Here is a 57,671-nt window from a genome sequence, read left to right on the forward strand (position 1 = left end):
GCGTCACACAGCAGTAGGCGATCAATTTGATCGCGTCCCCTCGCATGCCGGACAAAACGCGCAAAGGACATTGAAAAACTTCCGAAGTTCCGAATAGCATTGCACCGCAATGCTATTCAGTCATCGTCACCGAGTCTGTCGGCTCGTTCCTGGTGTTCGCGGCGGCCGTCTCGGGCGAAATCGTCGCAGTCATCGCGTCGGCGGCGGTGACGAAGCGCCACCGTGTTCATGTCGCGCGGGCGATTGTCCGGCCCTCTTGCGAATGTGGCCATTCCGGCCAGGACTGCTGTGATCTTGGAGAACATTGCGACGCCTCTGATGGGGTTGAGACCAGTACACGCCGATTTCCATTGTGTGTCAATAAATCTGGCAGCAGCGTATGATCGAGGTATCGAGCAGCTCGTTCACGGGCCGACATGCCCGATTGAAAAGGATATTCCGATGACTTCGGCAACGACCTTCCGTACGCCCTACAACGATCGCGTCGATCTGATCAGCCATACGATAGTCGCCAATTCCGCACTAGACTCCGCGGCAGCGACCGACCTTGCGGTCCACATTCTGCGAGCCTTGCAATCCATTCCTGAAAAGGCGCGCTGAGCATTTGGACCGGATCTGCATGTGCGGGCGTTTCGGAGATACGCGCCGGCGGCTACGCCATCGATGACGCGGGGTAAGAGATCGTCGTTCACTCCGCCTTGAAGGCAAGTCGGTCGCGCGCCGCCGGTCTGCTCGAAGCGACGAGCGGATGATCGTGCTGGATCACGAGTCACTCTGTAACACAGACTATCCAAGATTCGTCACAGTGACGAATTGTAGTGCCGGCAGTTGGCCCATGAAGCAGGAGTTGAGTAGCGGCCCGTCGATACCCAACCACCGCGCCACAACTTCGTTACCGGGACGTTTTCGGTGGGCAGGCCCGATGGAATCTCGCCACGCATTGCCCAGCAGGTTGAGCAGTACTGTCACGCCAGTTGCGGGCTGACCCACCTGAGTGTCTGATGGGCAGCGAGCCTGTACGTAGGTCTGCGCAGCTCTAGCCAACACAACGACGATGTAGCCACGCCTTCAGGCATTCGCACAGCGTTCACGTTTCGCCGATAATCTACATTATGTCAATTCAAGTTGCGCCGTTTTCATCTGATGAATCATCAAGGTTGCCTGTCCTGTCTCGTTATATCTGGCGGATTTCGCAATTGACCTGGCGGTTTTCGGTGTGTCACCCGTATCTCAGTGAATCTGGCGGTTAGTGTCGTACCCCGGTCGTAGTCTCAGCTGCGACGACCGAAGGAGGTCGGGATGGCAGCTCCACGCCTGCGTTCCCTGCCACGAAACGTCACGGACGTGACGCGAGTGTTGGCGTGCGTGGACGGCTCCGTTCAGAACCTGCAGGTGTCACCCGACGTCGGATCCGTTCAGCTCGAGCGCACGACTCCGATCCGCGAGTTCTTCTCCTGGCCGGGCAAGCGAAACTACGAAGGCCTGTATTGGTCGAGCACAAATCGCCGCCACGTCGACTTCGAGTCGCTCCTCGAACGTGAGTATCTCTTGGCAGCCGACAACGCCCCCGACATCGTCGCCATCGCGGCACAACCCCTCGCCCTGCTCTGGCCCCGGGACACGCGAGGCAACCGCGACCACGTACCAGATTTCTTCGTTCGACTTGCCAATGGCGACGGTCGCTTGGTCGACGTACGCTCGCCAAAAGGAGCCGAGAAGCACGCTGAGCAGTCCACCCTGACACGAAAAGTTTGCGACGAAATCGGCTGGGACTACGAGGTCTTCACCGGCCTACCTCCCGAAATCGCCCACAACCTGCGCTGGCTTGCCGGATATCGCCACGACCGCAGCGCCCCAACTACGGAGGTCGCCGAGTCTATCGAGCATTGTTTCGCGGCACCGGTGTCCCTGCGGCTCGGTTTTGACGCAGCCAGCTCGTGCACGGGTCAGAGCATCGAACTCACCACCGCACACGTGCTGCACCTGCTATGGCGCAGAAAGCTGTCCGCAGACATGACTCGACCGTTATCGTTGTCCAGCGAGGTGTGGACATGAAGACGGTTCGTCTTTTCGACATGCTGAGCTACGACGGCCAGACATGGCAGGTCGTATCCCAAGACGGATCAGAACTGGCACTGAAAGAACTCATTTCAGGACGAATCCGCAAGATCGGCGTGGCGGAGCTTCTCGGTGACGAAAGCTTCCTTCCCGATGCCCCCGACCGCCTACCTCGACTTGATTCGGCCGCCGTGTTGGAGACGTTGGATCCTGTTGCCCGCGGACGCGTATTGTTTCTCCGCCGGCACGTCGTCGAAGTACTGACCGGCAGACCTCCCGCGGACATCGACGGACCCGACGAGGACGCTTCCACCCCAGTTCGTCGCGAGTACGATTCGCAACTTCCGCTGAAGGATCGCATTGCCGCGAAAGTCGCTGAGCTGGCGGCCTCAACAACCCCTGTGGGTCACCGAAGCCTGGAACGTTACATCAAGGCATACCGTGAGGACGGGTTGGCCGGCTTGGTCGACGGCCGGGCGCAGCGGCAATCCTCGCCCACCGGACGGATCGACCCGGCGCTGGTTTCCCTGCTCGAAAACGCCTTAAGGGCGCAAACAAATGTCTCGACAGGAACGCGTTCCCGCGTCATCAAGGAGGTCAGTCTGGAAGCCTCCCAGTTGGGTTTGCCGCTCCCCTCGCGGTCCACCCTCTATCGCGCGGTGGAGAACCTTGAGAAGTCTCGACATCCATTCGGAAATGCGACAACCCGGCGCACTCAAGCGAACCGCCCAGACCGGACATGGGGTCGCCAAGCTCCGTCGCGGCCAGGTGAACTGACCGAAGTCGACAGCACACCGATGGACCTGATGGTCGTCTACCCAGACGGTTCCACTGGGCGCGTGGACCTGACATTGATGTTGGACGTGGCCACACGGACAGTTTGTTCAGCGATCTTGAGACCTGTGGCAACCAAAAGCGTTGATGCGGCAGTGCTTCTCGCACGAGCACTGACTCCCCTGACGATGCAACCCGGTTGGAATCGATCGGTGAGTTTCTCGCGTTCAATCCTTCCGGCCGGCATGATCGACGGTGACGGCGAGATCCGGACCAGCGTAGCCGCCAAGCCGGTCATCGTTCCCGAATCGATCACAGTCGACCGAGGAAAGGTGTACGTCGGGTCGACGTTCCTCAACGCTTGCGAACGCCTGCAGATCACCGTTACCAAGGCCGCTCCCCGCACGCCTACCAACAAACCCCACGTGGAGCGAGTCTTCGCCGCCATAAACAGCGGGTTCACCCAGTACCTCGCGGGCTACGTCGGACCGAACGTCGTCAAGCGCGGGAAGGCTCCCGATTCTGAGGCGATGTGGACACTCGCCGAGCTGCAGAATCTTCTCGACCTTTGGATCGTCGCGGTCTGGCAGAACAAGCCACACCCCGGCCTTCGGCATCCGGCGATGCCGAAGCAAGATCTCACGCCGAACGAGGCTTATGCAGCATTGGCGTCGGTCGCACCCACGGTAAACGTCGCCCTAGATCGTGATGACTACATCGGGCTGCTTCCGGTGACCTATCGATCGATCCAGGGCTACGGCATAAACTTCGAAAGCCTGCACTACGACCACCCCTCGCTGCATCCCTACCGCGGCGTCAAGAGCGGTTTATCTCTGCCGGCCAACGGTGGATGGGAAGTCCGATACGACCCTTATCGACTGCAGTCGATCTACGTCCGTGACCATTTCCGCGGCGAATGGATCGAGGCTGAGTGGAGCCTCGCAAAACAGTCCCTGGCGCCGTTCTCCCTCGATGTTCTCCGGGCTGCGCGCACGGCGGTGCAGAAGCGCGGCGAGAGCCCCAGCGGTGTTGATGTTCTTGCGGAAATCAGCCGAATCCAAACCGGTGGCGCCCGAACTGTCAAAGAGCAACGGGCCGCTAAGCGGGACAGTGTGAACAAACCCGTCGTACCACGGTTGCCCCCCACGGTCGAGCAAACTGCTGCGGACGCCACGGAAGAATCCCTGGCTAGTGTCTCCGCGATCAGCACAGCCCACGCCACCTCGCGGCGTCGAGCAGCCCGCCGCATCGATGACGAGGATGAGGAGTAACCGTGGCCGTACCTGATTCGCTGGCTGCATGGCGGGACTTCGTCAATCGTCGCAATGTCGAGCCCGAACACCTAACGATGGAGCAGCTCAGCGCCCTCTCCCCTGCCGAGAAAGAGGACTACGACCAGCAACGTTTCGCCTGGCTGGGCGCAGACGTCGTGCTGGAAACGCCCGATACCGAAGTCTTGACACACCAAACGCGTGTATTGATGGCCAGAAACTCCGCAAACTCAGCCACCGCGCGGCGTGGTCTGGCGATCTCCGGGTCCGCCGGACGCGGGAAGTCAACTGCCGCACTCCTAATCGGGCGTCGGCATGAACGAATGATGCGCACCAAGTTGAACCGCTACGACGACGGATTCGCGCCGGTGGTCTACACAGTCGTTCCGCCCGGTACCACCCCGAAGATGATGATGTTGGCATTCACCAATTTCCTCGGCCTGCTGGTCCCGAACAAGTCGACGGCGCAAGACTTGACCGAGCAGACCGTGGGGGTGATGCGGAGCCTATCGGTGTCGTTGGTCCTCGTCGACGAAGTACACAACCTCAAGACCAATCATCAGGCTGGCAGCGAGGCCGCGTCAGCGTTGAAGGTGTTCTCGGAGACACTCGACGCGACGTTCATCTACGCCGGCATCGACCTGCTTCAGGCCGATTTGTTCGCCGGGCACATCGGCCGCCAACTGAAAGGCCGGATGGCGGTCCACCAGATGCGGAAGTACGAGTTCGGCACTAAGGCACAGCGGGAAAAGTGGACCGAACTTGTCCTCGGTGTCGAGGCACTGTTACCGCTTGGACGGCATGCCGCCGGAACCCTCGAAACTGAGGCGACCTACCTTTATGACCGCACGGGAGGTTCCATCGGCTCACTTCGAGCCTTGCTGAACGACGCAGCAATCGCTGCGATTATCAGCGGCGACGAGTTGGTCAATAGGAAACTGCTTGATATTACGTCCACCGATTTCGCGGCCGACGAGGCTGCTGCACGGACTGTAGCCGAGGACAGGGCGGCGCCAATGCCATTGAAGATGGCCGAATGAGAATCACTCCCCTTCCAGTTCGCACGCGCTTATATCACGGCGAGACCCTGGACTCTTACATCCAGCGGCACGCCGCCCGGAACTTCTGCGTGCCTTCCGATGTCGACCGCGCATTGCGTGAGCGCGGCGTCGTCAAGTCCAAGAATCGGCGCGATCCCGCTCGCGTCCAGGCGTGGTTGGACCTTGCGGATGTGCCGGCCGAGCGCTTCACGGCACCTGACTATGTTCTCGATCAGGAGGTAACCGAGCGGGCACTGTGCCTCCGCTGCACCAGAGGCGATCCCGCCCGAGGGAAACAAACCCACATTGGCCTGGTGTGTGCACAGCACAGACGATGGCTCGGCTCTCCGCAGATCGACCTGCATGGCTACTTCCGCGCTATCGCCGCGGAACGCCACTTCCGGCGACACCTTGCCGCTCGCAATGTCCTTCACGATTCCCTGCCCATGCTGGTTGGCCGAGAATGCGCCAGTCCAGCGATCATCGGAGCAAACGAGATCGTCCGCCGCAGAGATGAATTCGGCATCGACGCTGTCGATGCACTGACGTATCCCGAGCAGGTTAAGGTCGCTCGGCTGCTGTGTTTACCCGGATTTCTCTGCGCAGCAACTGATCCGGGAACCGATTCAGCTCGACGCCGTTGGCTCGTCGCGAGAGAAGTCGAGATGATCATTCCCGCGCGCGACGATGCAGATCCGTGGCGAGCAACCAACCGGGTGTGGACGGCCATCACGTTTCTGACCGCCCGCCGGCGAGATGCCCGTATCCACGGAGTACCGATGCGCGACACGTACTACAACATCCTGCGGTTTATTCAGGAACCGCGGGACGATTCCGCAGCGGCGGGCTGGTCCCGTGAGGCACAGGGGCGAGGCGGATATGGAGCTTGAGCAGGCTACTCGACAGATGCGCATTGACCCCCGGCTTAAGGCCGCCGGTTGGGCGGTCACGCCGTTTGACCCCGCCATGCCGAAAGCGATTCCATCGCAAAAGGCTGTCGAAGAATGGCCGACAACAGCTGGCCCAGCGGACTACGCGCTGTGCGACGAGCATTCGGTAAGAGCCGTTGTAGAAGCCAAGAAGCAGTCCACCGGAGCTCAAGGAATCCTCCCCCAAGCTGAGCGGTACTCCCGTGCGATCAGAGTCGACATCGCCTGGCAGGGCGAATACGGTGTCCCGTTCTTATATGCCACAAATGGTGAAGAGACTTGGTTCCATGACGTTCGCCTCCCCCAGAACCGCTCACGCAAGGTTGCAACGTTCCACACCCCCAATGCGCTGCGGGAGTTACTCGAGCGTGACAGTGACGCAGAGTTCGCCAAACTACGCACAATTCCGCTAAACCCATACCTGCGGACGTATCAAGTGGAGGCAAACACAGCGATCGAGCAGACCGTTGCCGACGGCAAACGCAAGATGCTTGTGACAATGGCGACCGGCACCGGCAAAACGCTGATGACCGTCAACGAGATCTATCGGCTCATGAAGTCCGGCGTCGCTCGTCGCGTCCTGTTCCTCGTCGACCGCCGCGCACTGGCCGCGCAAACGGTGCGTGCCTTCGCCAGCTTCGAGGCCGAGCCAGGTCTCAAGTTCGACAAACTCTACCCGGTCTATTCGCAGCGTTTCCAGCAGTCCGATTTCGATAAGGAGGAGAAGTTTGACCCAAACGTGATGCCGAACTCGTTGCTGGCGAACCCAAAGTTGGGTGACGCGTTCGTCTACGTCAGCACCATACAGCGGATGAGTATCAACCTGTTTGGTCGTGACGCTGGGATTCGCTTCGGGGAGGGCGATGGCGGCGATATGGAGGCGAAGAAACTAGACATCCCGATCCACGCCTTCGACCTGATCGTGGCCGACGAATGCCACCGCGGCTACTCCGCCAAGGAGCTGTCGGTGTGGAGGGACACGCTCGATTGGTTTGACGCGATCAAAGTCGGGCTAACAGCAACACCAGCTGCCCACACAATGGCCTACTTTGAAAATCTTGTCTATCGCTACGATTATGAGCAAGCGGTACGCGAACGCCACCTCGTAGACTACGACGTTGTGCGGGTGCGCAGCGATGTTCGCATGAACGGCGTGTTCTTACACAAGGGTGAACAGGTCGATCAGGTGGATCCCGACTCCGGTGCCCGACAACTGGACCTGCTCGAAGACGAGCGCGCCTACGACGCCTCAAAGGTGGAGCGCGAGATTACCGCACCCGACAGCAATCGCAAGGTGCTCGCCGAGCTGAAGAAGTATGCTGACGCCCATGAGGCCGAAACCGGCCGCTTCCCCAAGACTCTCATCTTTGCCGCCAACGACCTCCCCCACGTATCGCACGCCGATCAATTGGTGGAGCTTGCAAAGGATGTATTTGGTCAGGGTGAGTCGTTCGCCGGCAAGATCACTGGCCGAGTAGATCGACCGCTGCAGAAGATCCGCGAGTTCCGCAACCGCCCCAACCCCAAAATCGTTGTTACCGTTGATCTTCTCACAACCGGTGTCGACATCCCAGACCTTGAGTTCCTGGTGTTCCTACGACCAGTCAAGTCCCGCATCCTGTTCGAGCAGATGCTCGGACGCGGCACCCGTCCCTCACCAGACTTGGTGCCGGCCAAGACACACTTCACAGTATTCGACTGCTTTGACGGCACGCTTCTGGAATACTTCCGCTCGACCACTGGCATGACCATCGAACCACCAGAGGGCGACAGCAAGACCATCGCGCAGATCGTCGAGGACATCTGGCAGAACCGCGACCGCGACTACAACACAAAACGACTCGTCAAGCGGCTTCAGCGCATCGACAAGAACATGAGCGGCGAGGCACGCGAGCTCTTCGCTCGCTTCATCGCCGATGGGGATATGGGGCACTTTGCCGAGGTTCTGCCCGCCAAGCTGCGCAGCGACTTTGTAGGCACTATGAAGATCCTCCGTGACCCTGACTTTCTCACTCTGTGTATCGAGTATCCGCGTGCGAGAACGCACTTCGTCGTTGCGTCGGACGTGATCGACACTGTCGAGTCCGAGATCTTGATCAAGGCCGGGATCGGCAAGGAATACAAACCCGAGGATTATCTACAGTTGTTCGTGCGCTTCGTCGAGGAGCATGAGCGCGAGATCGAGGCCCTACAGATTCTGCTTGGCCGACCAAATGACTGGAGCCCAGATGTGCTACGAGAGTTGCGAGATGTGTTGAGCCAGGCGCCGGAACGCTTTACCGACGACAACCTCCAGCGCGCATTCGAGGCAACCCATCACAAAGCGGTGGTCGACATCATCTCGATGGTCAAGCGTGCAGCCCTTGATGAGGCACCGCTGCTGACTGCTGAGGAGCGGGTCAACGCTGCAGTAGCCAAGGTCACCGCCGACCGTCAACTGACCGACGAGCAAGCCAAGTGGCTGGAGTACATCCGCCAGCACCTGGTACAGAATCTCAGCATCGAGCACGAGGACTTCGAGCTCATACCAATCCTGTCCGGCCGTGGTGGCTGGGGACGAGCTAACCGAGTGTTTGACGGGCGGCTCGATGAACTGATCAAAGAACTCAACAAGGAGCTCGTCGCCGCATGACAACAGGTGATGTTGTAAACAAACTCTGGGGCTTCTGCAATGTCCTCCGCCATGACGGCATCGACTATGGCGACTACATCGAGCAGTTGACGTATCTGTTGTTTCTGAAGATGGCCGACGAGCGCGGTGTCGCGGTTCCTGAGCACGGCGACTGGCCGTATCTCCGAAAGCAGTCCGGTAGCGACCTGCTCGACGCGTATGTCGAGGCGCTGCGCACGCTTGGCAAGGAGCGCGGGATCCTCGGGGACATTTACTCCGGCTCACAGAATCGGTTCACCAACCCGGTCAACCTACAGAAGCTCATCGGCCTTATCGACGAAACCGAGTGGACCGCCATCGACACCGACATCAAGGCCGCTGCATTCGAGGGATTGTTAGAAAAAGCGGCCAGCGAGGGTAAAAAGGGTGCCGGCCAGTATTTTACTCCTCGCATCCTCATCCAGTCGATGGTGCGCTGCGTCAAACCCGATCCCCGCGTGAGCAAGGGCTTCACCATCTGCGATCCGGCGGTCGGTACTGGCGGATTCCTCATCGCGGCCTATGAGTGGCTGAAGGCTGAGACCAAAGGCGGTGCGCTCGACCGTGAAACGGCCAAGCGCATCCGTGCCCACACCTACTACGGCAACGAACTTGTGCAGCGCCCGCGCCGGTTAGCGTTGATGAATCTCTACCTGCATCAGGTCGAGCCACACATCACGCTTGGCGATTCGATCTATGAGACGCCCGGCAGCCAGCGTTATGACGTGGTACTGATGAACCCGCCATTCGGCACCAAGGGTGCCGCGCAAGCACCCGACCGCGAGGACTTCACTGTCCAGACCAGCAACAAGCAGTTGAACTTCCTACAGCACATCTTGACCACGCTCAAGATCGGCGGCCGTGCGGCGGTGGTTGTTCCCGACAATGTGCTCTTCGCCAATCAAGCGGGAGAGGTGTTCGAGGTCCTCATGGAAGACTGTGACGTACACACCGTGTTGCGTTGCCCGCGTGGCACATTCAGCCCCTATACGGAAGGCACTAAGACCAACGTCCTCTTCTTTACCAAAGGCCGGACGACCGAACGTACCTGGATCTACGACGCCCGCTCTAACGTGCCCAAGATTACTAAGAAGAGCCGGCCACTCAGCCCGAAGCATTTCGCCGAGTTCGAGGAGTGCTACGGCGATGACCCGAATGGGTTGAGCAAGCGATCTGAGAAGCAATCCACGGATGGGCGGTGGCGTTGCTTCACTATCGACGAAGTAAAGGAACGCCACTACAAACTTGATGCGTTCAAGTGGATCCGCGATGAAGAACTCGACGACCCTGACGAGCTCTCAGACCCGGAGGAACTCATCACCACTGCGATGGAGGAACTCCAGCTCGCGCTAGACGACCTTGCCGACATCCAGAAGCTGCTGGAAGGTAACGTCAACGGCGGTGAGTCATGAGTGACCGTCCCGGATGGCACACCTCTCGACTTGACGAGCTGTGCGACATCAATCCCCCCAAGCCCAAGCTTCACAACGTCGATGACTCGACCGAAGTTCTGTTCGTGCCCATGGCAGCTGTAAACGAGGTCTCGGGCACAGTTGCGACCCCGCAGAAGTCCACCGTCGGGATCGTCGGCCGCAAGTCTTACCGGAGCTTTACGTCTGGCGATGTGTTGTTCGCCAAGATCACGCCCTGTATGCAGAATGGAAAGGCCGCAGTTGTGCCGACGATCCCAACCGGATTGGGGTTCGGTTCAACTGAGTTTCACGTCATACGTCCAAAGCAAGGCACCGATCCACGCCTGATATGGCACTTCGTCCGCCAGCAATCGTTTCGCGACGAAGCGGCCAACCACTTCACCGGCACGGTTGGCCAGCTCCGCGTGCCCGCAGATTTCCTCAAGTCATTCGAAGTGATGATTCCATCCGACAAGAAGTACCAGTCGCAGCTCGCTGCGCTTCTCGATGCGGCCACGGGTCACAGCGCGAGCGCGTCATCTCATTTAGCCACTGCTCGACGCGCGGTTGAGCGGTTCCGTCAATCCGTCCTCGCCGCCGCTTGCTCTGGCCGCCTCACCGCAGATTGGCGCGAGGAACACCCAGAGGCCGAATCGACTGCGCCAGAGAAGACGTCGGGCAAGAAGCGTCGGACTCGCGAAATGACACCGCTCGACCTTGAGCTCCCGGAAATGCCAGACACCTACATCGTCAGCACCGTCGGCGCAGCGTCGACGCTGATCGAGTATGGCACGTCGAAGAAGGCCGACAACGATGCCCTCGGAGTGCCTGTCCTGCGCATGGGCAACATCCAGCGCGGCCGGCTTGAGTTCGATGACCTCAAGTACTGCCCCAGTGACCGTGAGATCGAACGTCTTGTCCTCCGGGACGGCGACCTGTTGTTCAACCGCACCAACAGCCCCGAGCTCGTCGGTAAGGCGGCGGTGTTCCACGAGCCGGTCGCGATGACCTTTGCTTCCTACCTCATCCGAGTACGCTTCGCCGACGACGTGGCTGACCCAGACTTCGTAAACTACTGGCTCAATTCGGCTTGGGGCCGTATGTGGGCCCGCTACGTCAAGACCGACGGCGTGAGCCAGTCGAACATCAACGGCACCAAGCTTGGATGTATGCCGCTGCCACTGCCGCCGATTGAGGAACAACGGGAGATCGTTCGACGAGCGTCACACATGCTGGCGATGGCAGACGCGCTGCTGGCACGAATAGACGAAACTTCTCGCAGCGTCGACCGCAGCTCGCAAGCTCTGCTCGCGAAAACCTTCCGCGGCGAGCTAGTTGGATCTGGAGATAATTCGTGAGCTGTGTTGTCCCTGTCCGTCTCTGGTCTCACGCGGGCGCTTGGGGTTGTCGGCAGCAAGAATCCGAAGCAGGAGGGGGAAGTTTGTAGCCATGCCTAATGAATCCACTAGAGCCATCGAGTTAGCCGACAACGGGGGCCATTTTTATCGCGCAGATTTCCAGGTCCATACCCCGCGTGACACGCAATGGGACGGACCTCGCCCTGTCGATAGAGACTCATGGGCAGACAGCTTTGTGGCCGCAGCCCGGGAAAAGGGGCTCCACGCGGTCGCAATCTCCGACCACCACGACTTCGCCTACTTTCCATATATCCAGAGAGCGGCCGCTCGAGAGCAGTTCGCCGACGGTAAGGCCGTGCAGGAGGCCGAGCGGTTAGTCGTATTTCCGGCGCTTGAATTATCATTGAATGTGCCGTGCCAAGCCATTTTGATCCTCGACGCGGATTTCCCGCCCGATCGACTTGGCGACGTTCTGAAGGCTCTGCACTTTGATCCCATCGACCCTGATCTGGACTCGCTGCCACAGACTGAGAACCTCGATGACTCAGACGACCTGAACCAGCTGCACGCGAAGCTCGACAAGAACGCATGGCTGAAGGGCCGGTACATAATTCTGCCGAACGTAACTCCTGGTGGATACCGAACGCTAATGCGACAACAGTTCCAGGGAAAGTATAAGGAGATGATCCCTGTCGGCGGATACCTTGACGGGCCGATTTCCTTGCTCGATCGAGACCTCGGAACAAAGAAGATCCTTGACGGAGAAGTCAGCGCATGGGGCAACAAGCGTGTGGCGCTGTTTCAGACCTCGGATTCCCGTAGGGCCGACTTCTCGACGCTTGGTGTACACACGACGTGGGTGAAGTGGGCCACGCCCACTGCCGAAGCGATTCGCCAAGCGTGTCTGGCTCAAGAATCGCGGGTTTCTCACGCACAACCGGCAATGCCGAACGTATGGGTAGCGCGTGTCGTCGTGTCCAACAGCAAGTTCATGGGTCGAGTGGACGTAGCACTCAACCCCCAGTACACCGCCCTGATCGGCGGACGTGGGACGGGCAAATCGACTGTGCTCGATTATCTCCGCTGGGCATTGTGCGACCAACCTGCCCGGGCAACTGAGGATGACGAGGTTGCAGATCCGCGCGTGCGTCAGCGCAAGCTCGTGGAGGCAACTCTCAAGCCTTACGACGCCCACGTCGAGGTGCACTGCGTGATCAATGGGATCACACATGTCGTTCGTCGACACGCGAGTGATGGGACGATCCAGCTCAAGGTTGGAAAAGCCCAGTTCGAAATGGCCACAGAGGCGGCTATTCAGAGTCTTCTGCCGATTCAGGCGTACAGCCAGAAGCAGTTGAGCAGCGTCTCGATTCGCGTCGATGAACTTCTCAGATTCGTCACGTCGCCTATCCAACGCGAGCTCGACGAGATCGGTCGCAAGCGACAGGAGGTGGTTGGCCGACTCCGAGAAAACTACGGCACCCTCCAGCGCTTTCGAGATCTGTCTGCCGAGATCGAACGTGGCGACCTGCGTGTCCGGTCGCTGGCTGAACAGGCGCAGTCGCTCCGCGATGGCCTCGCAGGCATATCTGAAGTGGATCGCCAAATCCTTGACGCGAAAGCCGGACACGACGATCTCCGGTCAGCTCAAACCGCCTGGCTTCAACATGTCGAGGCCACCCAGGAACATCTCACCGGTCTCCTTACTTCGCTGGACTCGTCGCTCGATGACGTTGCGTTACCGGCATCAGCACCTGCAAACCTGTCTGTCGAAGCGAACGCACTCCTTACCGCTACGCGCGATGCCCTGACTCAGTTGCGGTCCACAATTAGTCGACTGGAGACCGACTTCAATGCACTGTCGGTGGAGGGCGGTGCGCTCGCAGTGCCCTCTGACGCGCTGACCGCAAAGCTGACCGAGTATGACGAGGCTTATCGGGCAGTAAAGGAAAGGTCGTCCGCACACGAGGCCAAGTTGGCAGAACTGGCCAACCTAGAGGAGCAACAGCGCACGTCTCGCGAGCTTGTCCAGCGCCAGCGCACCGATCGGGACTCGCTCGGCAAACCGGGCGAGAAGCATAACGAGTTACGTGCTGAACTGGCCGTCGCGAGGAATGAACGGACGAGCGCCCTGAAAGCGGAGTGTGACGCGCTCGCAACGTCTTCGGATGGTTTGATCCGTGCAACCTTATCTGCGAACCGCGGGTTTGATGCGGTACAGACCAAGTTCAAGGCGCTGATCGCGGGCTCGAACGTGCGTGCCAACAAGATCGACAACTTCTTCGAGGAGCTCGCGAACGAGTCAGACCCCGCGGTGACGTGGGAGACTATCCTCGAGGAACTTGAATCACTGACCTTGCTCGAACCTGATGCTGAGATCAGCTCGGAACAGACGCCCACGCTGAGCAGGCTTGGCTTCACGGTCGCCGACCAGAAACGGTTCATTCCGAAGCTCACTCCTGACGGCTGGCTCGATCTCTCGCTGGCTGAATTGGCTGATTTTCCAGACTTCGAATACCGCGCAAAGGAAGGCGAATACATACCGTTCGACTCCGCGTCGGCTGGCCAGCAGGCCTCGGCTCTACTGGGGACTCTGCTCTCGCAAAGCGGCACGCCGCTGATCATTGACCAACCCGAGGACGACCTCGACAGCGACACCGTGCAGCAGATTGTGTCCAAGATCTGGCTGTCCAAGAATCGGCGTCAGCTGGTTTTCTCCAGTCACAACGCGAACTTGGTTGTCAATGGCGATGCCGATTTGGTTCTGGTCTGCGCCTATCTGACCGCGGGTGATCAGTCGGCGGGTCATATCAAGGAACAGGGCGCCATCGACGTGGCTGCCGTGCGGGATGAAATAACGTCGGTCATGGAAGGCGGTGAGCGGGCCTTCCGCCTTCGCAAGGAGAAGTACGGCTTCTAACTCGTGATTTAGCCGAAACTTCCATGCCGGTCGTTGCATGGAGTCAAAACCGCCAACAAAATCGAGGGATTCTTTCGCCAGAATGCCTCATTTTAATTGGCGGTTGGCAGATAACTACCGCCAACAAAATTGAGACCGGACATTGCAGGCCACCACTCCTCCCGTCTTTTCGGCTGCGTTGCAACACTTTCCGCCCACCGTCCCTTCTCTGCGGACGAGCGCCGCCGACTCACACCCGCCTGTTGCAGGGTAGGGAGGCGAGACCAGACTGCGCGGTGATTCGTGATTTCAACAACTGCTGGCTGATGCCGCCAGCAAATCGGTGGGCGGCCACAGACGGATACGACTAGGGCCGCGCGAACCCACGAATGCCGAGCCAGTTGCGAGGGCCCGTTGGCCGGATGGCCGAGTACGTCGCTGCAGGCACAGGCCGACAACGCGACGAGGTCGAATACGGCGGGTTACCCGTAAACTACTGCATATTGCATCAGAGGAATCACGGCTGGCCGCTTGCCGGCCACCCCCCGGTCATTTCGGCAGCGTTCCGATACTTTCCGCCCACCGTCGCCGCGGGACCATCCCCTCAAAAATCCGGAGATTCAATGATCGGAGCGGCATCAACGGTGCCCGCCGGCAACAGCCCATGAGTCTCGTGCAGACGAGCCGTCGGTATATCCATCGGAAAGTCGTCGATCAATACTGCTGGCTTGCTTAAGTACGCTCCCACGTTCTCGACGGTCTGCCCCGTCATCCAGTTCATGTCGGCGTCCTCGAGCATGAAAAACTCACGCTTTCCGACGCCCTTGGCGTACACGTCCGACTGCATATGCCCAGCTTGCACGATTGGTCCGTCCGGATCGGACAAAGCGTACCGCCCGCGAATCGTCCGCCCAGCCTTTGTCGACAGACTCCCTTTCTTCCAGTCGCCGCTCTTGTCGAGCAAGTAATCAAGAAGAGACTTCTTACCTGCTGCGCGGCGGGCCAGCAACTGCCGCCGCATCGCGTCCATAAATGATCTCCTTGAAGCGTACTGCGGCAGCACAGAGGGGCTGAGCGAAGGCGGTCTATTCTTCGCTACCGACGCCGTTCCCGTTGCCTGCTTCGGTTCGCCCTCTGCGATGGCCGTGAGGTCCTTCTGCCCCGTACCTGAAAACACGTGCGGATCATCAACTGCGGCGGCACTCAATGATCGTTTTGCTTCCGGATTCTGCGCCCAGTACTCGCGCCACGCTGGGTCGTAAGGATCTTTGGGCCGCGCTACCCTTCTGGTCGAGCGCGATGCACCGGCACCGATCGGATCGGATCCTGGGGCGACCGGTCTTCGTGCCACGGTTGTATTGCGATCGGTCGTCTCAAACTCGACTGCCGGACTGACTATTTTCGGAACTGGACCGCTCGGCTCCCGCACCGCCAGGCAGCTTTCCGCCACCATCGGCGCGACAGCAGTTACGCCAAACTCCGCAGCGTTGAGCGTCGTCTGCATGGCGTCGTAGTTTTCTTTCCTCAGATACTCGCGCAGGTTCGTTGGACGCTGTTCAGGTTCTGGTGCGCGCAATGACGCGAGCGCTCTCTGAGCAGGGGTATCGCGGAGCGTCGCCCTAGCCTTCTCTATCGCGTCGGCAGTCTCAGAGCGAGAGCCGTAGACGAAGCGAAGAGTGGAACTCGCGATTCCAAGACCCATGTCTACGGCCGTGCCGGCGACAACAGCACCACCAACGCCGGCGAGCCCGAACCTACGCCCGAACTCAACCCCGAACTCGGCGCCGACGAGCGGGGACTCTGCCTTGCTCAGCAACCAGTTTCGTGCGCCATCTTTCGCATACTGCCACTGTTCCTCTTTGGTTACGATCGGAGGCGTAGTCGCAGAAGCGGTCTGCGACTCCCGGCGTCCGTTCTTCCGCGAGAGGTTCGGTACCTCTTGTTTGGCTTTGACCGACTCATAAACGTCTTGAGTTGTAACCGCTACTCTCGAATCTCTGCCTACACCAGGCGCCTTGAGTGCGCCCACGTGGAGCCAGTAAATGAGATCCCTATCGTTCAACGTTGTTATGAAGAACTCCAGATCGGCTTCGCTCAATCCGTTTACTATTCGAGCCGCGTCTTCCCAGCGCGTGAGAGCTGCTGCATCAAAGGCATCGAAGACGGCATCGCTGTGTGAGCTAAACCCAGACCTGGCCGACTCTTTCGAGGGCGGTGCCCGATGCATTATCGTCCGCAGACCAAGACTGGAGTGTTGCTTGATGTGAGTCAACTCGTGCGCGAGCAACCATGTGCCGCGAGACGTATTCGGCGCGTATTCATTGTGCGCAAAAACGATGTGGTTTGCGACAGAGAACGCTGCAGCGTTCGCCCTCGCCGCTGCAGCGTTTGCTGCAGCATCGTGGTGGACGCGCACCGCAGTGAGGTCAGTGCTCAGCTCATTCTCGAAACGTGAGAGTGCGGATTGTTCCAGCTGCCGTCCTGGTCCGAGTCTGTCTAGGCTCGCCACTGACGGCGGCTGGCTCTCGGCGATCGACGGCCATAGGTAACCCGCAATCCGATTTGCCATGCGATCGGCTTCCTGCTCCAACGGGTCGTCGCGCGATGCAATCGAGACGGTAGGCGGCACTTCCCCACGAACTGTGGACTCGTGATTCCGGCCGTATCCGAACGCGCTGGCCCCGGGGCGATTTACCGGCGCTAGCAGACCCTCCGTTGATTGATCTCGAATCGATCGGGACAGTATGTGCGTCTCATCAGTAGTCTGGCCAACCCGACCGTGCGGAATCCTGTAGAGGCCAGATGTACCCAAATACGACGTACGCTCCCGGTCGACTATGTTGCGGCTCGTCTGCGTCTGTCGCCGTGCTTCCGACACGGAGTCCGGCTTTCTTTGTTTTGCATAATGCCCAGGGCTAGTCATGCTTGCTGTGCCTCTGTTTCGAACCAGCCTGGCCAAACCGCGAAGAGGCCGGCGCTTCCGGCCTGCGCGTCAGCGAATGAAAGACAGCGCAGCAGGCGGTATAGGCCTCGTCCCCCGTCAAGGCAACCGCTCCAAACGCTCGAATGCCCGCGCCACGGCAGCACAGACCTGCTCGACCGACGTCGCATACTCATCTCGCCCGGAGTCGAGCCCATCTCCGTCGATGTGGTCGCTGCCAACGATGATGCGCGCCCGCAACGCCTCTCTCTCGTACCAAGCGTGGATCACTACGACGATGGTTTCCGGCGTCGAACTCTTGCTGGGCACGGATCCAGGATGAGCTTGCGATGTCAATCAATTGTCACTCGCGAGTCAGTAAACCGTATCCGCGAACGTTGGCACGGTAATCGCCATTGACGTTAAATTGACGGACGAGGTCCCACACTGAGAATTAAATACCACACGGGGGCGCTCGAGGGGGGGCGATGGTGGTGACGCAATCGACACAAACGGCAGTCGCGTCTGACCGTGGAATGCATATCAGCGTTCTCGGGGGTTTTGAGGTCCGACGCGAGCGCGAATTGGTCGCGCTCCCATTGAACGCGCAGCGTTTAGTCGGCTTCCTCGTCGTACGCGAACGACCACAATTGCGGCTGACGGTCGCCGCCTCGCTTTGGCAGGACACGACCCAGGCACGCGCGGCGGCCAACCTGCGCACCGCGCTGTGGAAGATACGGCAGGAGTGCGGGAACCTGGTCCGCGCCGACCGCAACTACCTCTCGTTAGACGAAACGACAACGGTCGACCTGGCACAACTCCTGGCACAAGCCCGCCGTCTGATCGATCCCGATGAAGTGCTCGCACCTGCTGATATCAGCACCCGCGGACTGATCGGCGATCTACTCCCCGATTTCGACGAGGAGTGGATCCGGTTCGAGCAGGAACGTCTGCGACAGTTGCGTATTCACGCACTTGAGTCACTGTGCCGGCGCCTCTCCGCGTGGGGGCGGCATGCCGAAGCCATCGACGCGGGACAGGCTGCCGTCGCGGCCGAGCCGCTTCGTGAGAGCGCCCAGCACGCCCTGATCGCCGCCCATCTCGCCGAGGGCAACGTCTGTGAAGCCAAGCGCCAGTTCGGTTTGTACCGCGATCTGCTGTGGGAGAGCCTTCGCCTCATCCCCACGGTCGCCCTCGAAGAACTCATTGCACGAGCACGTGACGCGCAAAACAACGATGCGTTGACGCACCGCTGACTGCTGGTCGGCAAGATTCCCGACAGGCACTTCTCCACCCCGGCTAGATCGCGGGCGTGGGAGGTGTTGTGTCGGTCTCGTTGCGGCACTCCGTCTCTCCCGAGGAGGGCATATGCCCATAGCTCCTACCTACCCCGGTGTCTACGTCCAGGAACTGCCGAGCCAGTTCCGCGCGATCACCGGCGTCGCCACCTCGGTCGCGGCGTTCGTCGACTGGTTTTCCAGAGGTCCGCTCAACCAGGCGATACAGGTCAACTCCTGGGCGGACTTCGAGCGGACGTTCGGAGGCCTGCACACTCGCAGCGAGGCGAGCTACGCGCTCGACCAGTTCTTCGCCAACGGTGGTTCGACCGCGTGGGTGGTGCGAGTCGGTAATTCCGCCACGCCCGCGGATTCCACGACTGCCGCCGATGTTGGCATACGCAAACTGAATACGGGAAACGCGGCCGCACTGCTTACTCTCACGGCACGAGAACCAGGCGCATGGGGCAACTCGATACGGGCGATCATCGAGCCGGGCTCAACCCCGAGCACCTTCAATCTTATAGTGCGTGAAGTGAACATTGCCGAAGGGCGCCAGACCGTATTGCGCGAGGAGCGTTACAACGATCTCGACACGACCCCGGCCGACGCAGCGAAAACTGCGCTTGACGAGAAGGGCGCGATCGTCACCGCATCGCCCTTAGGCACCGCAGGCAATCTCCCGTCTCCTTCTGGGACCATGACCGCGGTGCTGACTCCTGCCGCGATTGCCGGCCTGCCGAGCGCGCCGCCGGCCTCGAACCACATCATGAAAGTCGATCTCACGGTGCCCGGTGTTCCTGTAGACACCCGGGACGTTGACCTAGGCGTCGCGGAATTCGCCAGCATCGACGATCTCGCGGCGCGCCTGCAGGGTGCGCTGCGCGGCGCGGTCCCGTTGGCGGCGGGTGCCGATCCCGCTCGAGTCGAATACACCCGGGCAACCGTGCAGATCACCGCGTCGGGCGACCGCCTGCAGGTGCTCGCCGGTACCGGAGCCACCCACAACGTGCGTCTGTCATTCAAACCGAGTGCCCTCGCGACTGCGCTCGGCCTTGACGACGGAACTGCAAACAACGCCAACGAGAACATCGCCGCATATCAACTCGGCCAAGGCGGCCCCTTCCGCGCCCAGGCCGACGGCGACGCAGGTGAAGACGGAACGCTCCCCCGCGTCCAGGATCTGGTAGGTCAAGAGGCCGCCAACCCAGCCACTGGGATTTACGCGCTCAATCTGGCCGACACGATCAACCTCCTGTGCGTGCCGCGCATCTCACGGTTTGACCTACCGACCGCGTCGGAGAATTTCAATGACGTCACGTTCGGCGCGGCCGTCGCGGCGTTCACGCTGTACTGCCAGCGGCGCCGCGCAATGCTGCTTCTCGACGCACCCGATAACGCGCGCAGCCCGACCGCCATCAAGTCCTTCATGACGATGCACGCCGGTGTCCGGGACCCGAATGTCGCGCTCTTCTATCCTCGCCTGACCATCGGCGACCCGCTGCGCGACTATCTTGACCGCAGCATCGGCGCATCCGGCGCGATCGCCGGGATCTGCGCACGCACCGACGCCAACCGCGGCGTGTGGAAGGCCCCAGCCGGCACCGACGCGCTGGTGCGTGGCATCACCCGGCTGGAGACCAAGCTCACCGACGCCGAGAACGGGATCCTCAACCCCGTCGGCATCAACTGCCTGCGCACCTTCGACCTCTACGGTCACGTCAACTGGGGCGGGCGCACCCTGGTGGGCGTCGATGCGGCGCCCAACCAGTGGAAGTACATCCCCGTGCGGCGGCTCGCGCTCTTCCTCGAAGAGACGTTGTACCGATCGACGCTGTGGGTGATTCACGAGCCGAACGACGAGCCGCTGTGGGCCCAGATCCGGCTCTCGGTCGGCGCTTTCATGAACGACCTGTTCCAAAAGGGGGCGTTTCAAGGGCGCACGAAGCAGGAGGCCTACTTCGTGCACTGCGACAGCACCACCACGACGCCGCTCGACCAGGAACGCGGCATCGTCAACCTCACCGTCGGCTTCGCACCACTGAAGCCCGCCGAGTTCCTCATCATCTCGATCCAGCAGATCCCGCCGCAAGTGGAGGTGTGAGCCGTGGCCCAGTTCACCGTCAACCCGACCCGCTTCGACCCGTACAAGAACTTCAAGTTCAAGGTGAAGTGGGACGGCAAGTACGTCGCCGGCATCAGCAAGGTGACCGCCCTACGGCGAACGAGCGAACTCGTCGAACACCGCGAGGGCGGACAGCCGTCGACAAGCCGGAAATCACCCGGCCGCACCAAGTATGAGGCCATCACCCTCGAACGCGGCGTCACCCACGACCCCGAGTTCGAGGCATGGGCCAACCGGGTCTGGAACCTGAGCGGCGGCCTCGGCGCGGAAGTGTCGCTGAAGAACTTCCGCAAGGACCTGCGCATCGAGCTCTTCAACGAGGCCGGCCAGGTGGTGATCGCGTATAACGTGCGCCGCGCCTGGGTCAGCGAATACCAGTCGATGCCCGACCTAGACGCGAACGCGAACGCCGTGGCGCTCGAGCATCTCAAGCTCGAGCACGAAGGTTGGGAGCGCGATCTGGATGTGCCCGAGCCCGCCGAGTTCGGAACCTGAGTTGAACGACGTCAGTCTGTCCGGTCGAAGCCACATCGGGGGTAAGCCCGTCCGCGGCGCGGAGTTTCGCGATCCCGCCGGCAATGACGAGCTCGCGTCGTGTGACAACGCGGACCGCCTCACCGTCGACTTCGCGACGCGTCTGCTCGCCGAATGCATCCAGACGCTGCGCACCGACGGCGGCGACTTGCAGGCCGGCAGAGATCACGTACGCGCGCTTACGGCGGGCGACCGCGAGACGCTCCTGCTCGCGCTGCGCCGGGCCGCCTACGGCGATCGCCTCGACCTGCTCGTCACCTGTCCCGACGTGACGTGCGGCGCGATCATGGATGCCGCGCTGACCGTCTCGGATCTATTGCACGGCACAGTCATGTCCCCGGCCGATCGAGATATCGACCTCACTGGTGTCCGCCCGGTGACGGGTGATGACCTGCACGCGGTCGCCGCACTCGCGCTGGACGACCCGGAGGCGGCCGTGCGCAGACTCGCCGCACGGTGCTCGGGACGCGATGACGACGGTACGACCCTCACAACCGACGAACTCGCGGCGATCGAGAACACACTCGAAGCCCTCGACCCGCACGCCGAGCACGAACTTGTGCTGAGGTGCCCCGAGTGCGATCTCGCGTTTACGTCGGCGATCGACGCCGGTGAGTTGCTTCGTCAGGAGATGACCGCCTCGATCGCCGAACTGGACCTGAGCGTGCACCTGATGGCCTCCACCTATCACTGGCGTGAACGCGACATCATGGCGCTGCCCATCGTCCGCCGCCGGCGGTACCTGCGGGTGCTCAGCGACGCGCTCGCGACGCCGGTCGGGCACTGACATGGGCAGCATGCTTGCATCTTTGGCGCGGCGGGCGTCGGCCTCCCCTGCCGTCGGCGGTCCGGCCCGAATCGGTCGCGCGCGCACACCCGACAACCTGCCGTTCACCCCGCCGGCGCGCGCAGTCGACGTCCAGGTTCCGACGGGCGACGTCGGCGCCGACCCGTCGCTCGCACCAACCGCGCTCACGTCGAGCCCGGACCCCCTGACGCCGACCCCTCACACCTCCCCCGGACCGTCGTCACAACCGACCGCTACACCCGCACTACGTAACTGGGCGCCGGACACCGTTACCGGTGCGCCCCGACAGGTCGCCTCGCCGGAGCGGGTGCGCGGTCGAGCACCGTCACCGACAATCGCCCCCGAGGTCGCGGTCGCCGGTGATGACAGCCTCCCGACTGCCACGCCGGCCGCGGCCGCAGCGCCACTGGTGCTTTCTCCCCCGGCATCTCAGGCTGACCCAACCGCGGACCGTATGTCTGAGAACCGGGCCGAGGCCGCCGCGACGACCACGACCACACGGTCGGCCGCTGCCATCCCGCACCCGAAGTCTCAACCCCCACCGCCACTCACCGTCGTCTCCTCCCCGCGGCTGGCAGTTCTGCCATCGCCGCCGGCTGCGGCCCCGTCCACCCCACGGACCATCGACGTCCGGATCGGCCGCGTCGAGATCACATCCGAGCGCGCGGCGCCGAATCCGATTCCGCGCGCACCTCTTCGGAACTCCGAGACCGGGCGCGACCCGTTCCTGCGTGACGGTGCGGCCCGGTCCTGGAGCGACCGCTCGGGAAGCTGGGGATGAGCAACGCGCTCGCCATCGCCTCCGTGACCGCAATGCTGCGGCACCGGCTCGAGAGCGCGTTCACCGAGGCGGCGCTGGCCTTCCCGACGGGTGTCCAAGGCGCGAACGCGTTCGTGCAACGACCCGGCGGCGCGCACGCGGCGGCGACCGCCGGAGCCGACATCACGTTGTACCGGATCTCTCCGCATCCGCAGTGGCGCAACTGTGACGTGCCCACCCGCGCCGGCACCGGAATACCCACGGAGAAGCCTCTCCTCGGGCTCATGCTGCGGTACATCGTGACGACCTTCGGGGCCACACAGGAACTCGAAGCCGAGCAGCTACTCGGTATCGTCGTCACCCACCTGCACACGAATGCAACGCTCACGCGCGCCGAGATCCTGGCCGTCAAGGCCGCACTCCCCCAGGCTTTCCTCGCCGACACCGACCTCGACACTCAGCCCGAACTCGTCAAGTTCACCGTCCTGGCCATGGAAGACGAGGACATGAGCCGGGTGTGGTCGATGATGCCGGACGGAACCTTCGCGCCGGCCGTTCTGGTCGAGGCGTCAGTGGTGTTCGTCCAACCCGAGATTCGCGTCTCGGCTCCGCTTCCGGTCCTCGAACGCGGGCTCACCGTCGTACCGTCACGACAGCCGCTGATCGTGCGCATCGAAGCCGAGTCCGGCGGACCCGCCGCGCCGATCCTCGCCGGGCAGCCGGTCATCGTCCGCGGGCTTCGCCTCGACGCACCATCACTGCGGGTGGAGATCGACGGCGTCGACGTGCCGCCCGCGTCGGTCACCGGGTTGGACGACGAACGGATTCGCTTCGTCGTACCCACCACCACTCTCGCAGGTGCACGTGGCGTGCGGGTCCTCCATGACCTGCCGGGTACGCCTCCCGTTCTCGGCGCCGTGTCCGGCGTCGTTCCGATGATTGTGCGTCCGCTGGTCACGGCCACCGCGAAGGTCGCCGGGAGGATCAGGGTGAACGTCACGCCGACGATCGGCATCCACCAGGCCTTCGAGGTGCTGCTCTCCAACGCGGCGACAACAATCGCCTTGCCCGGCGTGCGGGCGACCCCGAACCGGGTCGATGCGCCGCTGGCCGGCGTAGCGGCGGGCACCTACGTGGTGCGCGTCCGCATCGACGGCGTCGAATCCGTCCCGACGGCATCCGTTCCCGGCGGTCTGATCGACACCCCGAGTCAGGTGGTGTGATGAACGCCGACAGTGTGTACGTCCGGGACCGGGTGGGCGAACTCGTCTCCCGGCTCCTCGGGCGGGAACCGGCCCCGGTGCCCGCCATGCCCGAGTCCGCCCTCGATCGGCTGACCAACACGTGCGCGCTCTCCGCGGCGGACTGCGACCTACTTCTGTTGCTGGCCGGGCTGGCCATCGATCCATCGATCGCGCCGGACCTCAGTCTCGACGGCTGCCGCCACGGTGCGGCGACACTCGCCCAACTCGCGGACCGGATACCCGACGCGCAGTGGAGTGCGCTGGCACCGACCGCGCCGCTGCGCCGGTGGCACCTCGTCGAGCTGACCTCCGAACGCATTCTGGACGGATGGGCCCGCATTGACGAGCGAACGCTGCTCGGCATCCTCGGCGTGTACACGCTCGATCCTCTGCTCGACGCGCTCGCTGACCCCGTGAACCTGGTCGACGCCACGGCGGAGTCACCGCGTCGGCTGGCCGCCGTCGAACGGGTGCTCGACGTGTGGCGCGGGTGGGACGGCGAGGGCTCGGTGCCCGTGGTGATGATCAGCGGTCCCGACGCCCCGACGATCGCGGTGGGGGCGGCGCGGCAGGCGGGATTTCAGGTGCTGGCGTTCCGGGCGGCGAACCTGCCGACCGGGCCTCGCGAGCAGGCCGAGGTTGCTGCGCTCCTCGAACGCGAGGCCGCGCTCGGCCCGATCGCGGCGATCCTGACGATGACCGATGGCGCAGCCGAACCCGCGGCCTGGAACATCGGGCGACGCTGTCAGGTGCCCTTGCTCGTCGCCGCACACAGTCTCCCTGCGTTCGTCGACCTGCCAGGCCGGGCGATCGCGCATGTCGAACTCCCCACCGAGACCGTCGCCGAGCGCATCGATGTGTGGCGGCGCGAACTCGGCACCTCGCTCGCCGGGCAGTGCAACGGGGCCACCGAGGTGGTCGCTCACCGATTCATCCTCGGCGAGGCGCAGATTCAAAACGCGGCCGCCGAGGTTCGCAGTACCTTGAAGGACAACGGCGCCGAGCCGACCCGGATCCTGTGGCGTGCGGCCCGTCGCCAGGCACGGCCCGATCTCGACGAGCTCGCGACCCGCGTCTCGACCACGGCCGAGTGGGACGGTCTCATCCTGCCCAAGGGGCAGAAGGTGATGCTGCGCGAGCTCATCGCGCACGTGCGTCACGCCCATGTCGTGCAGGACCAGTGGGGATTCGGGCGCAAAGGGACCAGTGGACCCGGGGTCACCGCGATGTTCCATGGTCCCAGCGGAGTCGGCAAGACACTGGCCGCGCGGGTCGTCGCAGGAGAACTCGACCTCGACCTGTATCGCGTCGACCTCGCTCAGACGGTGTCGAAGTACATCGGCGAGACCGAGAAGAATCTCGCCCGAATCTTCGATGCCGCGGATGCGGGCGCAGCGATTCTTGTCTTCGACGAGGCCGATGCCATCTTCGGGAAGCGCTCAGAGGTGAAGAACGCCAACGACCGGTTCGCCAACATCGAGGTCGCATATCTGCTGCAACGCCTGGAGAGTTACCGCGGCCTGGCCATCCTGACGACCAATCTGCCCGACAACCTCGATCCCGCATTCACGCGGCGGCTCCGCATGTCGATCGCCTTCCCGTTCCCGGACGTCGCTGCCCGGGAACAGATGTGGTCCCACGCGTTCCCCGCCACGGCGCCGACGGCCGACCTCGACATCGACGCACTCGCACGACTGTCGGTGAGCGGTGCCAGCATCGCCAACATCGCACTTGGTGCCGCGGTGTTGGCCGCCGACGCAGGTACACCGATCACGATGGACAACCTCCTCGCCGCGGCGCAGTCGGAGTACGCCAAGCTGCATCGCACCTTCGGCGCCGCCGAGCTGAATAGTTGGGTCGCACAACCGGTCTCGAATACCGAACCCCGGAGGGCAGGATGAACGCGCCGCACGATGTCCGTGTCGTCATCGACAATCTGAGGCTGCCGGATCACGAGGACGGCGACGCATTCGCGTCCGCGGTGGTGGCCGAACTCACGCGGCTGCTCTCCACCTTCGAGGGGAACCCTCAGCTCGAATCGAGTCGTGACACGCACCGCGTGCACGTCGATTCGGCCGGTGTCTCGCCGGAGGACATCGCCGCCGTCCTGGCGGGCATCGTGCTGGGGGTCGAGTCGTGACGCTAATGAAGGGCGCGTTCGTCGTCTTCCAGACTCGAATCCCGGTACCGACGGACATCATCGTGTTCCAGTTCAACACCGAGTCGCTGCAACGAAGGTTCGTGCCTCCCAGGGATAACCAGACCGCAGGTGAGAAGGGCGGCGGACGGCAGACCGCCCAGAGCGGGCCGCCGACCGAGAGTCTGACGGTTTCGATCGACCTCGATGCGGCCGACCTCCTGGAGAAGGCGGATGCGGTCACCACCGCGGTTGGCCTGCACCCGGCGATCGCGAAGCTGGAGTTGCTGATGTATCCGGCGTCGTCGGTACTTCTGCTCAACAAGGGTCTCGCGATGGCCGGCATCGCAATGCAGGTTTCCGTCATCACCCCGACCGTGTTGTTCGTTTGGGGAACCACTCGGCTGCTGCCTGTCCGGGTGACCTCGGTGACGGTGACCGAGCAGCAGTTCGACCATCGACTGAACCCGATCAACGCGAAGGTCGAGGTCGGGCTGACGGTCCTCAAGTCCGAGGAAATGGACGAACCTTTCGCCACCCTGGCCACCGTCACTCAGGTTGCCAAGGAAGGGTTTTCCCGCATCGGGACGGTGCAGAGCGCCGCCGACATCACCGCACTGTTGCCGTTCTGAGCGGCCCGACGACCCGATAAGGAGACGATCGCATGTTCGACCCGACATCGCGGTACGCCGGTCTGGCTGTTGCCGTCTTCGTCGACAGCCAGGGCCGGGAGCGCGCGTATGTGTCGGCGCGCGAGGTGCCACCGGCGGTGACGCCGCGCGCCGAGGACGTGGTGCACGTCGTCGGCGGCGACGAACGCCAGGACCGCATCACCTGGCAGTACCTCGGCGATCCGACCCTGTACTGGCAGCTCGCCGACGCCAATGGCGCCCTGCATCCCGACGAGCTCACCGCGACGGTGGGACGGCAGCTGCTCATCCCCGTCGACGGCAGGCAGGGGCGACGATGACCAGCGGCGTCTCGACGATGCTCTCCCTGGGTAAGGTGCCCGCTCCCGGGGTGATGATCGATGCGCTGCAGGAGGTCGTGGTCGAAACGGCGCTCGACGTCGCAGGAGCGTTCTCGTTGACGTTCGGGCTGGCGCCCACCGAGGGCGGCGACTGGAGCACGTTACTGATCGACCCGTTCAAGCCGATGATGCCGATCGGAATCCGCATCGGCACTGGGGGCATGCCACTTCCTTTGGCGGTGCTCAACGGCTTCGCCACCGCGCAGCGGGCACGATTCGCGGAGGGCGGAAAGAGCGTGCTGGAGATTCGCGGTATCGACATCACCGCCGTGATGAACCTCGAGGAGAAGGCGAAGGCGTGGACCGGGCTGCCTGACGGAGCGATCGCAGCGGCCTTGTTCGGCCAGTACGCGGTCGTGCCGAAGGTGACGATGACAGCACCGCGCATCGTGGAGCCAATGGGATCGACCGTGCAGCGGGGCAGCGACATTCGCTTCCTGCGTCGTCTGGCCCGGCGCAACGGCTTCGACTGCTATGTGCAACCCGAACCGATAACCGGCCTGGACACCGGCTACTTCGGTCCGCCGACGACCACCGGTGTCGCCTCGGCGGTGATCAACGTGAACATGGGATCACTGACCAACGTGCGCGATCTTGAGGTCCGCTACGACATGGCCCGGCCCACGCTGGCGATGGCACTCGGTCTGGACACCGCGACCAAGGCTCCGGGTGTCGGTGTCGCGCCGGTGTCGAAGCTCGTGCCGATGGGCATCGAACCCGCGACGCTGCGGGCCGTGGCGGGTGCAGGTGTGGCCGGAGCCATGCCCATGGTTCGCCTCGCCGACACCGGCGGCGCCACCGTCGCGGAGTTGCAGCCGTCGGCACAGGCAACCGTCGACCGCGCCGGTTTCGCGCTCACCGTGGAGGGCACCACCGACGAGTCGGTCGGTGTCCTGCGGCCCGGTGCGTTGATCGCGGTGCGCGGCGTCGGCCGCCTGTTCAACGGGCTCTACCAGACGACCAGATGCCGAATCTCATTGGTAGACGGTCGCTTCGAACAACGCTTCGCTGCCCGCCGAAACGCGGTGACCATGACCGGAACCGAGTTTGTCGCGGTGTAGTCGCGACATCGACCAGACGAGGAGCGTGATGACCGACCAACAAGTGCAACAACTGCTCGACCGCCAACTCGACAAGTTCTACGGCAAGTACCGCGGTCTGGTCACCGACAACCAGGACCCGACCAAGCGAGGACGGGTCCAGGCTGTGGTTCCGGAGGTGCTGGGCACCGAACACACCACATGGGCCGAGCCGTGCACACCGTACGGCGGTACCACCTCTGGCTTCTACGCGATCCCGCCGATGGGCGCCGGGGTGTGGATCGAGTTCGAAGCGGGTGACGTCTCGCGTCCGGTGTGGGTGGGCTGCTGGTGGGCGACCGGCGAGACGCCACCGGGACCCGGTGCCGCATTACCGGATCCGTTCACCAAGGTGCTGCGCACCGAAACCGGTCTGCACGCCGCACTCGACGACACCGGGCAGTCGATCGTGCTCTCCGACATCTCGGGCGTGAACATCATGTCGATCAAGGTGCTGGAGGGCACGATCGAGATCAAGGCGCTCGCCCAGGTTGTCCTGGACGCACCCCTGATCAAGCACGGCGGCGGCGCCACCCACCCCGCCGTGTTCGGCGACCAACTGCTCGCCTACTTGACGCAGCTGGTCACCATTTTCAACTCCCATGTGCATCCAGGAGAGTTGGCGGCCGGCGTGCTGCCGGTGACACCCGCATTGCCGGTACCACCTGCGGCACCGCCCACGCCGGCCCTGATCTCGATACAGAACCTGGTGCAGTGAAATGACTGTGCTGAAGCCGGGTGCGCTCGGCCCACCCACCGACCCGACGACGCCGGCCGAGTTCGCCGCCTCCATGGCTGCCGCAATCGAGGATGCCTACTGGAACTCGCTGGCAGCCGACGGCAAGCGTCTCTTCGACCGCACCACCAACACCGAGAGCGACCGCGATCGACGCCGTATCTTCGTCGCGATCGCCCAAGGGGTGACGGGACACCTGCGCGTCAACGCCGCTGCCCTGCGGGTGACGGCCGACGTTCCACTGCCCCCCAACACGCATATCGAGATCGACGTGACGCCATGACCGATCCTGGTGTCACGATCGTCACCGGTGCCCTCGCTGGAGGGGCGCGGGCCGACCTGGCGGTGCCGGCGGCGGCGCGCTACCTCGATGAGCCGATGCGGATCGACGGAAGCGGCCGGACCACCCTGGCCACCAGCGACGAACACGTCCGCGACCTCATCCGCGCAGTGCTCTTCACCGAGCCGTTCGAACGGCCGAATCGTCCCGACTTCGGTTGCGCCCTGAAGACCATGGTTTTTCTGCCCAACCACGAGGTGCTCGCCAGCGCCACCAAGGCACTGGTGCAGGGTGCGCTGCAGAAGTGGCTGGAGCTGGAGATCCTCGTCGTCGACGTCGCCGTCGAAGCGGTCGACGCCGAACTGCGCGTCACCATCGTCTACCAACGCCGCAGCGACGGCGGCCAGCGCCGGGAGACGTTCCGCGGCCGCTACGGGCAGGTGGGCTGAATGGGCAGCATCACCACCCTCATCGTCGGCGACCTCGACTATGCGGACCTACAGCAGCGCCGCAGCGACCTACTGGCGCACCCCAACCCCGCTCGGAACGGTATCCAGTACGTCGAAATCGATCCTGGCGACCACCGGATCGTCACCGTCACGTTCTTGCGTCCGGTGCCAATCGCGGCGTACGGCATTCCGGCAACGCCCAGTCTCGCGGTGTTCACCGGCGGCGTTCGCGTCACCGGCATCCATGTCCTGACCGCGACCCGGCTGGCCCCCGATCGCATTCGGCTCGTCACCGACAAGGCCGGCGACCACTCCCCCTACGCGCTCACCCTCACCCACCCCGATCTCGATCCCCCGCTGTCCCAGGTGCTGGTGTCATTCGTCGCGCCGTGCCCGACGGACGTCGACTGCCGCGCCGAGGATGACTGTCCCCCTGAACTTCTCGACGAACCGCTGATCGATTATCTGGCCAAGGACTTCACCAGTCTGCGTCGCATGCTGCTGGACGTGGCGGCCACCCGCCACCCCTCGTTCACCGACGGCAACGTCGCCGACCTGGCCTACACGCTGGTCGAGGCCCTCGCCTACGAGGGTGACCGACTCGCCTACTTCCAGGACGCCATCGCGGCCGAGGCCTATCTCGACACCGCGCGGCAACGCCGCTCCATCCGGCGCCATACCCGACTCGTCGACTACGAGTTGCACGAGGGCCGCAATGCCTGGGCGCCAATCGCATTCACCGTGAGCAGGGCCGGAACCGTACCGATGCGGACCTCGGTGCTCACCCGATTGGGTGCGCCGCTGACCCCTGGCGCGCCGCCGCCCGGCCCGCTGATCGACGCGCAGTGGACCGCTCCGACCGCCGCCGACAAATTCGAGCACACCCCGGCTCTCAGCGACGTGGTCGTCTTTGAGACCTGCCACCCGGTCAAGTGCTCGCCACGCAACAACGAGATCCAGATCCACACCTGGGGTAACGACGAGTGCGTGCTCGCCGGCGGCACCACCGAGGCCTATCTCTACAGCGTGGACAGCGCCGGCACGGGCGGCGTCGCCCGTAGGCCGGTCCTGGCCGACGGCGACTTCGTCGTATTCGAGCACGCCCGGGGCAGCGAAGGGGTCGGCCTGCCCGTCGACGCCGACGCGACCAAGCGGACCTTGGTGCGCATCGAGGGGCCGCCGGTGCCCACAACCGACGAGCTGTACTCCAACACCATCGCCAAGATGGTTGATCCGGTTTCCGGTGTCGCACAATGGGAGCTGAAGCGGTGGACCTCCGGACCGGTGCTGCCCCTGCTTCGTGTGCGGTGGCGACGCCAGGACGCGCTGCCCTTCCCCCTGTGCCTGAGCACGCGCACCGAGGACGGCCGCCGGCTACGGTCGATCACCGTGGGGCGCGGCAACATCGCACTCGCCGACCACGGCCGAACCGTGCGCGAGGAAGTCACGCCGATCGTGCCGGGTCGCATTCCGGTGACGATTCGATTGCCCCAGGGACCGCTGACCCAGGCGATGCCGGCGGCAGACACCGCGACCGACGCGACCGGCCTTGCCACCACCGAACGCACCGACCTGTCCGGCACCGCGCACGACGCGGTGCCCGCCGTGAACATCGTCGTCACGACCTCCGCCGGTACCGACGTCTACGTCGCCGTCCCGGATCTGCTCGACTCGACGCCGTTCGACCTCACCCTGGTCGCCGAGCCCAGCGGATCGGTGGCCGGGGACGCCGACGTCACCCGCAGCGGCGGGCGCAGCGACGCCGGCGCGATCGTGCGCTTCGGCGACGGCACCTACGGGGCGACCGCGACCAGCCCCGACCCCACCAATCCGGCGAGTTATGAAGCCGTGTACCGGATCGGCAATGGACATGGCGGACTCGTCGGCAGTGACACCCTCGTGCACTACAGCGTGCAGTCTTCCGGTGGAAACCTGCCGACGATCACCGCCGTACGCAACCCCCTGCCCGCGGCCGCCGGTGTCGATCCCGAGGCGGTGGAGCACGCCCGCCACGCTGCGCCGGTGGCCTTCGCCGTCGACCAGCGCAGGGCCGTCACCGAATCCGATTATGCGGATGCGCTGCTGCGCCTACCCTCTGTGCAGAGCGCCGTGGCGCGCTTTCGCTGGACCGGCAGTTGGTTGACCGTCTTCGCCAGTGTCGATCCGGCAAGTTCGGAAGATATCGTCGACCTCAGCGACGGACGCAGCGCCCTCAGCCCGGCGCTCCAACTCGAGGTCCGTACGCAGCTGAATCGCTTCCGGCTCACCGATTACGACGTCGAGCTGCGGGCACCCGAGTTCGTTCCCCTCGACATCGCAATCGACCTGTGTGTGCTGCCAGGCCAGTTCCGCGCGGACGTGGTCGCCGACGTCCGCAGGCGGATGGGAAGCGGCTGCACCCCCGACGGCCAACCGGGGTTCTTCCATCAGAGCCGGACCGTCTTCGGCTCCCCTGTGCGCCTCTCGGCGATCTACGCCGCGGTCGCCTCGGTACCGGGCGTCGACACCGTCACGGTCACCCGTTTTCGGCGCCTCGGCCAGCCCGACAATGGCGAACTGGACCGCGCGGTGATCGAGCTCGGGCCATCCGAGATCGCGCGCTGCGACAACGATCCCGACTTCACCGAGCACGGTGTCCTCGCGATCACCGCACACGGAGGCAAGGCATGAACGCTCCCCAGTGTTGCGGCGGCACCGGCGGTCGGTGCACGTGTGGTGCGTGCGAACGGAGCTCACACGTCAAACGGCCGGACAACCGGCCCCGACTGCCTGTAATCGACACCCGCATCGGCACATTCGCGTCCCTTCGCGAGCTCATGCTCGACGAGATCGGAGCCAGACCCGAGTTGCGACACCTGTCCACCCGCGCATCCAGCGATCACGCGGTCGCGGTCCTGGAACTCACTGCAGCACTGGCAGACGTGCTCACCTTCTACAGTGATCGCGCCGCCAACGACGCCTACCTCGGCACCGCCACCGACCGGCGCTCCGTCGAACGGCTGACCCGGCTCGTCGGCTACCGACCGCGACCTGGTGTGGCGGCGATGACCTGGCTCGAGTTCACGATGGAGGCAGCCACGTCGGCCACCGCGCCCGCGGGCCTCCCGGTACAGGCCACCGCCGACCCCAACTCACCGACAGTTGCCCCGCCGACCTACGAGACGCTCGAAGCCGCCCAGCTTGATGCGCGCTTCAACCGAATGCGCGTGACTCTGCAGGCCGCTCCACTGCCCGCGTTCGCCGCGGGCAGCACGCACGCCATCCTGGCTCGCGGCGCTGCAGCGCTGACGACCGCCCTGCACGCAAACGACACCGTCCTGCTGTTCGGCGCGGCCGCAGGGCAGCTGGAGCGAAAGTCGGTCGCAGCCGCGACCATTGACGTGGATCGCATCCGCATCTCCTGGACGACCCCGATCGCCGGCACTGCCGGTGCCAGCCCCCGGTCGTGGCGCACCACCCGCAGTCTCGCCGTGTTCGGCGCGCACGCCCCGCCCACCTACAACGTCATGGTGTCCGACTCCACCGCCCCCGGCGGGGTGCGCTGGACCACCGCGATCACCAGCTTTCTGCTGGGCGCGGGGGCCTCCACGATTCCCGTCGACGCCCCCATCGACGACATCGCCGTCGGTACCCACCTTCTGGTCGAAACCTCAGGACCGCCCGTACTCGTCACGGTAACCGCAATCGGCCGTTCCGCCACCACCGTGGGCCCGCTCACCGATGCGGCGCCGACGATCAGCGTGACGCCGGCCCTGCCGGCCTACGACCTGCGCACGGTCCGACTGCACGTCCTGGCCGGACCCGAACTCACCTGGTGGGGCGGTGAAGCCAAGACAACCTTCGCTGGTAGCGCCTACCTGCCGGTGTTCCGCGCCGAGCTGCCCAACGGCACCGCCGGGGTCGAGCTGGGTCGACGAATCGAGCGCGATGCGTGGGTGCCCGGGGAGGTACTGGACACCGCCGAGCTCGCCGCCGGACGGGCCGCGATCCTGTCCTGGTTCGACACCGATGCGCCCGGCGCCCCACCCCCGCAGGTGCTGAGGCTGCAACGTCGGCCCGACCTACCGGTGTTCGACGCCAACGGTTTCGCCATGCTGCGGCTCGATCTGGTGTCGACGGCGGGCACGCCCGGCACGGCCCCGGAATGGCCCGCCGCGGCCGAAGCCTGGCTTGCGCTGAACGTGCTGCGCGCGAGTCACGGAGCCTCTACCGTCGAGACGGTGGGCAACGGCGACGGAACGATCGCCTTCCAACGGATGGCCCTCGCCAAGCAGCCGGTCACCCATCTGCCCGCCGAAGTTCCCGGCGGCCTTGCCTCCACTTTGCGCGTGTACGTCGACGGCGTGGCCCGAACCGAAGTCGCGGGGATCTACGGGCACAACGCCCACGATCCGGTGGTGACCACGGCAACGCGGCCCGACGGCATCACCGAGATCTGCTTCGGTGACGGCGCCGACATGGCCGCCCGCGCATCGACGGGCGTCGGCAACGTCGCGGCGACCTACCGAGTCGGATCCGGCCTCGCCGGACGCGTCGGCGCAGGACGGCTCAACGCGCTCCTGGCCAAACCCGCCGGGGTCCGCTCGGTCACCAATCCGTTGCCGTCGGAGGGCGGCGCCGACCCCGAGCCGGCCGACCAGGCCCGCCGGAATGCGCCGGCCAGTGTGCGTGCACTCGGACGTGGAGTGTCGCTGCGCGACCTTGCCGATCTGCTGGTCGGCACTGGGCTGGTCACCGAGGCGCAGGCGATCTGGCTGTGGAACGGCCTCGACTGGATGATTCACATCACCGTGACCGCTCCCCTCGGTGCCGCGCTGGGCCCGGACGTGCTGACCACCCTGGCCCGCTCACTGGACTCCACACGCGACACCAGCCACCTGCTGCGCATCGCAGACTCCACCAAGGTTCCGGTCACGGTCAGCGCGTCGGTCGTGATCGATGCGCGGGTCGAGAAGCCCGCCGCGGTATTGGCTGCCGTGGACTCCGCTGTGCGGAATCGGCTGGATTCCAACCGATCCGGGCTCGGGCGCGCAGTCACGGCCAGTGACCTCATTGCCGGCTGCGCGGCCGTGCCCGGGGTGATCGGCGTCGATCTCGACGATCTGATGTTCGCGCCGTCCGCGGCATTCGATTCCGCCGAGTTGAGCCACCGGGGTGTACTGATGGCGCCCGACGGCACCCCCGTGCGCGCGCAGCCGAGGCTGCGGCTGCTTCGTGCGCATCCCGACGTGACCCGCGGCGTCGTGCTACCGGCCGAGCTGGCCGTCATCGCGCAACCCGGCGACGTGCGCATCATCGACGGAGGAAGGGCATGACGACCGACCCGCGCCTGGACCGACTGTGGAATCTCCTTCCCGCGCATCTCCGTTCGGGCGACCTCGAGGCCCAGCACGTGCTGCAACCGCTACTGCAGATCGCCTCGCGCGTACTCAACGACGTCGAGGACGATCTCTGGCAACGCTTCGACGACCTCTTCATCGAGACGGCGGCCGACTGGGCCGTGCCCTACATCGGCGAACTGGTCGGCAACGACGCACTATTCGACGGCGCCCGCGCCGACGCGGCCCGCACCGCCACCGGGTTGTTCACCGATCTCGCACCCCACGACCTGCGCGCCCCGATCGCCGCCCGGGTGCGCGCCGACGTCGCCCGAACGATCTACTACCGCCGACGCAAGGGCACCCCGGCGATGCTGGAGGAACTCGCACGAAACGTCACCGGCTGGCCGGTGCACATCGTGGAGTGCTTCGAGCTGCTCGACTGGCCGCAGTTCCTCGAACATCTGCGCCCGCAGGCCGCCCTGCTCGACGTGCGCAGTCCCGAGCGCTGCGAGCGCGCGATCGGTCCGTTCAGCGATGCGGTCCGGTGTGTGGACCTCCGAGAGCCCACGTTGGGCGGCAGCCGCGGTGCCGTGGTCGCCGAGGGCGCACTGGTGCCGGTGACCAGCACCGACTCCGAGGCAGTGGTCGACAGGCGGGCCGTCGACCCCGTCTCCCCGCCCTACGCGCCGAAGAACGTTGCGTTCTTCGCCTGGCGGATTCAGGCCAGTCCGTTGGTCTTCGTCCCGGCCAAACCGTCGGCGGTCTGCCCGTTCGGATGGAGCTTCAGCCCGCTCGGCAATCCGGCACCACTGTTCAGCCGCTGGCTGCGCGAGGGCGACGCCGACGGTCTGGTGACGGAGTTGCAGGTGCCGCAGCCGATCCGGCGTGGCCGATTCGCCCTCGACATGGACTCCTACGTGGCGCGCCCACCCGTGCGCGCGCTGGCGACCGATTTCTACGGGAACTTCCGCGACCTACCGGGCGTCGGCCTGCCGCCCGCTCCGCAGACCTCGATGACGGTCTACCTCGACGGTGTCGCCGTCCGCCCGTGTGCCAATCCGGCCGGTGTCGGCGCCGCGTGTGCCCCACGCATCCGCTGCGTTCGGGTCGACGACTTCGCCACCGCGCAACAGCCGCCAGGCAAGGTCGTCGCGCTCGACGTCGTGAATGGTCGCCTTCTGCTCGGCGCCGGTCTGCTACCCGATCCGGCCGCTCCCCCGACGGTTACCGTGTCGTCATTCGTCGGGCAGGCAGCAGGTTTCGGCGGTGGCGGGTATGACCGGCGCGCCTGGATCGTCCCGGATGCGCCCCCGCCGGGCACACCGATTCAGCGCATCCACGTCGGCACCCGGCCGCGGCCACCGGGTATCAAGCCACTCCCGCCGCAGGTTTCGGCGCTCTCGACCGCGGTCGCGCAGTGGGACGCCGGCGGCCGACGCCCCACCGTGATCGTGATCGACGACAGCAGCACCTACGCGCTACCCGGCACCATCATCTTGGACAACGACAGCTGGCTGGTCATCGAGGCGGCCGACGGTGAACGCCCGCTGCTGCGCACACCGCAGGCCGGGACTCGCATCGACGCCGCGGTGCCCGCGGGCACCCGGGACTACCTGTCGACGCTGACACTGAGCGGTGTTCTCGTGGAGGGGCACCTCGACGTGATCGGGCCGATCAACCGACTGCGGTTGTGGCACTCGACGCTGGTCCCGGGCCGGCGATTACGCGAGAACGGCGAGCCGGACACCACCCGGCCGTCGATCGTGGCCTCGGGAGGGGCGGATCTCACCCAGCTGCGCGTCGAGGCCGCCTTCTCGATCCTCGGACCGATCAGTCTGCCGCCGTCCATCGACCACGTCACGATCCTCGACTCGGTCGTCGACGGCCTCGACGTTGGTGGAGCGTTGGCGGGGCCGGCGATCGTCGGGACGGGCGGAGCCACAACCGATCTCGGGCCACCGCTACGGGCCGAACGCTCGACGGTGCTGGGCGCAGTGCACGTGGTCAGTCTTGACGCGTCGGAGTGCATCGTCACCGGTCACGTCGAGGTCCAGCAGACCCAGCATGGCTGCGTGCGGTTCAGCTATCTTCCACTCGATTCGATCAGCCCGCGACGGTTCCGCTGCCAGCCCGAACTCACCGCGCGCCAAGCGGCCGACGTGGCCGTCGCCAACGGACTCGCCGCCGACCCGCTGCTCACCCTCGCCCAGCAACAGGCGATCGCCGGAACCGCGCGCGCCGCCGTCGTAGCAGTTCTCGCCCCTTCGATGGCCGCCCGCCGGTATGGGCGGCCCGAGTACGGACAGCTCGCATCGTCGTGTCCGGCCGAGATCACGGAAGGCGCCGAGGACGGCAGCGAGATGGGTGCGCTCTGCCACGTCAAACAGGCCCAGCGGGAATCGAACCTACGCATCCGCCTTGCCGAGTACCTGCCATTCGGGCTGGATCCGGCCCTGACCTACGTGACCTGACAGGGGGCCCACCAATGGCCGGTGACCACAGCAGCTACAGCTTCCGGCCGACGAACGACTTCGTCGGCGTGTTCGAGCAGCAGGGCCGCGTCCGCCTCGACGCGAACCTCAACGAACTCGTCGACCTAATTGATCGTCGACTACGCGCCACCGCGCTCGACACCCTCGGCCCTGCCGTCGTCCCCGCCGAGACTCCCGACGCGTTCCGGCTCAAAATCACCCCGGGTGCACTGTCTTTCGGGGCCGGACGCGCCTACGTCGACGGCATCCAGGTCGACAATCACGGCATCGGCATACCGGCCCCGACACTGCACTTCGACCCGCACCTGGAGGAACTGCGGGGCACCGACCGCCTTCCGTACAGCTCCCAGCCCTATCTGCCCGTACCCCCGGCGCTCCCCACCTCCGGCACCCATCTGGTGTACCTCGACGTATGGCACCGCGAGCGCACGTGGGCCGAGGACCCGACGCTGCTCGATCCCGCTTTGTACGGCATCGACACCGCGGTTCGGCGACAGGTCGTCTGGCAGGTGAAAGTGCATGAAGCCGATACACCCGGCCTGCAATGCGACACCCCCGACGGGCAGATCCCGGGCTGGGCGGACATCATCCGACCGAGCGCATCGCGGCTCACCACCGCAGCGGTCGGGGTCCCGGCCGCGTTGGACCCGTGCGATGTACCGCCGCTAGGCGGCTATCGCGGTCGCAGCAACCGGCTGTACTGCGTGGAGATTCACGATCCAGGGCCGGTCGGCGTGGCGACCTTCAAATGGAGCCGCGACAACGCGTCGCTGGCATCACCGGTCACGGCGATCGCCGGCGCCGATATCAGCGTCGTGCGCCCGGGCCGTGATGCGCTCCTGCGGTTCACCATTGGCGATGTCATCGAAGTCACCGACGACGTCCACGAACTCGACGGTCTGAAGGGTGAGATGGCCGTGGTTGCCAATGTCGATGACGCGCGCGGGGTGGTCACCCTGGCGGCACCGCTGGGCGGGGTGTTCGACGTGACCCGCGGTGCCCGCATCCGGCGATGGGACCAGTCCGGCGGGCTGGTCACGGCCGCTCACGTCATGCAGCTCACCGCGGGGCCGATAGTGTTGGAGGACGGTGTTCAGATCGAGTTCACCCTCGACCCGGATATCGCCGGCGGCGTGTTCCGCTCGAACGAGCGCTGGGCGTTTCGAGCGCGTGTCGCCGACGCGTCGGTCGAAGTGCTCGATCACGTTCCCCCGCGCGCACCCCACCACCACGTCGCGCGTCTCGGGTTCGTCGACTTCACCAACAATGCCGTGCTGAGCGACTGCCGGGTGCCCTGGCCAGGTTCGGGCGACTACGACTGCCAGGACTGTGCCTGCGATGTGTGCGTCACCGCTATCAGCCACAACAGCGGGGCGCTGACCATCCAGGCCGCCGTCGACAAGGTGCGGGACCGGGGTGGCGTGGTCTGTCTGCAACCCGGTGTTTACGTGTTGCGCGAGACCGTCGACATGTCGCGGACGAACGCGGTGCGGCTACGCGGCAAAGGGTGGACGACCATCGTGCTCACACCGGGCCCCCTGCCGGCGTTCTTCGTCGATCGTGCCAGGGAGGTCACCATCGAGGAAATGACCGTGCTCGGCAACGACGGTCGATTCATGGACCGGCAGGAACCCGGCAACCAGGAGGAGCCCGGTAGGCCGGCCGCGCCCGTCGTCGCCACACCCGTCGCTACGGGCGGGCTCCTCGCTGGGCTGGGCGGCAACGTTGCGATCGCGGTGCGCAACACGATTGGCTTCGTTGTGCAGCGTTGCTCTCTGATCGTGCAGCCCACGCGCGCGCGGCTGCCCGCACTGACGTTGCTCGGCATCATCGCGGGGCTACGCGTGCGCGACTGTCAGATTCTGGGCGCCACGGCAATCGGCAACGCCCCCCTTGCCGCCAGTGCACCACGCGCCGAACGCGCATTCGTCGCCGATCAGCGCACGCCGGGACGTCTGCTACTCGCCCACTCCAGGATTGAGGACAACGTGCTCGTCGGTCTCCGCGCGGGCATCGCCTTCGTCGGTACGTCAATCCACCTCGGGGACAACGTAGTTGCCGACAACATTGTCGCGGCGGTGATCGCCGGGATCACCCACTTGGGCACCTCGCCTGCGGGTCCGACGGTGGTCAGGTCGAACATCGTCGCGGCCGGTTTCTACGGGATCATCGGCGGTCTGAATCCTGTCCGAATCGCCGACAACGAGATTATCGGCCTCAACACCCGCCTCAACCGGCTCGGCATTCCCGACCCCCGGGTACCCGACGAACCTGACGACCCTCTCCGCCCGAATCCGTGCGCACCGAAGAGCGTCGTGTACAAGGCAGGACCCATCGGGATCGTGACCGATGTCGGCGCGATGCGCGGCGGCCTCGGCCTGCCCGCGGCGGTCCTCGTTACCGACGGCCTGGGCTTCGGCGGACGCATCGAGTCGGTGCGTATTGGGGGCAACGAGGTGGAGGAGTTCCTCGGTTTCGGCATCATGGTCCAGGCCGCCGTGGCGACCACGATGATTCACGGCAACCGCATCAGCCGAGTCTCCCTTGACGGCATCGTCGTCACGGCCATCCGTGGCGGCGCGGTGTCGGTGCACAACAACGTCATTCGCGGTGTCGGCTACGAGGCCCGTGAGCAGCGCCACGCCCCAGCCACGGATCCGCGAGTACTCGCCGCCATCGCCATCGGGCCGGCGCGGGAAGCCGATGTCCGCGCCAACCAGGTGCTCGGTGTGCGATCGATAGTGGCGCAGACTGTGGCGGGCGTGTGGATCGAAGGTGCCAATAACTCCCAGGTCGCCCTCAACACGGTCAATGATGTCAGCGCTCCCGAAGGATTGTCGTTCGGTATCGCGGTTCGGGCGCCGTTCGACCGGACCGATATCAGCGAAAATCGGGTTCGCCAGGAGTCCCCGCGGAGCCGCTACACCGGCGTGTCGATCGGGGGGCTGGTGACATTGCGGCCCACAGGCCGCGAAGCGGACTATCACCTGGTGGGACTCAAGTTCGGGCGACTGATCATCGTCACCGACGTCGGTACCTGGTGGTACGGCGACGACAGAATCGTGCACCTGCAGGTGGGTCGCGAACTCGGGGCGGTGCACGGCAATACCGTCGACGGCACGGGTCTCCGTCCCATGGTGCAGATCATCGTGGGCGGGAACGCGCTGCTGAACGACAATCGAATCGTGTTCGTCCCCGACGAACGCGGCGCCGCGGTACGCATTGGCGCTGACTCCGCCGTCGTGTCTGCGAACTACGTCGAGACGCGACCGGACGCGTCTGCGGTGGCAATCGACGCGGACCCGGCCAAGGTCGCGATCTCGACCAATGTCACGAACGGCGACCTTCGGATCAACGGCGCACCGCTGGCGCCACCCTGGGACGCCATGAACATCGCGACCCCCTGATCGACATCACCGCACCGAGGAGAAAGCACCATGTCGGCGAAAACGCCCGAGAAGCCAGAGGATCCGCGGATCGGTTACCAGTCGCACGAGTTGTTGCGTCAGGCCCTGGAATCTGCCCGTGAGCACGTCGCGGCGGCAGCCGATGCCTCCAAAGCGGCAATGACAGCGAGCGAGCCGGAGGTCGCGCAAGCCCGCCGAGCCGCGCGAAGGGACGAGCCGGAAGGACTGCAGGCCATAGCGAACACGCACCACGGTCACGGCCAGATGATCACAACATCTGCCGCCGAGCACAGCAAGGCGATCGACGATCTGATCCTTGACCTGGCGGAGCTTTTCAACACCTGACTAGCTGCGTCGCCATCACGACGGCGATTGGCCGCGGTACACCTAACTTTGAGGGCCCTCCCTGATCTGCGGGTCTGCATTGACACAGGCATCGATTCGGGGGCGTAGCGATTCCTCATCGATTGCGACCCTCGCCATCGCAGACGGAGGAATATGCAGTAATCGAATATGCAGCGTTACCAGTAGCGTAGAACGGCGCTGGCGCACGGCGATCCCCTAGTCAGCGCGGTCGACCAACCGAGGTTCGGGCTGCGGCAACGGACTCGCCCCCTCCGGTCGCAGCCCGTCGAAGATGATCGCCAGATACCGACGCCACAATTCCGGCGGCGGATCGGGCATTCCCTCCGCCACGTGTACCGGCGCGCACATCAGCAAGAAGACATCGGTTGCGGTGACGTCGGGCCGAATCGCGCCCGCGGCACGGGCGTTGTCGACAAGCGTCCCGACGCCGGCGAGCACATCGTCACGGATGGCTATCACCCTGGCGTCGCTGGCACTGGCCGTCTGCAGGTAGGTCAGATCATGCTGGCGTCGTTGATCGGCAGCGACGGTGAGGAACTCCAACAGCGCTGCCCCAGGGTCATCTGCCTCCGCCAACCGCGCTGCGGCATCGGTGAGGATGACCATGTGCTCACAGACGAGCGCGACCATCAGGTCTTCTTTCGTGGCGAAGTGCCGAAACACCGTGCCTTTTGCCACTCCTGCGCGACGGGCGATATCCGCCACCGAGGCCTCGGCGCCGCGCTCGGCGAATACTTCCTCGGCCGCGGCCAGCAGCGACGCGCGGTTGCGCGCGGCGTCGGAACGCAGGGCGCGCGCAGGTGTCGTCATGCCCGCATGCTACCAAGTTGACCGACCGGTCATGTTAGACCTACAGTGGTCAGCGAAGGTGACCAACCGGTCACCTTGAGTGACTCACTGAAATACGTTGGAGGACAGATGGAACTGGCAGGCGCCACGGCGTTGGTCACCGGATCCAATCGTGGCATCGGCACCTCGTTCGCGACCGAACTCCTGCGTCGCGGTGCCAAGGTGTACGCGACGGCACGTCGGCCACAGCTCGTCGATATCCCCGGGGCCGAGGTGCTCGAGCTGGACATCACCGACCCGGATTCCGTGCGAGCAGCCGCCGACACCGCCGGGGATGTGGACCTTGTGATCAACAACGCCGCCGACACCGCAGGGGGCAGCCTGGTCACCGGCGACCTCGAAGCGATCCGCCGGGTGATGGAGTCGAACTATTTCGGCACGTTGAATGTCATCCGGGCATTCGCGCCGATTCTGGCGCGTAACGGCGGCGGTGCCATCGTCAATGTGCTGTCGGCGGCCGCGTGGCTCACGGTGGAGGGCAACACCGCCTATGCGGCGGCCAAGTCTGCCGAGTGGGGGCTCACCAACGGTGTGCGTCTCGAATTGGCTGATCAGGGAACACAAGTCGTCGGTCTCATGCCCGGCCTGATCGGCACCGAGACCCTGTTCGACTTCGCCCGCGCGGCCGGGATCGAATTTCCCGACGGCGCGGTCACCGAGCCGGCCGACCTGGTCGCGCTGGCCCTCGACGGACTGGAGGCGGGCGACATCGAGATCGCCGATGCCATCGGGTTGCAGGCCAAGGCCAGCCTCGCCGGGCCGCCACAGGCCTTCGCTCTCTAGTACACAGCTACGACATCATTCTTGGACTCACGCGGGGGTGAACGTGAACCTCGTCTCGCCCACCGGGCCGCTGGTGCCACAGGGATTGGGACCGTTGAGCGTATAGAGCCCGTTGGAACCGTCCAGGTTGAAGGTGGACCGGGCGATCACATCCACCGGACGCCCATCCGGGCAGAACGCGCCACCGGGGACGAATTGGTCGAGCACATAGTGGTTGCCCTGGATGTGCGCCTGACCCTGGTCGTTGTTCGACGTGAGGTTGAACAGCGAGATGCAACCGGGGCCACAACTCGTCACCCGGATCAGGCTTTCGGTGACGACACCGTTGGCCATGACACTGCGGTGGTGGTAGTCCCCCGGAGCGAGATCCGCGTTGGCGGGTGCAGCCAGACCGACGCTCACGGCGGCGCAGCCCGTCGCGATCGCGCCGATGATCATGTTCTTCATACCGTCGAGTGAACACCGCCACACCGGATACCGATCCCAACTTGGCAAAACCGATCGGCGCCGGTAGTTCGCCGTCTTGCCAGCTCCGGGGATGTCGGTTATGCATAGGGCCATGGCAGATCGATCGGCGGAGCTCTCCTCGTTCCTGCGGGCGAGGCGCGAAGCTGTGACGCCACAAGACGCCGGCCTCGTGCCCGGCGCCGGCCGGCGGGTTCAGGGCCTTCGCCGCGAAGAGCTGGCACTACTTGCCGGACTGAGCACCGACTATTACCGGCGGCTGGAACAAGGCCGGGAACGCCGACCCTCGCTACAGGTCCTGCGCGCGCTCGCGCGTGCGCTGCAACTCGATGCGCACGCGACGGCCTATCTCATCTCGCTGGTGCACCCTGTCCCCCAGGCCGTGCCCACGCGCGCATCCTCCGTCTCCGCGGGGATCCAACTCCTCCTGGACGCCGGTTTGCGCGTGCCGGCAATCGTCGTCGATGTGGGCCTCAACATCCTCGCGATCAACGCGGCCGGTCGCGCGATGTACAGCGGCTTCGGCGACACCGCCAACCTTGCCCGCATGGTGTTCCTCGACCCTGCTGCCACAGAGTTCTATCCCCAGTGGCACCAGGTGGCCACTCAGGTCGTCGGCAACCTTCGTTCCGGCCTGACCCGATTCCCGAATGACGATCGCGTCGCCGAGGTGGTCGATGAGATCTCGCCGCGCAGTTCCGTATTCGCCGAACTATGGGCGACCCACCACGTGCGCCCGCGCGCCAGCGAGGACAAGGTGTTCCGTCATCCACAAGTCGGCGAGCTCCATCTGCACTTCGAGGCGCTCGAGGTCGCCGGAGCGCCCGACCAGCGGCTGTTTGTCTACTGTCCGCCTGAGAACGGGCCGTCCCCCGACGCCGTCATGCTGCTGGAATCGCTGACCACGGCTTCCACGTTGGCCTGACCCGCGTGGGCCGCCATGCTCGGTCAGCCGACAGCCGCAGTGAGCTGCGCCAGCTGTTCCGGGGTCAGCTGCACGTCGGCGGCAGCCACATTCTCCTCCAGATGCGTGCGTTGCGACGTGCCGGGGATGGGAAGCATCACCGGTGAAACCTGCAACAGCCAGGCGATCGCCACCTGCCCCACACTGCACTCATGCGCGCGGGCGACCGCAGCGAGCGCTTCGTGGGCCTCCGGCAGCCCGCCCTGTGCCACCGGCGCCCACGGAATGAATGCAAGCCCATCGCGCTCACACACGTCCAGCATGTCGCTCGCACTCCGGTCGATGACGTTGAACCGGCTTTGGACACTGACGATATCGGCAATCTGCCGTGCTTCGTCCAGCTGCGCCACGGTGCACTGAGACATGCCGATGTCGCGGATCTTGCCCTCGTCCTGCAGCGCTTTGAGTTCCCCGATCTGTTCTGCGAGCGGCACTTTCGGATCCACCCGGTGAAGCTGCAGCAGATCGATCTGGTCGACGCCCAACCGGCGCATGCTCATCAGCACCTGCTGGCGCAGATATTCGGGCCGTCCGACCGGCGGCCACGCCGCGGGGCCCAGGCGTGTCGGCCCGGAGTCAGTGTCGATGACGTCGGGTCCGTTACGGGTCAGGCCGGCCTTTGTCGCGATGATCACGTCGTCGGGGTACGGATGCAGCGCCTCATACAAGATCTGTTCGGCGACATGCGGACCGTAGGAGTCGGCTGTGTCGATGAACTGCACGCCGAGTTCGACCGCCCGACGAGCCACGGCAATGCACTCCTGCCGATCCTGGGGCTCACCCCAGATCCCGCGGCCCGTGAATCTCATCGAACCGAAACCCAAGCGCGACACCGTCTTACCGGCGATCGTAATCGTCTTCGGATTGGTGCTCATCATGCAACTACCTCCAGTTTCTGCGTTTGCAATCTGGCTCTCGCGCCCTGATGCCGGCCCGAGGAACCTCACTGCACTGACCTTAGGCACAGGTCGGCGGACCTAGGGGGACGCGATACACCCCCCTGGTTCGGGGCATCTGGCGGAATCAATCTGGTGCACAAAGCGTTACACCGTGCCGCCTCGAGCGACCGCATCGAACTCGCAGAACATCTCGATGAAGTAGTCGGGCTGCTCCTCGGCTACCCAGTGGCCGCAGTCCGGGACGAGCCGATCCGTCACGCTATGAGCGACCTCTTCGCACATCGCGCGGAAATGCCGTGCGAGAGGATTGGACGCTCCTCCCGATGCCAGCACCGGGATGGTGAGCTTGCCGTGTTGGCGCAGCTCGCTGCGATTGACTTCGGCGTCGCGGTCGAGTTCCCGGTAGAGCTCACACATGGCGCGCATCGCTCCGGGAGCTTCGTACGCGCGGGCGTAGACGTCGAGGTCGTCGCCGGAAATCGCATCCGGTTGGTAGGTCAGGTCATCGAAGAAACGGTTGACGTACCACCGTTCACGTCCGTGCGTGAGATACACGGCGACATCCGGGTTGGCGTGAAAGGCGAACTGCCACGCCGACTTCTGAGCCACGCGCCAGTCGTAGTAGGCGGTGCCCGGCAACGGAGCTTCCATGAAGGTCGCACTCACGACCTCATCGCGGTACCGCAGCGCGAAACTCAGCGCCAGCATCGACCCGAGATCATGTCCGACGAGGGAGATGGGCTCCGCCACCTTGAGGGTGTCGCGGACCAGCCTGTGGACATCACCGGCCATGGTCCACTTGTCGTACCCGTCACGAGGTTTGTCGGACGCGCCGGCGCCGCGGTAGTCGGGCATGATCACCCGGTATCCGGCGGCGGCGAGCGGCATCATGACCTTGCGCCACTCGTAGCGTGTCTGCGGGGCGCCGTGCAGAAGCACGACGGTCTTGCTGCAATCAGACGGGGTGACCACCGTGTACCCGATACGAACGGTTTCATCCGGGTCCGCCCAGGCCCGGCCGTGGTGGACATGGACATCGTGCGCTGCCGTCATGTTCCGTCTCTCTGTATGCGCGTACCTGTTGACGGCCAGTGTCATCCCCGCGTCCACGCCGTCGGGGGGAACAAGCCGGCCCCCCGGCCGCAACAGATCACCGGTAGGGCCATCCACCGTTTTCAACGGCACGCACCGCGGTTTCAATCCGGCCGGGAGATGCGGACCCGCCGTTCACTGTGACGATTCGTCGAAGAATTCTGATGGCGGCCTGCTTTCACCAGGTGCAAGATCGGGGTATGAAAAAGTACTCGACCCGCACGGCGTTCGCCGTTCTCGCCGCCGCTCCCATCGCCGCCATGTCGCTGTTCGGCGCGGGGATGAGTTCGGCGGAGCCACTGAATTGCGTCAACGGCCAGTTCTGGGATCCGATCACCAACACGTGTCAGACACCGCGTCCTGCGGAAGCCTGTGCGCCCGGTCAGTACTGGAACGCCTTGTCCAACGTCTGCCGGCCACTGGGCCTGCTGTAGTCCCACCACCCCGGTTCAGAACCGGCCGCGCGGATCCCGCCCGGTCCAGGCGACCAGGCGGTCGATGGCGGGAGCATCGTCCGGCACCGAGACAGCGTCGGCGAACGGGACCGCAACCTCGTCGAAGCCCCTGGCAGCCGAGATCGCCTCGAAGAGCGCCCGACGGTTCTCGGCCGGCAGTATCAGGCGTGCTCCGTCGAAAGCCGCCGCGACGACGGTGTCATCCCAGTCGGGTTGCTGACCGGTCGCCGTTGCCAGATCCCAGGTGTGGACTGTCAGCTCGGAGGAATAGGACGTCAGCACCTCGGCGCCACTGCCTTCGATCCAGGGCAGTGCCATCGGTCGTTGGAGAACTGCGTCGTCGCTCCAGGCATCCACCGCCTGTCTCCCGAACTCTGCCCAGGCCTCGGGCCAGCAATTGTCGGACAACGGGGTTTCCCTGACCGCGAAGGGATCTGACCCATCGCCGAGCGCGGCGATTCTGCCGAGCACGCCGACGAGGTGTCCCACGAGTGCCCGCACGTCCATGCCCGCGCACGGTGTGGGGTCATCGAGCTGGTCCACCCGGACACCGGCGATGACGACGCCGCCGGTGGTGATGGCACGGTGCAGGGTCGGCCGGGGATCTGGGCTGATCGGTGTCAACATGGCGCCATTGTGGCGGCCTGAACCGGTCACCTCTTGACCGGTTTTATGTGAGAGTTTTGGTTCATGCGGGCCGACCGGCTGGTAGCCACCCTCCTTCTGCTGCAGCAGCGTGAGCAGGTCACCGCGGCGGAGGTCGCCCGGGAGTTGGAGGTGTCCGAGCGCACTGCCCGCCGGGATCTCGACGCGTTGAGCGGCGCCGGGCTGCCCGTTTATGCCATCCCCGGCCGAGGAGGCGGGTGGCGGCTGTTGGGCGGCGCTCGCACCGACCTGTCCGGGCTGACCGCCGACGAGGCACGCGCGCTGTTCCTGGTCGCCGGACCCGCGTCGGTGGCGACCCCGAGTGTGAAAGCCGCTCTGCGCAAGCTCATCCGCGCGCTGCCCGAACCCTTCCGTGACGAGGCCGTGGCGGCCGCGACATCGGTCGTCGTCGACCCACGCGACTGGGGATCCAGCCGGCCCGAACCGCAAACACCCCGGTTTCTCGACGGCTTGCAGAGGGCGGTGATCCGAGGCGTCCAGGTGCGTCTCGGCTATGTCGATCGAGCGGGCTCACAGACCGAGCGGACCGTGCATCCGTTGGGCATCGTGACCAAGGGGCCGACGTGCTACCTGATGTGCGAGACCGAGATGGGTCGGCGGACCTTCCGGATCGATCGCGTCTGCTCGATCGAGTTGACCGACGATCCTGTCGAACGCCCACCGTCATTCGACCTTGCCGACAGCTGGCGCGAGATCGCCGATGACGTTGATCGCAGGCGCACTCCCCTCGCGGTCCGGGCGGTGTGCGCCCCGGACGGATTCGCACTGCTGCGGAAGGTGGTGGGCCGGCGCCTCGAAGTGGGCGGCTCCACGCCGGACGGCCACATCGAGGTCGTCATCCGCGGCCGCGACGAGTACGCCCTCGCGGGTGAACTCGCCTGGCTCACAGCGTGGCTCGACGTCACCGAACCACAAGGCGTGCGTGACCACCTCGCCGCGATCGGCGTTGCGTTGGTCGCACGGTACGGGTGAAGCCCACGCTCGGCCCGGATTGAACCGGGAGAAAACGGGGCACCCGCAGATCGACGAGCCCGGGGCGCCGAGCCCCCGATGGAAGAAAAGAGCGCCAACATGACCATGCCCAGTGACGCCGCCGATGCAGTCGAGTCCCAGGGACCCAACGAGGGCCCGCGCGATCACGACCAGGCCGACACCGAGCATGCGCCCTACGTCGACGACGACAATGTCCCCCACCCCGGTGACGCCAACGAAGCCGACTGAGCGCGGCGTGAAATCCCCGATATGACGCGACGGGCCGTCTAACCTCCGTGGACGGGTGCCGCGCCGACGTCATGGAGGAAGATGAACCCCGTTGCCGATTTCGACTACGTCATCGTGGGCGCAGGCAGTGCGGGCTGCTTGCTTGCCAACCGGCTCAGCGCCAACCCTGCGCACCGCGTGCTGCTGATCGAAGCCGGCGGCAAGGACAACTGGTTCTGGATCAAGGTGCCGGTCGGCTATCTGTACACCATTGCCAACCCCCGCACCGACTGGTGCTTCACCACCGAACCCGACCCCGGCCTCGCCGATCGCAGCATCCTGTACGCACGTGGGCGCGTGATCGGTGGCTGCTCGTCGATCAACGCGATGATCCATATGCGCGGGCAGGCCTCCGATTACGAATTGTGGGCACAAGCCACCGGTGACGACCGATGGCTCTGGGGCGGCGCCGACGGTCCAGGCGAAACGCTGTCCATCTTCAAGGATCTGGAAGCCTACTTCGGCGGGGCCGACGAATGGCACGGGGCGGATGGGGAGATCCGCGTCGAGAAGCCGCGGGTGCGCTGGAAGATCCTGGATGCCTGGCAGTCCGCCGCCGAGCAGGTCGGCATCTCCCCCATCGAGGAGTTCAACCGGGGAAGCAACGCCGGCAGCGCGTACTTCCACGTCAACCAACGCCGCGGCCGCCGCTGGTCGATGGCCGACGCGTTCCTGCACCCCATCGCGCACCGATCCAATCTGACGGTCTACACCCAGACCCAGGCATTGCGGCTGCTGATGGACGACCAGGTGCGCGACGATCACCGGCAGGGTGCGTGGACGACGGCTGTGCATCGTGCCACCGGCGTCCGGTTGCTCAAGGACGGCCACACCATCGACGTGCGGGCCCGCCGGGAGGTGATCCTGAGCGCCGGAGCCATCGGATCGCCGCATCTCATGCAGGCCTCCGGGTTGGGCCCGGCCGGCCTGTTGAACCAGCATGGCGTCCCGGTGGCCGTCGATCTGCCCGGGGTCGGCGAAAACCTGCAAGACCACCTGCAATTGCGCACGGTCTATCGCATCCGCGGCGCCCGTACCGTCAACACCCTGTATCGCAACTGGATCACCCGGGCCGGGATGGGTCTGCAGTACGCGGCGATGCGGTCGGGCCCCCTGACGATGCCGCCCTCCACGCTCGGCGCCTTCGCCAAGAGTGACCCCACGCTGGCCAGTCCCGACCTGGAATGGCATGTGCAGCCGTTGTCCTTGGCCAAGTTCGGCGAGCCGCTGCACCGCTTCGGCGCGATCACGCCCTCGGTGTGCAATCTGCGTCCCACCTCACGCGGTCATGTGCGGTTGGCCGACGCGGACCCGCTGACCTATCCGAAGATCACCTGCAACTACCTTTCCACCGACGCCGATCGCGACGTCGCGGTCCGGGGACTGCGGATGACGCGCCGGATCATGGCGGCGCCCGCGCTGGCCCGTTACCAGCCCGACGAGTTGCTTCCCGGGCCGCAACTGGTCAGCGATGACGACCTTGCCCAGGCGGCCCGGGAACTCGGGACCACCATCTTCCATCCGGTGGGCACCTGCGCGATGGGCGCTTTCGACAGCCAGGGCAGGCCACGGTCCACATCAACGGTGCTGGACACCGATTGCCGGGTGCACCGCGTCGCGGGTCTGCGGGTGATCGATGCGTCGGCCATGCCCACCATCACCTCCGGGAACACCAATGCGCCGGTGATGCTGATCGCCGAGCGCGCGGCGCGCGCAATCCTGCGCCGACCCGGCACGGAATAAACCCGGACGCGAGGAACTTGGCTCAAAGGTCGTCACTTTCCCGACTCAGGAGCACCCATGACCCGTCCCGTCCGCGTCGCCGTGCAGATCCAACCCGGTGGAGCACCTGACTACCGCACCTGGCGCGATGCCGTTCTGGGCGCCGATGACCTCGGCGTCGATGTGATCTTCGGCTACGACCATTTTCATCGTCCGGCCATGAAGGCCATCGTGGACGGCAAGCCGGTCATGTTCGACGAACAACCCGATGTCACCAACTTCGAGGGGTGGACCGCTCTCGCCTCGTGGGGTGAGATCACCTCGCACGCCGAGATCGGACTCCTGGTCACCGGCGTCGGATACCGCAACCCGGACCTACTGGCCGATATGGCTCGGACGGTCGACCACATCAGCGGGGGCCGGCTGATTCTCGGTCTCGGTGCAGGATGGTACGAAAAGGATTACACCACTTACGGTTACGATTTCGGCACCTTCGGTTCACGCTTCGATCTGTTCGACGAGAGCCTGATCCGGATCGAGCACCGACTCGCCGCGTTGATCCCGCCGCCGGTGCGCAAGTTGCCTATCCTCATCGGCGGTACCGGCCCCAAGCGCTCGCTGCCCGCCGTCGCCAGACACGCCGACATCTGGCATGCGTTCCAGGAAATCGATGCCTTCCGCCGGTCCAGCGATCGTGTCGATGAACTGGCAGAAACGTTCGGGCGCAACGGCGCCGACATCGAACGCTCCACACTGTGGCAGAGCCCCGAGAGCGCGGATGCCTACCGTGCGGCCGGCGTCACGCTGTTCCAGACCGAACTCACCGCCGACGACGGATACGACCTGGGCCCGCTCAAGCAGGTACTGGCCTGGCGGGACAACGGGTGAGCGCGCGGGCTCAGCGCACCCCCTGATTTCCGTAGCGCCCACCGGCCACGTTGTCGCTGAGCGGTTGTAACTGCGCCAGCGCATCGGCATCCAGCGCGACGTCGAGGGAGGCAACGTTCTGGTCCAGCCGTTCGGCGCGACGCGTCCCGGGAATGGGCACCACGGACACGCCCAGCCGCGGTGCCTGGGCATACACCCAGGCCAATGCCACCTGGGCCGGTAGGACACCGAGCCCTTCGGCGACGGTGCGGACGGTCTCGGCGATTGCCTGGTTCTGCTGTCCGGCAGCACCGGTGAACCGCGGATTGCGGACGCGAAAGTCGTTGGCGTCCAAGGTGGCCGTCTGCACCGCTCCGGTGAGGAATCCCCGGCCCAGCGGGGCGTAGGGCACCAGTCCGATGCCCAACTCGGCCATGGTGGGGGTGACCTCTTCGACATCTCGTGTCCACAGCGAGTATTCGCTCTGCACGGCAGCGATGGGATGTACGGCGTGGGCTCGGCGTAGCAGGTCGGCGCTGACCTCGCTGAGGCCCAGATAGCGGACCTTGCCGGCGTCCACCAGTTCGGCCATCGCGCCGACGGTCTCCTCGATCTCGGCGTTTTGCGGCGGCCGGTGCAGATAGAGCAGGTCGATATGGTCGACGCCCAACCGCAACAACGAAGCATCGCAGGATCGCCGCACGTAGGGCGGATCACCTCGGTGGACGCGGCGGTCGTCGCCACTGCTGCGGTCGATCCCGAACTTGGTGGCGATCTGGACGGCGTCGCGCCTGCCCGCGATGCCGCGTCCCAGCAGCACCTCGTTGTGGCCGGCGCCGTACTGGTCTGCCGTATCGAACAGGGTGAGTCCGATGTCGATGGCGTGCCCGATGGTCGCGATGCTGGTGTCCCAGTCGGTGGCGCCGTAGTACTCACTCATCCCCATGCAGCCCAGGCCTTGAGCTGACACGTCGAGGCCGCCGAGAGTGCTTCTCCTCATATTCGGTCCTTTCGCGGTGGACTCCCCTGCCACTTCGATGGTCAAGTGATTGCGACCTGCGCACAATGGGTGCAATACACCCAGGAACGAGTCCGACTGTCGGCCTAGGTTTGCCGTATCGGCCCGTCGTTCATGCAATGGCCGGGCTCACCTTCCAACCAGAGGACACGACTTGTGATTGCTCTCAACACCGCTGAACTCGACCGATACCTGGCCGAAGACCCTGACGGGCCGGTGGTCATGCTGAATCTGCTGCGCTTCCGGCCCGCCGGCGGGCGCGAGAAGTACCTCGAGTACATCGACCAGTTCTCCTCGACCGGCGTGCAGGCGCGTTACGAGGTCGAGGTGCTGTACGTCGGGGCCGGTGGCATCGCGCTGGCTGCGGAGCCGGGGCAGGACTGGGACATGGTGGCACTTGTTCGTTACCCATCCCGTAAGGCCTTCGTGGACATGATCCAGGACCCGGATTACCAACGCTTCGAACACCTTCGCGCCGAGAGTCTTGTCGAAGCCGTGCTGCAGGCCACCACGCCGGCTTCGGCCTGACAGCCGCAACGCCGGCGAGTCAGCGCATAACCTGATGCCGACCACGGTGTCGGGTGTGAGGGAGAAGGACATGGGTCTGGCCGACGGCGGATTCAGGAATCCCGGCAGACGGCAACGCTACGACGTCGTGTACGACGAGGCGCGGGCGCTGAGCCCCCTGCCCGATGCCGAACTCGATGTTCCGACCGACTTCGGTGATGTCCGGGTCTACCGGCACGGACCGGCAGGAGGCACGTCCGTGGTGCTGATCCACGGATTCTTCCTGACCTCGGCGATGTGGTGGGAGCAGGTGGCCGGCCTGGCCGATGAGTTCACCGTCTACACACTGGACATGCTCGGCCAACCAGGGAGAAGCAGTCAATCCGCAGCTCTGCGAACGCCCGGCGATTGCACGTCCGTCATCGATGCCGTGCTGCAGCGCCTCAATCTCGATGATGCACATCTGGTCGGACATTCCTATGGCGGTTGGCTTGCCACCCATACTGCGGCCTTGGCTCCCGATCGCGTGCGAACCCTCACCCTCATCGATCCTGCACATACGGTGGTGCGTCTCGATCGGCGTTTCTGGCGGGGCCTCGCAGTGCTGCTCACCAGACCTCGATCCACCGGTGCTGCGCGTGCCGCGTCATGGATCACCGGGCAGCCGGAATCCGGCAGCGCCATCGCTACGCTGACTCGGCTCTTCCTGGCCGGCTTCGACGCATTCTCGCGCCCTCGGACGGCTCCGATTCGCCTTGCTTCCGACGATCTGCTTCGGTCGGTGCGGCGACCGGTTCAGGTTCTTCTGGCCGGCAACACCATTCACGACTCCACGATGGGCGTCAGCCGTGTCGGCTCGGTGGTACCGGAATGGCAACATCGATTGTGGCCGTCCGCGTCACATTTCCTGCCGGCGGAATTCCCGGACGATGTGAACCAGTGCATCCGGGATTTTGCCGACCAGCACTCCCGATAGAGGCTTACGGCATCGAGCCATCACGCTGCCGGCGGGGCCTTGGGTTCGAAGGGTGTGTACCACCACCAGTGGGCTTTCTCCCCCGACGGTCCGCGGCATGGTGCGACATGCGGTGGCGGTCCGGTCGGTGGGCGTGCCAGCGACGCCGAGGTCAGGGTGCGGCCCTGAGAGTCGGTGACGGTCAGCGCCTCGGCGGGCCCGGTCAGGGTGATCTCACCCTTGTGATGCAGGCGGTGATGAAACGGGCACAGCAACACCAGATTCCACAACTCGGTGGGCCCGCCATGCTCCCAATGCACCAGATGATGGGCATGCAATCCGCGGGTCGCCCCGCAGCCGGGCACCACACAGGTCGGGTCGCGGTGCTCCAACGCCCGCCGTAGCCGCCGGCTGATGGTGCGGGTGGCACGCCCGGACCCCATCGGCACACCGTGGCGTTGCAGCCACACCTCACACGTGGCATCGCACAGCAGGAACTGACGATCAGCATCGCTGAGCACCGGGCCCAGGTGCAGGGCCGCCGAGGCCTTCTCGATGTCGTAATGCACCACCACCGTGGTGTGCGCCCCGTGCGGCCGCGCAGCCGCCTCGGCGTCCCAGCCGGCCTCGATGACACTCATGAACGCATCCACATTGTCGGGGAACGGCGGCGCCGGATCGGTGGGCACACTGACCTGATCCTCGATACGCACCTGCGGCACGGTCGCGGCGTCACGGTCGGCTTGGGCGTCGCGATCGCGCCGCCACTGGGCGATCAACCCCTCCTTGCGCCCGTCGAGGGCGGCATCGAACTTGGCGGCCTCCAACTTCGGCAACCGGATCCGGTAGCTGGTGTACCCGTCCTGCTCGATCCGACTGAATGACCGCTTGGGTTCCGGTGCGGGTTCGGGATCGGGGCGGGGTTCCTGCTTGACCGCGGTGCGCAACTGGGTGACCGTGGCGGTGGTGGCCAGCTCGGCGTAATGGTCATCGGAGCCGTCGGCGGCATGTTCGGCGATCACCCCGAACTGATCGACCGACAACTGCCCCGCACGCAGACTGTCCGCCAGGCGGGGGAACACCTCGATGCGTTGGGCGATCGCCACCATCACCTGAGCATTGCGTGGTGACATACCGAACCGCCAGGCCACCAACTCCGGCGACGAACGGCATCCGGTGTCACCCCACAGCGACGGGCCTTCGCCGCCGTCGATCTCGGCGACAATGTCCACCAGCCGCCCGTCGAGGGCGTTGCGCTGACCGATCACCTCGGCCGCCTCGGCGTACAACCCCAGCAGCCGGTCCGACACCGCATCCGCCGCGTCAGCGGCGAAAACATCTGTGGGAGGCGGCATACCACGATTCTAGAGAGGGGGTCCGACAAGTAACGACGGTCGCCGGCACCGCAGAACCACGGCGATGCACGACTCCGGCAGTGGCGTCCCGGCCGCATCGGGCCACAACGGCGGAAGCCCTTGGTAGGTCCACGCGGCGCCGGCCGGGACGCCCCGCCGGCCTTTTTGCCGGGTCGGCGGACCGCGCACGGCCCGTCACGGAACAATCGATACATGGCCGATACCGACGCCCTGCCGCTGAGCACTCCCGGGCACACTCCACACCGGGTGATGACCATTGCCGGTTCCGATTCCGGCGGCAGCGCCGGACTGCAGGCGGATATGCGCACGTTCGCCATGCTGGGCGTGCACGGATCCGCCGCGCTGACGGCCGTCACGGTACAGAACTCGCTGGGCGTCAAGGCCTTTCATGAGATCCCGGTCGACGTGATTGCCGGGCAGATCAGCGCCGTGGTCTCCGATATCGGCGTCGAGGCGGCGAAGACCGGCATGCTGGCGTCCACCGAGATCATCCAGACCATCGTGGCCACCTGGCGCGCGGAGGGCCTCGACGGCACCGTCCCGTTGGTGGTCGACCCGGTGTGTGCGTCCAATGCCGGCGAGCCTCTCCTGCATCCGAGCGCACTGGTGGCCATGCGCGAGGAACTCATCCCGATGGCGACCCTGGTGACGCCGAACCTCGACGAGGTGCGCCTACTGGTGGGCATCGATGTGGTCGACGACGCGTCGCAGCGGGACGCGGCCAGGGCCCTGCACGCGCTGGGCCCGAAGTGGGCGCTGATCAAGGGCGGCCACCTGCGGACCTCGCGGATCAGCTCCGACCTGCTGTTCGACGGGTCGGAGTTCCACCAGTTCGCCGCGGTCCGGGTGAACACCCGTCACGATCACGGCGCCGGGGACACCCTGGCTGCGGCGATCACCGCTGCCCTGGCGCATGGCCGCGCCGTTCCCGACGCCGTCGGATTCGCGAAGCTCTGGATCACCGAGTGCATCCGCGCGGCGTACCCGCTGGGCCACGGGCTGGGCACCGTGAACGGGCTCGCGAGACTGCTGCACTGAGGGCGGCGCGCTTAGGTCCCGCACAAACCGGGTACTTCTGCGAGGCCATTCTCGCTGGGCTGGACCTATCGTCCGGCCCAGCCTCGTACTAGCAGAATCGAGCCGCCAGATGACCGTCCTTCGAATCGCCCGTACTCTGCCACTCGCGGCCGCCGTGACGGGCGCTGTCCTGTTCGGCGGGCTCACCGCCTGCAGCTCCGATAGCGAGTCGCCGGACAGCACCACCACGACGACGACCGAGACCACCGAATCCACCATGACCACGACGCCGTCCACCGGCGCGGCGACCACCACCCTGGCGCCCTCCTCTCCCCTGCCGCCCGCCGTGGGCGGCGCGGACGCCGGTCCGGGTGGCGCGACCGCCAGCGTGCCGGGCGCCAGCGCCGGTGCGGGTCCCGGCGGCGCAGGTGCGGGCGTCCCCGGTGCGGGCGCCGAAGCCGGCCCGGGTGGTGCCACCGCGGGAGTCCCGGGGGCGGGCGCCGGTGCCGGTCCTGACGGTGCCGGTGCGTGCGTCGGCTCCGTCTGCGTCGGTACGCCGTAGTTCAGGTTCCGGAACGTGGCGGCGGCGAGATACCGCTGCCGCCACGTTTCGAACATATTTGCGATGGGCACTCACTACGCATGAGCGAAAACACCACACCAGCGCCGCGAGAGAATGCCGAGAAGGACCCGTCGGATTGGGTGACGGGAGATGAACCCATGACCGGCGCCCAGCGCAGCTATCTGAACACCTTGGCCCAAGAGGCCGACACCGAAGTCCCCGAGGATGCCACCAAGGCGCAGGCCTCGGAGATGATCGACGATCTCCAGCAGCAGACCGGTCGCGGCTGAACCTTCCAGCCCACGCCGAAGTGCGCCCGGTCCGTCGACATGGACCGGGCGCACCATCAGCTCAGCGGATCAGGACGAGGCAACCTCCGTGGCCAACCGGGACAGCGTGTCGTTCAGCTGGTCCTCGGTCACCAACGGGAATTTGACCTTCTCCAGAAGCTTCTTGTCGGTCACCTTCGACCAGTCGTAGGTGTGCCGAACCAGGGTTTCACCGGGGCCCTGAGACTCCAGCTCCCACAACCACTCCCATCCCGGAGGCTCGGTGCCCGCCGGTGCGGTCTTCCATGCCAGTAACTTGTCCTTCGCGTAACCCGAGACGTGGTTGTCGGTCTGGTACTCACCGCCCATGTGATCGCCCTGCATGTTCATCGTGAACACCTCGCCCACCTTCTGGATACGGTCGGCGTGGTCGACGCTGCGCACAAATCCGGATCCGTCCAGGGCCGGATGCCGCTCGGGATTGGACAGGACGTCGAAGATCTCGTTCACCGGCGCGGCGATGGTCCGTTCAACAGTGACTTTCTCGTTGTCGCTCATAGGGTCACACTGCCCACTCTCCCGCATTCGG

The 57,671-nt window shown here is 64.9% G+C and carries 51 protein-coding genes (1 of these 51 cut by a window edge); 41 read left to right on the forward strand and 10 right to left on the reverse strand.

The window, feature by feature from the left end:
- The 10 genes from BST17_RS01840 to BST17_RS01885 form a co-directional block, all read left to right on the forward strand.
- Window positions 1–30: the 3' portion of a wax ester/triacylglycerol synthase domain-containing protein gene (locus tag BST17_RS01840; protein WP_264002110.1), read on the forward strand. It extends 1,389 nt beyond the left edge of the window; only the last 30 of its 1,419 coding nucleotides appear in the window; the start codon falls outside the window, past its left edge; its stop codon occupies window positions 28–30.
- A 198-nt stretch (window positions 31–228) separates the two neighbouring features.
- Entirely contained in the window at window positions 229–600 is a 372-nt protein-coding gene (locus tag BST17_RS29945; protein ID WP_407937722.1) for a DUF6307 family protein, read from the forward strand.
- Between the two features lie 699 nt (window positions 601–1,299).
- Window positions 1,300–2,055, forward strand: a complete 756-nt coding sequence (locus tag BST17_RS01845; RefSeq protein ID WP_083054979.1) for a TnsA-like heteromeric transposase endonuclease subunit — start codon at window positions 1,300–1,302, stop codon at window positions 2,053–2,055.
- A complete protein-coding gene (locus BST17_RS01850) occupies window positions 2,052–4,103 on the forward strand; it encodes a TnsB C-terminal domain-containing protein (protein WP_083055299.1) in 2,052 nt (683 codons plus the stop codon). Before BST17_RS01845 ends, BST17_RS01850 begins: the two co-directional genes overlap by 4 nt.
- Window positions 4,104–4,105: 2 nt before the next feature.
- Window positions 4,106–5,143, forward strand: coding sequence for an ATP-binding protein (locus tag BST17_RS01855; RefSeq protein WP_083054981.1), 1,038 nt, complete (start codon window positions 4,106–4,108; stop codon window positions 5,141–5,143).
- Window positions 5,140–6,033, forward strand: a complete 894-nt coding sequence (locus BST17_RS29465; protein ID WP_207573547.1) for a hypothetical protein — start codon at window positions 5,140–5,142, stop codon at window positions 6,031–6,033. Before BST17_RS01855 ends, BST17_RS29465 begins: the two co-directional genes overlap by 4 nt.
- Window positions 6,034–6,109: 76 nt before the next feature.
- Window positions 6,110–8,704 carry a type I restriction endonuclease subunit R gene (locus BST17_RS01870; RefSeq protein ID WP_083055302.1) on the forward strand — a complete coding sequence of 865 codons (2,595 nt, stop codon included), beginning with the start codon at window positions 6,110–6,112 and terminating at the stop codon, window positions 8,702–8,704.
- Window positions 8,701–10,134 carry a class I SAM-dependent DNA methyltransferase gene (locus tag BST17_RS01875; RefSeq protein ID WP_083054987.1) on the forward strand — a complete coding sequence of 478 codons (1,434 nt, stop codon included), beginning with the start codon at window positions 8,701–8,703 and terminating at the stop codon, window positions 10,132–10,134. The genes BST17_RS01870 and BST17_RS01875 overlap by 4 nt, the downstream gene beginning before the upstream one ends.
- Window positions 10,131–11,492 (forward strand): restriction endonuclease subunit S, encoded by a 1,362-nt coding sequence (locus BST17_RS01880; RefSeq protein ID WP_083054989.1) that lies wholly within the window; start codon window positions 10,131–10,133, stop codon window positions 11,490–11,492. Before BST17_RS01875 ends, BST17_RS01880 begins: the two co-directional genes overlap by 4 nt.
- A gap of 91 nt (window positions 11,493–11,583) precedes the next feature.
- A complete protein-coding gene (locus BST17_RS01885; RefSeq protein ID WP_407937717.1) occupies window positions 11,584–14,412 on the forward strand; it encodes a TrlF family AAA-like ATPase in 2,829 nt (942 codons plus the stop codon).
- Between the two features lie 583 nt (window positions 14,413–14,995).
- Here the strand turns inward: BST17_RS01885 and BST17_RS01890 are convergent.
- Together BST17_RS01890 and BST17_RS01895 are read right to left on the reverse strand one after the other, a co-directional pair.
- A complete protein-coding gene (locus tag BST17_RS01890; protein ID WP_165762186.1) occupies window positions 14,996–17,020 on the reverse strand; it encodes a polymorphic toxin type 5 domain-containing protein in 2,025 nt (674 codons plus the stop codon).
- A gap of 411 nt (window positions 17,021–17,431) precedes the next feature.
- On the reverse strand, window positions 17,432–17,641 hold the full coding sequence (locus BST17_RS01895) for a hypothetical protein (RefSeq protein ID WP_083054995.1): 210 nt from the start codon (window positions 17,639–17,641) through the stop codon (window positions 17,432–17,434).
- Window positions 17,642–17,799: 158 nt separating this feature from the next.
- Here BST17_RS01895 and BST17_RS01900 point away from each other — a divergent pair, with 158 nt between their 5' ends.
- The 19 genes from BST17_RS01900 (at window position 17,800) to BST17_RS01985 (ending at window position 41,335) form a co-directional block, all read left to right on the forward strand.
- Window positions 17,800–18,567, forward strand: a complete 768-nt coding sequence (locus BST17_RS01900; RefSeq protein WP_083054997.1) for an AfsR/SARP family transcriptional regulator — start codon at window positions 17,800–17,802, stop codon at window positions 18,565–18,567.
- Window positions 18,568–18,679: 112 nt separating this feature from the next.
- Window positions 18,680–20,692 (forward strand): phage tail sheath C-terminal domain-containing protein, encoded by a 2,013-nt coding sequence (locus BST17_RS01905; RefSeq protein ID WP_083055000.1) that lies wholly within the window; start codon window positions 18,680–18,682, stop codon window positions 20,690–20,692.
- Window positions 20,693–20,695: 3 nt separating this feature from the next.
- Complete coding sequence (locus tag BST17_RS01910) at window positions 20,696–21,208, forward strand: phage tail protein (protein ID WP_083055002.1); 513 nt, start codon at window positions 20,696–20,698, stop codon at window positions 21,206–21,208.
- A 1-nt stretch (window position 21,209) separates the two neighbouring features.
- Window positions 21,210–22,034, forward strand: coding sequence for a hypothetical protein (locus tag BST17_RS01915; RefSeq protein ID WP_083055005.1), 825 nt, complete (start codon window positions 21,210–21,212; stop codon window positions 22,032–22,034).
- 475 nt (window positions 22,035–22,509) lie between these two features.
- Window positions 22,510–22,836 carry a hypothetical protein gene (locus BST17_RS28970; protein WP_133053494.1) on the forward strand — a complete coding sequence of 109 codons (327 nt, stop codon included), beginning with the start codon at window positions 22,510–22,512 and terminating at the stop codon, window positions 22,834–22,836.
- Window positions 22,833–24,038 carry a Pvc16 family protein gene (locus BST17_RS01920; protein WP_083055008.1) on the forward strand — a complete coding sequence of 402 codons (1,206 nt, stop codon included), beginning with the start codon at window positions 22,833–22,835 and terminating at the stop codon, window positions 24,036–24,038. Before BST17_RS28970 ends, BST17_RS01920 begins: the two co-directional genes overlap by 4 nt.
- The gene (locus BST17_RS01925; RefSeq protein ID WP_083055011.1) at window positions 24,038–25,960 is read left to right on the forward strand and encodes an ATP-binding protein; all 1,923 of its coding nucleotides are present in this window, start codon (window positions 24,038–24,040) and stop codon (window positions 25,958–25,960) included. The genes BST17_RS01920 and BST17_RS01925 overlap by 1 nt, the downstream gene beginning before the upstream one ends.
- A complete protein-coding gene (locus BST17_RS01930) occupies window positions 25,957–26,199 on the forward strand; it encodes a hypothetical protein (protein ID WP_083055013.1) in 243 nt (80 codons plus the stop codon). Before BST17_RS01925 ends, BST17_RS01930 begins: the two co-directional genes overlap by 4 nt.
- Window positions 26,200–26,204: 5 nt before the next feature.
- Complete coding sequence (locus tag BST17_RS01935; RefSeq protein WP_083055016.1) at window positions 26,205–26,828, forward strand: hypothetical protein; 624 nt, start codon at window positions 26,205–26,207, stop codon at window positions 26,826–26,828.
- A gap of 32 nt (window positions 26,829–26,860) precedes the next feature.
- Window positions 26,861–27,166, forward strand: a complete 306-nt coding sequence (locus BST17_RS01940) for a hypothetical protein (RefSeq protein WP_083055018.1) — start codon at window positions 26,861–26,863, stop codon at window positions 27,164–27,166.
- Window positions 27,163–28,287 (forward strand): phage late control D family protein, encoded by a 1,125-nt coding sequence (locus BST17_RS01945; RefSeq protein ID WP_083055021.1) that lies wholly within the window; start codon window positions 27,163–27,165, stop codon window positions 28,285–28,287. The genes BST17_RS01940 and BST17_RS01945 overlap by 4 nt, the downstream gene beginning before the upstream one ends.
- Before the next feature lie 28 nt (window positions 28,288–28,315).
- A complete protein-coding gene (locus tag BST17_RS01950; protein ID WP_083055023.1) occupies window positions 28,316–29,023 on the forward strand; it encodes a phage baseplate assembly protein V in 708 nt (235 codons plus the stop codon).
- 1 nt (window position 29,024) lies between these two features.
- Complete coding sequence (locus tag BST17_RS01955) at window positions 29,025–29,324, forward strand: hypothetical protein (protein WP_083055025.1); 300 nt, start codon at window positions 29,025–29,027, stop codon at window positions 29,322–29,324.
- A complete protein-coding gene (locus BST17_RS01960) occupies window positions 29,321–29,770 on the forward strand; it encodes a GPW/gp25 family protein (protein ID WP_083055027.1) in 450 nt (149 codons plus the stop codon). The genes BST17_RS01955 and BST17_RS01960 overlap by 4 nt, the downstream gene beginning before the upstream one ends.
- Complete coding sequence (locus BST17_RS01965) at window positions 29,771–32,440, forward strand: baseplate J/gp47 family protein (protein WP_083055029.1); 2,670 nt, start codon at window positions 29,771–29,773, stop codon at window positions 32,438–32,440.
- A 146-nt stretch (window positions 32,441–32,586) separates the two neighbouring features.
- Window positions 32,587–35,085, forward strand: a complete 2,499-nt coding sequence (locus BST17_RS01970) for a baseplate J/gp47 family protein (protein WP_083055031.1) — start codon at window positions 32,587–32,589, stop codon at window positions 35,083–35,085.
- Window positions 35,082–37,562, forward strand: a complete 2,481-nt coding sequence (locus tag BST17_RS29540) for a hypothetical protein (RefSeq protein WP_083055033.1) — start codon at window positions 35,082–35,084, stop codon at window positions 37,560–37,562. The genes BST17_RS01970 and BST17_RS29540 overlap by 4 nt, the downstream gene beginning before the upstream one ends.
- Before the next feature lie 14 nt (window positions 37,563–37,576).
- On the forward strand, window positions 37,577–40,990 hold the full coding sequence (locus tag BST17_RS01980) for a DUF6519 domain-containing protein (protein WP_083055035.1): 3,414 nt from the start codon (window positions 37,577–37,579) through the stop codon (window positions 40,988–40,990).
- A gap of 30 nt (window positions 40,991–41,020) precedes the next feature.
- Entirely contained in the window at window positions 41,021–41,335 is a 315-nt protein-coding gene (locus BST17_RS01985; RefSeq protein WP_083055037.1) for a hypothetical protein, read from the forward strand.
- 216 nt (window positions 41,336–41,551) lie between these two features.
- Here BST17_RS01985 and BST17_RS01990 read toward each other — a convergent pair whose 3' ends face one another.
- Window positions 41,552–42,166, reverse strand: a complete 615-nt coding sequence (locus tag BST17_RS01990; protein WP_083055039.1) for a TetR/AcrR family transcriptional regulator — start codon at window positions 42,164–42,166, stop codon at window positions 41,552–41,554.
- 108 nt (window positions 42,167–42,274) lie between these two features.
- On the opposite strand from BST17_RS01990, the gene BST17_RS01995 reads away from it, so the two are divergent.
- Window positions 42,275–42,988, forward strand: coding sequence for an SDR family NAD(P)-dependent oxidoreductase (locus BST17_RS01995; RefSeq protein WP_083055041.1), 714 nt, complete (start codon window positions 42,275–42,277; stop codon window positions 42,986–42,988).
- Between the two features lie 27 nt (window positions 42,989–43,015).
- Here the strand turns inward: BST17_RS01995 and BST17_RS02000 are convergent, their stop codons facing one another.
- Entirely contained in the window at window positions 43,016–43,435 is a 420-nt protein-coding gene (locus BST17_RS02000; RefSeq protein ID WP_083055043.1) for a hypothetical protein, read from the reverse strand.
- Between the two features lie 112 nt (window positions 43,436–43,547).
- Between BST17_RS02000 and BST17_RS02005 the strand changes: the two genes are divergently transcribed.
- Window positions 43,548–44,378 (forward strand): helix-turn-helix domain-containing protein, encoded by an 831-nt coding sequence (locus tag BST17_RS02005; RefSeq protein WP_083055045.1) that lies wholly within the window; start codon window positions 43,548–43,550, stop codon window positions 44,376–44,378.
- A gap of 23 nt (window positions 44,379–44,401) precedes the next feature.
- On the opposite strand, the gene BST17_RS02010 is transcribed toward BST17_RS02005, so the two are convergent.
- Window positions 44,402–45,292, reverse strand: a complete 891-nt coding sequence (locus tag BST17_RS02010) for an aldo/keto reductase (RefSeq protein WP_234807496.1) — start codon at window positions 45,290–45,292, stop codon at window positions 44,402–44,404.
- A gap of 168 nt (window positions 45,293–45,460) precedes the next feature.
- Window positions 45,461–46,369 carry an alpha/beta fold hydrolase gene (locus BST17_RS02015; RefSeq protein WP_165762187.1) on the reverse strand — a complete coding sequence of 303 codons (909 nt, stop codon included), beginning with the start codon at window positions 46,367–46,369 and terminating at the stop codon, window positions 45,461–45,463.
- A 239-nt stretch (window positions 46,370–46,608) separates the two neighbouring features.
- Here BST17_RS02015 and BST17_RS02020 point away from each other — a divergent pair, with 239 nt between their 5' ends.
- Entirely contained in the window at window positions 46,609–46,842 is a 234-nt protein-coding gene (locus tag BST17_RS02020; protein WP_083055053.1) for a hypothetical protein, read from the forward strand.
- A 15-nt stretch (window positions 46,843–46,857) separates the two neighbouring features.
- Here BST17_RS02020 and BST17_RS02025 read toward each other — a convergent pair whose 3' ends face one another.
- Window positions 46,858–47,490 carry a TIGR03086 family metal-binding protein gene (locus BST17_RS02025; protein ID WP_083055056.1) on the reverse strand — a complete coding sequence of 211 codons (633 nt, stop codon included), beginning with the start codon at window positions 47,488–47,490 and terminating at the stop codon, window positions 46,858–46,860.
- A gap of 63 nt (window positions 47,491–47,553) precedes the next feature.
- Here BST17_RS02025 and BST17_RS02030 point away from each other — a divergent pair, with 63 nt between their 5' ends.
- The 4 genes from BST17_RS02030 to BST17_RS02040 all read left to right on the forward strand — a co-directional run bounded on the left by BST17_RS02030 (window position 47,554) and on the right by BST17_RS02040 (window position 51,399).
- On the forward strand, window positions 47,554–48,501 hold the full coding sequence (locus BST17_RS02030) for a helix-turn-helix transcriptional regulator (RefSeq protein ID WP_083055059.1): 948 nt from the start codon (window positions 47,554–47,556) through the stop codon (window positions 48,499–48,501).
- A 99-nt stretch (window positions 48,502–48,600) separates the two neighbouring features.
- A complete protein-coding gene (locus BST17_RS29155; RefSeq protein WP_165762188.1) occupies window positions 48,601–48,750 on the forward strand; it encodes a hypothetical protein in 150 nt (49 codons plus the stop codon).
- Window positions 48,751–48,831: 81 nt separating this feature from the next.
- Entirely contained in the window at window positions 48,832–50,532 is a 1,701-nt protein-coding gene (locus tag BST17_RS02035; protein ID WP_083055062.1) for a GMC family oxidoreductase, read from the forward strand.
- 57 nt (window positions 50,533–50,589) lie between these two features.
- The gene (locus BST17_RS02040; protein WP_083055065.1) at window positions 50,590–51,399 is read left to right on the forward strand and encodes an LLM class F420-dependent oxidoreductase; all 810 of its coding nucleotides are present in this window, start codon (window positions 50,590–50,592) and stop codon (window positions 51,397–51,399) included.
- Between the two features lie 10 nt (window positions 51,400–51,409).
- On the opposite strand, the gene BST17_RS02045 is transcribed toward BST17_RS02040, so the two are convergent.
- The gene (locus BST17_RS02045; RefSeq protein WP_083055068.1) at window positions 51,410–52,378 is read right to left on the reverse strand and encodes an aldo/keto reductase; all 969 of its coding nucleotides are present in this window, start codon (window positions 52,376–52,378) and stop codon (window positions 51,410–51,412) included.
- Window positions 52,379–52,552: 174 nt separating this feature from the next.
- On the opposite strand from BST17_RS02045, the gene BST17_RS02050 reads away from it, so the two are divergent.
- Together BST17_RS02050 and BST17_RS02055 are read left to right on the forward strand one after the other, a co-directional pair.
- Entirely contained in the window at window positions 52,553–52,924 is a 372-nt protein-coding gene (locus BST17_RS02050) for a DUF1330 domain-containing protein (RefSeq protein WP_083055071.1), read from the forward strand.
- A gap of 70 nt (window positions 52,925–52,994) precedes the next feature.
- Window positions 52,995–53,879: an alpha/beta fold hydrolase gene (locus BST17_RS02055; RefSeq protein ID WP_083055305.1), complete on the forward strand. Its 885-nt coding sequence runs from the start codon at window positions 52,995–52,997 to the stop codon at window positions 53,877–53,879.
- Between the two features lie 20 nt (window positions 53,880–53,899).
- Here the strand turns inward: BST17_RS02055 and BST17_RS02060 are convergent, their stop codons facing one another.
- On the reverse strand, window positions 53,900–55,213 hold the full coding sequence (locus BST17_RS02060) for an HNH endonuclease signature motif containing protein (RefSeq protein ID WP_083055074.1): 1,314 nt from the start codon (window positions 55,211–55,213) through the stop codon (window positions 53,900–53,902).
- 213 nt (window positions 55,214–55,426) lie between these two features.
- Between BST17_RS02060 and thiD the strand changes: the two genes are divergently transcribed.
- The 3 genes from thiD to BST17_RS02075 all read left to right on the forward strand — a co-directional run bounded on the left by thiD (window position 55,427) and on the right by BST17_RS02075 (window position 57,103).
- Entirely contained in the window at window positions 55,427–56,272 is an 846-nt protein-coding gene (gene thiD / locus BST17_RS02065; protein WP_083055076.1) for a bifunctional hydroxymethylpyrimidine kinase/phosphomethylpyrimidine kinase, read from the forward strand.
- Between the two features lie 109 nt (window positions 56,273–56,381).
- Entirely contained in the window at window positions 56,382–56,813 is a 432-nt protein-coding gene (locus BST17_RS29160; protein ID WP_165762189.1) for a hypothetical protein, read from the forward strand.
- Between the two features lie 80 nt (window positions 56,814–56,893).
- Window positions 56,894–57,103: a DUF3072 domain-containing protein gene (locus BST17_RS02075; protein WP_083055077.1), complete on the forward strand. Its 210-nt coding sequence runs from the start codon at window positions 56,894–56,896 to the stop codon at window positions 57,101–57,103.
- 69 nt (window positions 57,104–57,172) lie between these two features.
- Here BST17_RS02075 and BST17_RS02080 read toward each other — a convergent pair whose 3' ends face one another.
- Complete coding sequence (locus BST17_RS02080) at window positions 57,173–57,640, reverse strand: SRPBCC family protein (RefSeq protein WP_083055079.1); 468 nt, start codon at window positions 57,638–57,640, stop codon at window positions 57,173–57,175.
- Window positions 57,641–57,671: the final 31 nt, after the last annotated feature.

The sequence above is a fragment of the Mycolicibacterium bacteremicum genome, from assembly GCF_002086115.1.
GTDB classification, from domain to species: domain Bacteria; phylum Actinomycetota; class Actinomycetes; order Mycobacteriales; family Mycobacteriaceae; genus Mycobacterium; species Mycobacterium bacteremicum.

What these genes read in the sequence shown, in the direction of transcription:
- BST17_RS01885 (WP_407937717.1), top strand. Translation starts at nt 11,584, where the DNA reads ATGCCTAATGAATCCACTAGAGCCATCGAGTTAGCCGACAACGGGGGC.
- BST17_RS02045 (WP_083055068.1), bottom strand. Translation starts at nt 52,378, where the DNA reads ATGAGGAGAAGCACTCTCGGCGGCCTCGACGTGTCAGCTCAAGGCCTG.
- BST17_RS01945 (WP_083055021.1), top strand. Translation starts at nt 27,163, where the DNA reads ATGACCAGCGGCGTCTCGACGATGCTCTCCCTGGGTAAGGTGCCCGCT.
- BST17_RS01935 (WP_083055016.1), top strand. Translation starts at nt 26,205, where the DNA reads ATGAAGGGCGCGTTCGTCGTCTTCCAGACTCGAATCCCGGTACCGACG.
- BST17_RS02015 (WP_165762187.1), bottom strand. Translation starts at nt 46,369, where the DNA reads ATGACGGCAGCGCACGATGTCCATGTCCACCACGGCCGGGCCTGGGCG.
- BST17_RS02060 (WP_083055074.1), bottom strand. Translation starts at nt 55,213, where the DNA reads ATGCCGCCTCCCACAGATGTTTTCGCCGCTGACGCGGCGGATGCGGTG.
- BST17_RS29945 (WP_407937722.1), top strand. Translation starts at nt 229, where the DNA reads ATGTCGCGCGGGCGATTGTCCGGCCCTCTTGCGAATGTGGCCATTCCG.
- BST17_RS01965 (WP_083055029.1), top strand. Translation starts at nt 29,771, where the DNA reads ATGGGCAGCATCACCACCCTCATCGTCGGCGACCTCGACTATGCGGAC.
- BST17_RS01980 (WP_083055035.1), top strand. Translation starts at nt 37,577, where the DNA reads ATGGCCGGTGACCACAGCAGCTACAGCTTCCGGCCGACGAACGACTTC.
- BST17_RS01970 (WP_083055031.1), top strand. Translation starts at nt 32,587, where the DNA reads ATGCTCGACGAGATCGGAGCCAGACCCGAGTTGCGACACCTGTCCACC.
- BST17_RS28970 (WP_133053494.1), top strand. Translation starts at nt 22,510, where the DNA reads ATGTCTGAGAACCGGGCCGAGGCCGCCGCGACGACCACGACCACACGG.
- BST17_RS29160 (WP_165762189.1), top strand. Translation starts at nt 56,382, where the DNA reads ATGACCGTCCTTCGAATCGCCCGTACTCTGCCACTCGCGGCCGCCGTG.
- BST17_RS02005 (WP_083055045.1), top strand. Translation starts at nt 43,548, where the DNA reads ATGGCAGATCGATCGGCGGAGCTCTCCTCGTTCCTGCGGGCGAGGCGC.
- BST17_RS02025 (WP_083055056.1), bottom strand. Translation starts at nt 47,490, where the DNA reads ATGTTGACACCGATCAGCCCAGATCCCCGGCCGACCCTGCACCGTGCC.
- BST17_RS01990 (WP_083055039.1), bottom strand. Translation starts at nt 42,166, where the DNA reads ATGACGACACCTGCGCGCGCCCTGCGTTCCGACGCCGCGCGCAACCGC.
- BST17_RS01870 (WP_083055302.1), top strand. Translation starts at nt 6,110, where the DNA reads ATGCCGAAAGCGATTCCATCGCAAAAGGCTGTCGAAGAATGGCCGACA.
- BST17_RS01925 (WP_083055011.1), top strand. Translation starts at nt 24,038, where the DNA reads ATGAACGCCGACAGTGTGTACGTCCGGGACCGGGTGGGCGAACTCGTC.
- BST17_RS02040 (WP_083055065.1), top strand. Translation starts at nt 50,590, where the DNA reads ATGACCCGTCCCGTCCGCGTCGCCGTGCAGATCCAACCCGGTGGAGCA.
- BST17_RS02055 (WP_083055305.1), top strand. Translation starts at nt 52,995, where the DNA reads ATGGGTCTGGCCGACGGCGGATTCAGGAATCCCGGCAGACGGCAACGC.
- thiD (WP_083055076.1), top strand. Translation starts at nt 55,427, where the DNA reads ATGGCCGATACCGACGCCCTGCCGCTGAGCACTCCCGGGCACACTCCA.
- BST17_RS01955 (WP_083055025.1), top strand. Translation starts at nt 29,025, where the DNA reads ATGACTGTGCTGAAGCCGGGTGCGCTCGGCCCACCCACCGACCCGACG.
- BST17_RS01960 (WP_083055027.1), top strand. Translation starts at nt 29,321, where the DNA reads ATGACCGATCCTGGTGTCACGATCGTCACCGGTGCCCTCGCTGGAGGG.
- BST17_RS29155 (WP_165762188.1), top strand. Translation starts at nt 48,601, where the DNA reads ATGACCATGCCCAGTGACGCCGCCGATGCAGTCGAGTCCCAGGGACCC.
- BST17_RS01845 (WP_083054979.1), top strand. Translation starts at nt 1,300, where the DNA reads ATGGCAGCTCCACGCCTGCGTTCCCTGCCACGAAACGTCACGGACGTG.
- BST17_RS02075 (WP_083055077.1), top strand. Translation starts at nt 56,894, where the DNA reads ATGAGCGAAAACACCACACCAGCGCCGCGAGAGAATGCCGAGAAGGAC.
- BST17_RS02080 (WP_083055079.1), bottom strand. Translation starts at nt 57,640, where the DNA reads ATGAGCGACAACGAGAAAGTCACTGTTGAACGGACCATCGCCGCGCCG.
- BST17_RS01940 (WP_083055018.1), top strand. Translation starts at nt 26,861, where the DNA reads ATGTTCGACCCGACATCGCGGTACGCCGGTCTGGCTGTTGCCGTCTTC.
- BST17_RS01850 (WP_083055299.1), top strand. Translation starts at nt 2,052, where the DNA reads ATGAAGACGGTTCGTCTTTTCGACATGCTGAGCTACGACGGCCAGACA.
- BST17_RS02000 (WP_083055043.1), bottom strand. Translation starts at nt 43,435, where the DNA reads ATGAAGAACATGATCATCGGCGCGATCGCGACGGGCTGCGCCGCCGTG.
- BST17_RS02035 (WP_083055062.1), top strand. Translation starts at nt 48,832, where the DNA reads ATGAACCCCGTTGCCGATTTCGACTACGTCATCGTGGGCGCAGGCAGT.
- BST17_RS01875 (WP_083054987.1), top strand. Translation starts at nt 8,701, where the DNA reads ATGACAACAGGTGATGTTGTAAACAAACTCTGGGGCTTCTGCAATGTC.
- BST17_RS01880 (WP_083054989.1), top strand. Translation starts at nt 10,131, where the DNA reads ATGAGTGACCGTCCCGGATGGCACACCTCTCGACTTGACGAGCTGTGC.
- BST17_RS01985 (WP_083055037.1), top strand. Translation starts at nt 41,021, where the DNA reads ATGTCGGCGAAAACGCCCGAGAAGCCAGAGGATCCGCGGATCGGTTAC.
- BST17_RS01995 (WP_083055041.1), top strand. Translation starts at nt 42,275, where the DNA reads ATGGAACTGGCAGGCGCCACGGCGTTGGTCACCGGATCCAATCGTGGC.
- BST17_RS01920 (WP_083055008.1), top strand. Translation starts at nt 22,833, where the DNA reads ATGAGCAACGCGCTCGCCATCGCCTCCGTGACCGCAATGCTGCGGCAC.
- BST17_RS01905 (WP_083055000.1), top strand. Translation starts at nt 18,680, where the DNA reads ATGCCCATAGCTCCTACCTACCCCGGTGTCTACGTCCAGGAACTGCCG.
- BST17_RS02020 (WP_083055053.1), top strand. Translation starts at nt 46,609, where the DNA reads ATGAAAAAGTACTCGACCCGCACGGCGTTCGCCGTTCTCGCCGCCGCT.
- BST17_RS02030 (WP_083055059.1), top strand. Translation starts at nt 47,554, where the DNA reads ATGCGGGCCGACCGGCTGGTAGCCACCCTCCTTCTGCTGCAGCAGCGT.
- BST17_RS29465 (WP_207573547.1), top strand. Translation starts at nt 5,140, where the DNA reads ATGAGAATCACTCCCCTTCCAGTTCGCACGCGCTTATATCACGGCGAG.
- BST17_RS29540 (WP_083055033.1), top strand. Translation starts at nt 35,082, where the DNA reads ATGACGACCGACCCGCGCCTGGACCGACTGTGGAATCTCCTTCCCGCG.
- BST17_RS01950 (WP_083055023.1), top strand. Translation starts at nt 28,316, where the DNA reads ATGACCGACCAACAAGTGCAACAACTGCTCGACCGCCAACTCGACAAG.
- BST17_RS01900 (WP_083054997.1), top strand. Translation starts at nt 17,800, where the DNA reads ATGGTGGTGACGCAATCGACACAAACGGCAGTCGCGTCTGACCGTGGA.
- BST17_RS02010 (WP_234807496.1), bottom strand. Translation starts at nt 45,292, where the DNA reads ATGAGCACCAATCCGAAGACGATTACGATCGCCGGTAAGACGGTGTCG.
- BST17_RS01930 (WP_083055013.1), top strand. Translation starts at nt 25,957, where the DNA reads ATGAACGCGCCGCACGATGTCCGTGTCGTCATCGACAATCTGAGGCTG.